Genomic DNA, 57,671 nt, shown 5'->3' with positions numbered 1-57,671 from the left:
AAAGAGTTTAGAAACAACTTTAAGAACGTTAAATATTCCAATGAATATCTCTCTAAAAAAGAAATCCTACCAAAAGATCCGGAAAATATTTTCTCTGAAACAGAAGCTACTATTTATTACATATTGAATGGAAAGAAAGAATATTTACCAGATAAACACTTCACTAATATTGAGAGATTAAAAAAAGAGATAACTAATCCAGACTGGCAATTACGTAAAAATACCGACCTTGGACGGTTAAGTCATACAAAAATTACTACTTATGTGGATTGCCCTTTTAAGTATTATCTTGGAATCGAAGGCCGATTATATGGAGATAAAGATTTTGGGAAGTTTTTTGATGGACTGATAAAGCATAGGGTGATGAAAGAAATATTTTCCAAATACGAAAAATATGAAGATATGTCCCAAAAGATTCTCAACGAAGAAGAATTGAAAGAAGAAATAAAAAATATCGTTGAAAATATTTGGGAAGAGTATACCGACGATTTTTTACAAACCTATGAAGCTATAAAAGACGTAGAAAGTGAAATAATAACAGAAGATATTTTTGATAGTATAGAAGACATATATCGAAACTATATTAAATTCAAAAAAGGTATGGATCTCACTTATTCTCAAGTTATAGCTACTGAGTTAGAGGTAAATTCAAAGATAAACATAGGAGATTTTAATGATGTAGACTTAACTTCCAGAATAGACAGGGTAGATCTTTTAAACGGTAACTACGCATACCTTCTTGATGAGTTTGACAACCAACTATTACCAGGTGCATACTCAATTATGGATTACAAAAGGTCAAAAAATTTTCAAAGTGAACAGTTGTTAATTTATTACTTAACCTTATTAAATAACGAAGAATGGAAAAACAAATTAGGAAATTCTGATGTGTATCTAAAATTTCAGGTAGTATCAAAGAAAAAAGAATATAAAAATAATAATTTTATAAAAATACAGAAAAATAATATTATATATAAACAACACGGACGGGGGGTTAAGTTCGTATCTTTTGATATTAAAGAATTCTACACATGGTTAGAGAAAGTTTTTCAAAATATCAATAAATCTGATTTCACCCCTATAGCAGTAAAAGAAAGAGAAATTAGAAGGTTCTTAGAAGAAATGCACGATAAATACAGCAATACAAAAACAGGAGAAAAATATTACGATTGTTCTTCTTGCCAATTCAGAAGTTTATGCGAGTTGATGCAGTACAAAAAGGATTTTAATATGAACATAAAAAAATACCTTTGAATTAAATGCTCCATATGGTAAAATATTTTGCATAAAACAAAATAAAGGGGCGCTAAATATAAACTTTCAGAGTTTCAAAACGTAGTAAAAAAATAACTAAAAATTGGAGGATGGAAATGGAAGAAGAAAGAGAACTAACCTTTTCAGACATACTCAGAATTTTTAAAAGAAGAAAATGGACTTTTTTAATCATTTTCTTCTTAACTATCTTTTTAACAGCGTTTTATCTGTTTTTCATGGCAACTCCCAAGTATGAAGCGAAACAGGTTATAGAGTACAAATCGAGTTCTTCCCAACCAACTGTCTCTTTAGGGGCTGCTGCAAATGTATTAGGAATCAGTCAACCGGCTGACTCTGGTCTAACCACCGAAATTGAAAGGATGAAAGCCGATTGGGTGTTGGCAAACGTTGTAAAAGAGCTCAACCTTGTAGAAAAATCAAATGAAAACAAAGGGCTAATTGCAAGGTTAAGAGGTACAGAAGTAACAGAAAGAGATCTCATTGATTCACTAAAAGAAGGTATAAATATACAAAATGTTCAAGATACTAATATGATAGAAATAAGTTACCAAAGTTCTGATCCGGGCTTAGCTGCTTCGGTTGTCTCACTTGTGTATTCTTACTACACCGATTATGCAAAAAACCTTTATTTTGAGGATTCTCAGTCTTATTTGAATCAAGTTGAAACTTTATTTGAAGATATTTCTCAGCAATATGATCAGATAAATAAAGAGGTTTTGGATTTCCAAACTAAAAATAAATTGTTAGCTTCTTCTTCAACTTCATCTCAAACATTCGATAGTTTAATTAGTTATTATTCTGAAACATATATGAATATCTTAAAATTAGACGCTGATAAAAATCAATTAGAAATCAGAAAGCAAGCTATAGAAGATAATATTTTCAAACTGAGTCCAGAAACTAAAGAGTTTATACTAACAAACACAGAAAAGGATACACCTGTTAAGGATATAAAATCCAAATTAGTGAGTGACAACATAGAACTAGAAACTTTAAAGTTAAATTCCCCTAGTTCTCCAAGAATTGGAGCTTTGGAAGCAGAAATAACGGTTTTAGAAGATGAATTGGAAAATAACCTTGAAGCGATTTTTTCCAACGATTTAAACTTTCTTGCATCGATCGATATGGAAACTTTTAACGAATACACAGGGATAATTACACAACTGCAACTATTTGATGTAACAAAACAAGTGTACGAAAATATGCTTCAAGTTATTGATGATGAAATTGCAAAAAGCTCCCCCATTCTTTACGAATATTTTCTATTAAAACAACAGCAAACTATTCTTCAAGCTAGGTATAATACTTTACTAGCTGCCTTAGAGCAAGAAAGAATGAAGGCATCACTGTACGATAACAAATTCAAAGTAATAAACTCTGCCTACATACCAGAAAATCCTGTATCACCAAATACCACCCTCACTTTAGCTATTGGAGGGGTGTTGGCAATATTCTTAGGTATTTTGGGTGTTTTTGTAAAAGAAGCCCAAGACAAAACGGTGAAAGATCAATACGAATTTGAAAGTTTATTTAGGGTCCCTGACATTATTTTAAATGATTCAAACGATGCCGAGAAAATAGTCAATTATGTTTATAAAAAAGATTTTAAAAAGTTTGGGTTGTTGTTTTTAGGGAATTTCTCAGTTGCCCAGAACCTTTCTCAAAGAATTTACAACATTTTAAATACCATAAAGCCTTATAAAACAGAGTATTATACTTCAATAGAAAATGAAGATTACAAAGAAAAATTTGAAAAATTTGAAAAGTTTAAAAACACAAACGAGGCTTTTATTGTATTTGACAATTTCAACAATGGTGATTATATACTATACAGAGATGATTTAGAAAAAATTATTATATTTATAGAAGAAAAAACAACAAACTTGGAAGATATAAAAGAGATTTTAAAAAAAGAAAAAGATCCCACCGTTGTTTATGTAAAAAAGAAAAGATAACATCTTTTGGAGGTGTCGGCAACGAAGCTCGAATTAATGAGCAAAGAAGAATTTGAGATATACAAAAAGAAAATGTACGAAGAATATGCCAAAGTTTTGGCTGAAAATTTGTTGATTCCATACGAAGAAGCCCTGGCAAGAGCAGAAGATCAGATTGATACCATCTGGAATGAGGATGTTAAAAAAGGGAAAAACTATGGTTATAATGTTATAAATGGGAATAACGAACACGTTGGAAGAATTTGGGTTTTTGTCAATCACAGTTCTAAAAAAGCGTTTATATACGATATTAGGATTTTTCCTAAGTATCAAAAAAAAGGATTTGCAAAGGGTGCTTTAAAAGAACTAGAAAAAACATTAAAAAAAGAAAAGGTAAAATTTCTTGAATTGAATGTCTTTGGGAATAACAAAGTTGCGTATAATTTGTATAAAAATCTTGGATTCGACGAGACACACATTAATTTGATGAAAGGCTTTCAAAAACAGAGAGTTGTTACTTTACCAAGATATTTGAAGTTTTTAGAAAGTTTCTTTTTAAAATCAGGATATAGAATAGTTGCTATCGAAATGAGAAAAAAGCTGTAATAAAAAACCTCCGTAAAGGAGGTTTTTAGTTTTCTATGTTTACTTTTAAATTAGAATTGTAAGCCTGCGTAAACCTTGAACTTTGGCCTCAACTGGAACTCACCTTTATAAACTTCGTCGTAGTCTTCAGCTAATGTGGGCTTTTCAAATAAAACATCTGCACCTACATTCATGTCAAGATTTTGAACTGCAAAGCTTGCTCCAGCTCCACCACCGAAACCTAAACTATTTGCTAGAACCTTATCGTCTCCTAATCCAAAGGAATAGTTAAACAAGCCTTGGACATACATTCCAAATGGTAAGTCTGGGAAGAAGGCATTTAAGCTCTGCCTGTAACCAGCATTCACGCCCACCATCATTTGAGCTACCTCTTCAGTAGCAGTAGCGGAAGCTGTAACTGCTGCATTAGTAGCAAAGTCAGTTGGGAAATAGTAATCAAAAGAACCGCCGACTAACACTGCTCCACCTTCTACACCCAATCCATCGAACAAATAGTTTGCACCTACACTAATCCCTTGCATCATTACATCTTCTACTGCATCTACATCAGTAGCGGCTAGAGATGTATTTACATATCCACCTGTTACTTCAAATGCAGCAAAACTAAAAACAGCTAACATACCTACTAACAACGTTGCAAAAACTTTTTTCATCTTTGTTCCCTCCTCACTGAGATTTTGTAGAAATTATGATAAAAAATAACTAATTCTATAGTTGATTATATCATATTTATTTTATATCTCTAAGAAAAAATAAAAACATTTTGTTGAATTTCAATTAAATCTGGTGTATTTTGTTTAAAAAGTTTAATAGAAACTATGGAATCTAACCTACTGTTTTTCTGAACAAACTTATTTGTTATATCAATTTTATAAGAGTAATCGTTTTTATAATTTTTATTTTTGACGTTTGGATCAGATTTGATCAATTTGTCAGAAAGATTTTTAGATCGGTTATGGGATGTGCTTTCCATAGAGTTAAGATCTGAACTGTAGTCTTGATTATAGTATAGATCATTTAATTCTTTTATTTTTATAGTGTGATCATCTGTAAAAGCTAAATAATATACACCTATAGTAATCGTTGATTTTTCTTTTTGGTCCACTTCCGCCTGACTAATCAATTCTAATAAATTGAGATTACCATGAGTAGCAGAAGTTAAAGACAAGTTATCCAAATCTGGTAATCTAGCGTAAGATGTGTTACTTGCGAAAGATGAAAATACGAACAATAAAAAAATTAATAATATACTAGTAAACTTTGTTGCTTTTATCATAATTACGTCACCTCCTGAAATTAACCCGTTAAACTATTTATAGAAATCTAGAACTTTGTATATATGCTCCGCATTAATTTGTTTGATTCTAATGATATAATAGATTACATTCCTTAAAATCAGATTAAAAGAAAGGAGTAGTTCGAATGTTTGATCCCTTAAAATTTGCTTATCCTTCAAAAAGGATTCCTGTTTATGCAAAAAACGGAATGGTGGCAACAACAAATCCATTAGCTTCTGAGATAGGTGTAGAAATTTTAAAAAAAGGTGGAAATGCTGTTGATGCAGCTGTTGCAGTGGCAGCAAGCTTGACAGTTTTAGAACCTACTTCCAACGGTATAGGTAGCGATGCATTCGCTATACTTTACAAAGAAGGTAAATTATATGGGTTGAATTCCAGTGGATACGCTCCAAAAAATCTCACCTTAGAATTAATGAAAGAAAAAGGGTTTGAAAAAATCCCTCCATATGGATGGGAATCAGTTACTATTCCAGGTGCTCCAGCTGCCTGGGCAACTTTGTCTGATAGATTTGGTGACCTCCCTTTTGAAGATTTGATAGAACCATCCATCAAATATGCAAGTGAAGGTTTCCCTGTTTCGCCTGTAACGGCCAAATCATGGCAGAACGCTTTTAAAAGGTATAAAAAAGAGTTGAAGGGCGAAATTTTTAAAAATTGGTTTGAAGTGTTCGCCCCTAATGGGAACGCTCCCGATGTTGGAGAAATTTGGAAATCAACTTATCACGCAGAGACTTTGAAATCAATTGCAGATACAAAGGCAAAAAGTTTTTATTCAGGAGAATTAGCTCAAAAGATGTTAAGTTTTTCAAAAAAGACAGGAGGTTACTTTTGTCAGGAAGATTTGGAAAGTTTTGAACCTATATGGGTGGAACCGCTTAGTGTAAATTACAGAGGATTTGACATATGGGAATTACCACCAAATGGACAAGGTATAATTGTTTTGATGGCTTTGAACATACTAAAAGGATTTGAAATGAAATGTAAAGAAGATCCAGAAAGTTATCACAAACAAATAGAAGCTTTAAAGTTGGCTTTTAGCGATGGTTTAAAATATATTACGGATATAGACGATATGAAAGTATCTGTAGAATCGCTTTTATCTGAGGAATATGCAAAACAAAGAAGAAAGCTTATAAGCGAAGATGCACTGTTACCACAAGCAGGAAATCCGTATTCTGGAGGAACGGTTTACTTTGCAACTGCGGATAAAGATGGAAATATGGTTTCTTACATTCAAAGTAACTATATGGGATTTGGTTCTGGAATAGTGGTTCCAAATACGGGTATAAGTCTTCAAAACAGAGGAACAAGTTTTTCTTTGAATGAAGAGGATCACAACTGTTTAAAACCATTAAAAAGACCATATCATACCATTATTCCCGGTTTTATAACCAAAGACAAAAAAGCAATAGGGCCTTTTGGAGTTATGGGAGGGTATATGCAACCACAGGGCCATATACAATTCCTTAATAATTTTATCGATTTTCATTTGAATCCTCAAGCAGCTTTGGATGCACCAAGATGGCAGTGGGTGAAAGACAAAGAAATTATGGTAGAAAAAGAATTTTCAAAGCATATACTTGAGTCTTTAATAGATAAAGGTCATCAAATAGAAATTTCATTAAATTCTTCTAATTTTGGAAGGGGACAATTTATATATAAAACAGAGGATGGTGTACTGATAGGGGGCACCGAACCAAGAGCCGATAGTCACATATCTTGCTTTTAAAAGAAATTTAATGAAAATTCCAAAAAGATTCTAAATAATGGTGGTACAATATAGTTAGACAAGCTAACTATATTGAGGTGAGTAAACTGACACAAAAGGTTATTAATTTGCTCATTTTTTCCTCCATAAGTAGCTCTTTTTGGGCAATTTATAGGGTTGTATTTAATTTATTTTTAAGAGATTTGGGTTATACGAACCAGTTCATTGGCCGAATGACCTCTTTTGAAATGTTGGGGGCTGCTATCTTAGGGATTTTAATAGGAATTCTTGGGGATAGAGTCGGAAAGAAAAAAATGATCATTATATCTTCTCTAAGTTTTGGCATTCTATTGTTGATAAGAAGTACTTTTCCTTATGAAAATATTTTATTAGTCCTTGGATTCTTGAACGGTGGATTTATGACTTCTAGAAGGTTGCTCTTGGATTCTTATTTGATGGATGTTACAGATAGTTCAACCCGGGGGGCTGCTTTTGGATATAATTTTGCTATTTTTATGGCTAGTGGTGTTTTAGGGAACTTCATAGGTGGTTTTATGGGAGAATATTTGGGTTTAAGGTTAACTCTATATATAACAGGGGTATGTTATGCCATATCACCCATATTATTAAGAAAATTACCCGAAAGCGTTAGAGATAAAAGAGTTACCCTTAAAAAAGTTTTAGATTTTTCCCAGTACAACAAAGAAGAAAAATACATTTTGAAGTACTATCTTTTAAGAACAGCAGCGATATCTTTTGGAGCAGGACTGTTTGTCAATTTTGGGAATATTATATACAAGGACCTGTTCAACATGTCTCCTTCTTTGATAGGTATATCTTTATCAATTGCACAATTTGGAGCAGCCGCAGGCTCTGCCGTTTCGCCACTGCTTGGAAAAAAGTTCGGTCCTTTTAAATATACATTCATTTTAAATGGGATAGTTATTCCGTTGATTATAAGTTTAGGTTTTATTCGAAACCCTTTTATTTTTATTGGTATTTACGCTTTAAGGTTTACTTTCACTAATATGACTAACCCCGTCGAAACATCATCTGTTTTGAGTGCCCTTCCAAAAAATAGAGTAACATCGATATATAGCCTTAGGAACGCTGCTAATTTTTTGACAAGGTCTTTGGCTGCATTTATATTCGGAATAGTAAGTGTATTGCCAAGTGGTTATACCTACTTGTTTTTAATTAGCTCCGTGTTTTATACTACTGCACTAATTTTCATGTATAAACTATTCGTGCCTTTAAGAAAAAATGGCGTTTTACATCAGTTGTACAGTAATAATTCATGACAGGGGCTTTAATACCTCTTCTCTTTTTGGGATCGAAGACTGGGCTCCTTTTCTTTCAACAGAGATTGCAGCAGCGGTATTGGCAAAATTAAGGCTTTTCTGTAAATCCTTTGTTTCTGAAAAAGCTACAGCAAAAGCACCATTGAAGATATCTCCTGCTCCCGTACTATCAACTGCGTTTACTTTTAGAGGCTTAATTTTCCCAAAGTTTTCATCTTTGTCGATGTATACAACACCTTTATCTCCCATTTTCAAAATCAAATTTTTTACCTTACTAATTCTTTTAAATTCAAGCATTGATTTACCTAGATTGTATTCATCGAAATCTATACTTATCTGCCGTGAGGCTGTTTTCCTTTCTTTTTCACAAAGGAACATAAACTCTTTACTGTTAGGAGTTAAAAAATCTATATCGTTTAAACTTTCTATCCTTGTACTTCCAACAGGGGCTGGATCGTATATGATAGTTATTCCTTTTTCTTTTAATTTAGAAATAGCATACTCCACGCTGTGCATGGGAATTTCATTCTGCAATAAACAAATATCTATTTCATCACCATATTTATCAAAAAACTTATCTATTTTATTTCTATCTACATTATCGTTAGCACCTGAGAAAATAATTATTCTATTCTCACCACTTTTATCAACCTCTATATATGCCCTACCAGTTTTTTCGTTCTTTTGCACATAATAACCTTCGATTTTATACTTTTTAAAATTTTGTGAAATTTGGTTGCCATACTCGTCATCACCTAAGCAACTACAAAAGTAAACAGGCTTTTCAGATAACTTAGCGGCTGCAACGGCTTGATTCGCCCCTTTGCCACCAAAATAAAAATCTAATGAAAGGGCCTTCTGAGTTTCTCCGGGAAGTGTAAAATGTTCAACGTTGAATACTATATCCATGTTACTGCTACCAATTACAGCGATCATTAGACTTTCTCTCCTTTGAATAGTTTCAGTAAAAGGGGCATAAAGCCCCCTTTTAAGTTATTCTGTTACTAGTTGAAGTGGGACAGGGAAGTAAATTGTTCCTGTACTCAAATATTCATAAGCTTTTTCAACTGCCATCTCTCCCATTGTGTAGGGTTGTTGAGCTATGGTTGCACTAAGTTCACCCTTTTCAACAGAAGCTAATGCATCGGGAGTCGCATCAAATCCCACTACTATTATATCTTGTAACTTACCAGCAGCCTTTATTGCTTCCAATGCCCCTAAAGCCATTTCATCGTTATGGGCAAAAACGGCGTTTACATCAGGATATGCCTGAAGTAGATTTTCCATAACGGTTAATCCTTCTGCCCTGTTGTAGTTTGCGGTTTGTCTGGCTACCACTTTAATATCAGGATGTTTCGATATTTCTTCGTTGAAACCTTGACCTCTTTCTCTTGCAGAAGAAGTTCCGGGTACTCCGACCAATTCTATAACTTTTCCTTTTCCTCCTAATTGTTCGGCAATAAAGCTACCTGCCATTCTTCCTCCAGCAACGTTGTCTGAAGCTATATGGAGAAGAACTTTTCCTCCATTTGCACTTCTATCAACAGTTATTACGGGGATTTTAGCGTCGTTTGCTTCTTCAATAGCTGATACAATAGCATCACTGTCGGTGGGATTTACTAAAATCATGTCTACTCTCTGTAATATCAAATCTTCTACATCGTTTAGTTGTTTTGCGGGATTATCTCTAGCATCGACTACCAATAGTTCTATCCCTAATTCATTAGCTTTATCTTCTGCACCGTTGGCTAAATCGACAAAAAACGGGTTGTTTAACGTTGAAACCGATAAACCTATCTTTACACCAAAACTAAACGTTGAAACGAACAACACTAACAAAACAAATACTAGTACCTTTCTCATCTTTTTCTACCTCCTTTGATATGTTTTTCTCAGCGCCCTCCCCCCGCTCCCCTCCCAAAAGGAAAGTGGAAGCATTATCCCTTCGCCTATCGAAAAATGTTTTTATTCTTCTTTTTCCGAAAGAACAGCTAAAAGTATTATGACTCCTTTAACTAAATCTTGATAAAATGGGGAAATATTCATTAAATTCATTCCGTTGTTAATTGTTCCCAGAAGAAGAGCACCAAACAGAGTTCCTAACACTGCGCCTTTTCCTCCAGCTAAACTAGCTCCACCTAAAACGACTGTTGCTATCGCGTCAAGTTCATACCCTTGTCCAAATGTGGCTTGAGCACTGTTCAACCTTGCTGTCAAAATTATGGCGCTTATCGCACTAAAAAGTCCACTCAACATGTAAACAATGGTTTTATATCTATCCACGTTTACTCCACTGAGTTTTGTTGCTTCCTCATTTCCCCCAATTGCGTATATATACAATCCCAACTTTGTCTTTTTCAGTATGTAAAGGGAAAGAAAATATATACCTAACATAATCAAAATAGGCACAGGTATCCCAAATATATCCCCTCTTCCCAAAAACCTAAAACTATCTGGAAAAAGTGAGATGGGGATTCCTTCAGTATATGCTAAGGTTAAACTCCTTCCTATTGCCATTGTAGCCAAAGTTACAATGAAAGGTTGGAGTTTGCCTTTTGAGATAACAATTCCATTAAACGCCCCTATTGCTGCTCCAATTAATAATCCTACAATTATTCCTAGTAGGACTCTTCCATCTTTGACTATAGAAGCCATAACAACAGCACTAAAAGCAAAAGTTGAACCAACAGATAGATCTATTCCTCCAGAAATTATTACAAGTGTCATTCCAAAACCCATTATAGCCATTATTGAAACTTGCCTAATAACATTAACAATATTATAGAAATTAAAAAAACTGTCTGTAAAAATTGAGAGTACTACAAACAAAATGATAAAACCAACGAGGGCCGGATTTTTTCTCATAAAATCTAAGAGAGTTTTAAACAATGTCAACCAACCCCATTCCAGCTTTTAGTATATTTTCTGGTGTCATTTCTTCCTTTTCCAATAAAGCCGTTTTCCTTCCTCTGTGCATTATCATGACTCTGTCACATAGCCCCAAAATTTCTGGAATCTCTGAAGTCACTAAAATCACTCCTATGCCTTTATTAGCTAAATCGTTTATAAGCTTATAAACTTCTATTTTAGCTCCAACGTCTATTCCCCGAGTAGGTTCTACAAGGATGGCAATTTTTGGTTGTTTTAACAAAAATTTTGCTAATACCACTTTTTGTTGATTTCCACCCGATAAGTTTTTCACCTTCTGTTTATCAGATGATACTTTTATATTATATTTTTGGATTTGATTTTTAGTTTCTTCTGTAGCTTTTTTCCAATCGATATTAAAAACTGGAGCAAATTCTTCAGGATTGGGAATGGTTATGTTATCAACAACAGTCAATATCTGAACAAGTCCTTGAGACTTTCTATCCTCAGGAACCAAAACTATACCCTTTTTTAAAGCTTGCGACGGAGTCTTTAGTTCTTCTACCTTTTGGTTATCTACAATAAAGTTTTTGAAAGTTGACTTGTATGCTCCAAAAAGCCCCAATGCCAGTTCCGATTTTCCACAACCAACCAATCCTGTAATTCCAAATATTTCCCCTTCGCGAACTTCAAAAGAAACTGGGTAGACCTTACCAGGAACTTCAAATTCCTCAACTTTTAGAACAATTTTGTCTCTCACCTTATTAAATTTAGGAAACATGTCTTTTATTTCTCTTCCTACCATCATCTTTATTACTTCATCTTGGTTTAGTTCTTCTAAATTTCCAGAACCTACTAATTTACCATCTCTAAGGATGGTTACTCTATCCGCAATTTGATAAACTTCTTCAAGTTTATGAGTTATAAAAATGATAGAAATACCCTTTTCTTTAAGATCTCTCATAACCTTAAATAAAGTACGTGTCTCATGTTCGGTAATTGTAGCGGTAGGTTCATCCATCACAATAATTTTGGCTTTTGATGCTATAGCCTTAGCGATTTCCACCAACTGCTTTTCTGATACATTGAGCTTAGAAACCTTTACCTTTGGATCTATATCAAAATCAAGCATTTTAAGATATTTTTTTGCTTCAATAGCCATAGATTTAAAATCAAGATTGAAAAAATTACCTTTTTCTTTTCCTAAAAATATATTTTCAGCAACCGATATATTATCAGCAAGCATTAATTCTTGATGTATTATGGCTATTCCTCTTTTTTTGGCTTCTATGGGTGATCGAAAGATTACTTTTTCCCCATTTAAAATTATTTCTCCACTATCTGCCTGATAAATTCCCCCAAGTATTTTAATTAAAGTGCTTTTGCCAGCCCCATTTTCTCCAAGGAGGGCATGTACCTCTTTTTCTTTTAAATTGAAACTTACTTTGTCAAGGGCTAAAACCCCTGGAAAGGTTTTTGTGATATCTTTCATTTCTAATAACATTAAAAAATCACCCCTGAAATCAATATGATGTTTGAAAAGGGTGTACATTCTCCAGTTCTTATAAAAAATTTGGAATTTTTTGCTAAATCTTTAAACTCTTCATGGGATTTTTTTTCTATCTCTATATTTGAAAATATATCTATCACTTTTTGATAATTTTTAAGATTATTTGCCTCCATCTCATCAGCAATAATAACTTTCTCAACTTCTAATTCGTATAAAACCATTTTTATAGTATCAATAAAGTTTGGCATACCTTTATCAAAAACTAAGTCAACAAATGTAGCTTCTGTGGGTATAGGATAACCCATATCAACTATACTTAACATATCTTTATGCCCCATCGATGCAACAAAGTATGATATCTTAGAATTGAATATACCTTGCTTTTTCAAATTATCTTCTCCTCCTCGTACTTTCCCGAATTATTATCTCGTTCTCAAACTGTTTCACAGGAGTGTGATCTATTTTCTTTGAAAGTATTGTAAAGATCATTTCTCCAGCCGTTTTTCCCATTTCATATATAGGTTGTTTTACAGTTGTTAAAGGTGGTGAGAACATTTTACTAAAGGCGATATCATCGTAGCCAGTGACGCTTAAATCTTTTGGAACTGTTAAACCCTTTGATTTAAAATGTTCTATAACTCCGTAAGCCAGCAAATCGTTTGCACATACCACAACGTCAGGAAGATTTTTTATCTTTTTAGCCACCGAAAGCCCTGATTCACGAGTATACTCTCCTTCATATATTTTAAAATCTATCCTATATTCATTTGCAAAATCTTGGAAGGCTCTTAATCTTTCAGTTGCACTGAATATTTCTTTTTTACCGCTTATAAATATGAATTTTCTGTGATTTGAATTGTATAAATATTCAAGTAATTTATACATTCCATTGTAGTTGTTAGAACAAACATAAGAAAATTTATTACTTTTAATGATTCTATCTATGAAAACGGTTTTTACATTTCTGCTTATGAGATTTTCAACATGGTCACCTATGCCTGAGTATAAAATCCCATCGACTTTCTTTTCAATCAATGTTTTAAATAATTTTTTTTCTTCAATAATGTTGTTATCAGAGTTGCATATCATCAAAGAAAAGCCTTTTGATCTTAGAAAATCTTCTGCCCCTCTAACTATAGTTGCAAAAAAAGGGTTGGCAATATTTGGAATGATTATCCCTATCGTCTTGGTGTATCCAACTCTTAAACTCCTGGCAAGAGAATCAGGATAATAATTCAACTTTTCAATTGCCTTTAAAACTTTTTCTTTCGTTTCTTTTTTTACTGGTAAGGAACTGTTTACCACCCTTGAAACAGTAGATATGGAAACTCCCGCTTCTTTTGCTATATCTTTTATGGTTACGTGTGTATTCATAAGAACCACCTTGTTACAATTATTATGCAAACGTTTTCGAAACAACTTAACTAAAGTATATCTCTAAATAATTTAAATTGCAAACCTGATTATGGATGATTAGAGGAAATTAGAGGGAATTATAATTAATTAACTCAATTTTTCTTTTGTTTTCTTAGTTTTATTCATTTTTCTTCTTTGCTTTTGTTGAAACTGTATAAAAATAAGACTAATAACGTAATCACATAAGGTAACATGGAAGTGATTTGTGATGGGATATTAAAGTTTTGAAGAGTGAAAGTCACACTTTCAAAAAATCCGAACAACAAAGACATTAAAAGTATTCCTAAAGGTCGACCTTTTACCAAAATTATGATAGCCAAGGATATCCATCCTCTGCCGTTTGACATATTTTCGCTGAAAAGAGTAACATAGCCTAAGGATAGGAATATTCCAGCCAGGGAAGAAAGTATACCTGAAAGTAGTATAGAGACAAACTTGATGTTATTAGGGCTAATGCCTAAAGATCTTGTTGTTTCCGGATCTTCTCCTGTTGCTCTCAGTCTGAGACCGAATTTCGTGTGAAAAATTATAACTTCTATCAACAAAGCTAAAAATATTGCTAAGTAAACAATAAAGGGATGCTTGTTCAATATTTCTGATAGTATGGGGATTTTATTTAAAATAGGTATATCCCATGTTGGAAGAGATTCGATCTTTGGGGATATGAAGGCACCTTTTACATTGAAAATATTCCTTAAAAGATACGTAGTTCCACCCAAAGCAAGCATATTTATGCCGATTCCTGTTAGAAATTCGTCCGTTTTGAGGTACAGTGCAAAAACAGAAAAAATAAGAGAAACAACAGCTCCAGAAATGGCTGCAAACAACATGCCCATTGCCCAACTTTGAAAAAGATAACTACCCAAAACTCCGAAGAAGGCACCGATGAGCATCATACCTTCCATAGCGATGTTGAACACGTTAGTGTAATAGGTAAAAGTCCCCCCCAACGCTGCAAGAAGTATAGGAGTTGCGCTGCTAAAGCTGTCTCTAATTAATAAAAAAATTATATCAGTCAGAGGATTTCACCACTCTTTTTGCTTTCAAAGAAGCCTTGATTTTATCACTGTAGTAAGATATAGTACTCCTTGTTGAGACCACTAATAAAACTATTATAGCCTGAAGAACCATTGTGAATTCAGAAGGTATGGATACCTCGAATTCCATACCTATTCCACCTGCTTTAAGAAATCCGAAGAATATGGCAAAAACTGATGTTTCAACCACTCCGTTGCCTCCAACTATGGCAAGCATTACCCCATCCCAACCATAGTTTGCTCCGATTCCTTTAATAAATCTATGTTGAGTTCCACCCAATATCAGCAGAGCCCCAGCTAACCCGGAAAGGAAACCTGTGTAAAACATAACCCAGATTAAATTTTCTTCATTTTTACATCCCCCAATCTTTGAAAAATTATAGTTGTATCCCATCATACGCCATTCGTAACCTTTTTTTAGATAAGTCACGACAAAAAATGAAACAAAGACCATAAAAATAGCTATGAAAAAACTAACATTTATTCCGTTTATAGTGGGAAGAAATAATTCTTTTCTTACCATAGGAGTAGCAGGAACGTAAGAGTTTTTATCCAAAAATGGGTATGTTGCCAGGTACAAGGTAAAGTAATCAGCTATGAAATTCAACATTAGAGTGGTTATAAATTCATCCATTTTATAATATTTTTTTAGTACACCAGCCAAACCACCATATAAACCACCAACGATACCAGAAATTAGCAAAACAATAATTATTCCTACGATTCCAGATATGGGGAGATAGTATCCCAAAAGTGCAGCGGTCAAAGCACCAACAATCAGTTGCCCTGGTTCCCCAAGGTTCACTACGTTTGAATTAAAGGCTATCGCTGCAGCCATACCCGTTAATATCAATGGAGTAGCGTTGTTTAAAGTTGAAGAAAGAGAAAACCATGAAACTAGTCCGTAATCAAATAATGCTCGATAGGCATCAATAGGCGAATTCCCCTGAAGTTTGATCAAAACCGCACCTGCAAGAAAAGATAAGGATATACCAACGATTCCTGTTAGTATTTTGTTCAAACTTTTCATAATTTAGCCCCCAACATGTATTCGCCAACTTCTTCTTTTGAGTGAATTTTGGGGTCTAATTCAGCGACTATTTCTCCTTTTCGTACAACGTATAATCTATCGCACATAGATAAAAGTTCATCTAGATCTGCAGAGATCATCAGAATCCCTTTCCCTTTTTCTCTCATCTCAAGGATAACGTTATGAACATATTCTATTGAACCAACATCTAATCCTCTTGTTGGTTGGTCCAAAAGCAAAAATGGTGCATCGAGGCTGAATTCACGAGCAACTATTAATTTCTGCTGATTACCTCCTGAGAGACTTTTAGGAACATCGTTTATACTTCTTGAAAGGATGTTGTATTGTTTGATCAGATTATTTGCAAATCTTTTAGCCTTTTTCCAATCCATGATATATTTAAATTTTGATAATTTTTCACCTAAATGGTGTGTCATGGAAAGATTTTCTGTTAAAGCAGCGTTCAAAGCTAAGCCATATCTTTTTCTATCAGCAGGAATATAACCTATTAGTCTTCTTCTTTTTCTGATGGGGAGCTCTGTGATATTTTTATTTTCTATATATATTTTTCCGTGGTGTGGATAAATTTCACCAATTATTGTTTGTACAATCTCATATTGACCATTGCCTTCGACACCTGCCAAACCCACTATCTCCCCTGATCTAATAACAATATTTATGTTTGACAATAGGTTTATCTTTGTTTTATTCGAAATAACGCTTAAATTTTCACATTTAAAAATCTCTTTACCTGGTTCTTTTGGAACTTTCTTTACTGTAAGCATAACTTCTTTACCTACCATCATTTTCGCCAATTCGCCTTTTGAGAGGTTATCGTTCTTTAAAGTTGAGATAATTTTTCCTCTTCTCATAACTGTTATAATATCTGAGATTTCCAATACTTCGTCCAATTTATGACTTATAAAAACAATGGTTTTGCCCGTATCTCTAATATTTTTTATTTCTTTGAATAGTTGCTGAGTTTCTTGAGGGGTTAATACCGCTGTTGGTTCATCAAAAATCAATGTGTCAACCTTTCTATACAACAATTTTAGGATCTCCACTTTTTGTTGAGATGCAACAGAGAGGTTAGAAGTTGTTGCTTGTAAATCAACAACTAAACTAAACTTTTTGGTAATATCTACTAACTCATTTAAAATATTTTCTTTATCTATGAAACCGAAATTTTTTGTCTTTTCTAAACCCAAAACAACATTCTCGTATACCTTAAAAGAAGGAACGAGCATAAATTCTTGGTGAACCATACCTATACCAAGTTGAATAGCTACATTGGGGTTAGCTATTTTTTGTTCTTTATTATTGATAAAGATCTCACCACTGGATGGAGGTACCATCCCGTATAAGATCTTCATCAGCGTGCTTTTTCCGGCTCCGTTTTCTCCTATAATAGAATGAATTTCTCCTTTTTCTAAGGAGAAATTCACTCCTCCCAATGCTAAAACATCAGGTGGATATACTTTATATATATCTTTCATTTGTATGTATGACATTTAGAACCACCTATGGATGATTATTCTCTATACTCTTTGACCACAATTTTTCCATCCGTAACATCTTTCTGAATCTGTAATATTTTTTCTACAGTTTCTTTAGGAAGAATCTTATATGTGTACTCATCGATTGCCAATCCTACCGCTCCGGATTTTAATCCGAGTTTGTACAACGTACCGGGTTCATATCTTCCATCTACTATGTCTTTAAAAACTAGTTCAATAGATTTTCCAACTTCTTTAAGATCGCTGGTGATCACGTGACCCGGGGCAAGACCATTTTGATTTGAATCTACGCCAATAGCATATTTCCCTACTTCTTGGGCGGCTTGTAAAACTCCCGATCCTGTTAAACTCGCGATTTGAAATATTACATCCACACCCTGAGAGTAAAGTTGTAAAGCGGCTTGTTTCCCTTTTGCAGGATCATCCCAACTCCCCACGTATATCGTTCTTACTTCAATTTCAGGATCTATGTAATGTGCTCCTTGTTCATAACCATATACAAAGGATCTTATTACTATATCGTCATCTCCACCTACTGCTCCTATTAGTTTTTGGGGATTTATTCCTTCCAATTCTGTCATTGATGTAACGATACCTGCTACAACTCCAGCCATGAAAGCCCCTTCCTCTTCGATGTAATCGACGTTTGATATTATACCCTGGTCATCTTCAACTATGGTGTCAATATTTACGAAAATCTTATTTGGGAATTGTGTTGCTATGGTTTTTAATTCTTCTTCAAAGCCATAAGAGATTACGAATACAACATCTGCCCACCTCGCAGCTGTGAGTAAACTTGGATAATAGAGCGAAGGATCAAAGTTGCATTCAATTACCCTTGTTTGAACCCCATAATCATTTTCCAGTTGTTTGATGCCAGCGTAACCGGAATCATAAAAGGATTGATCCCCAAGGGAACCGTTTATTACGTAAGCAACCTTTTGTGGCACTGCAAAAACTGTGAAAGAAAAGAGAATAACAATGAACATAAAAAATGTGAATCTTTTCATATTTTACACCTCCCCTTGCGATTTATTTGTACCCTTTTTGGGCACTTAATTGAAATGTCCATTCTGCCAATGTAGATATTTTTATCTTTGAGAAATCTGGTAAATAGGTTTCCAACGTGTCTTTCAAAGGGTCTGACCAATAAGAAGGAAAATCATTTGCACCATATATTATACCCAATATCGTACCTGCCTCCCCGGCATTACAATCAACGTCATAACCGAAAGAAGACACGATTTTCATCGTTTTATCAAAATCCCCTTCTCCAAACCACAGAGAAGTTAAAACCGAGGCGGTATTGGGATAAAGATGAACCCAATTATACTTTTTAAAATCCTCCTCTGTTTTTCTAAGGACGTTGATCCAATCATGATTTGCTTTACAATATTTTACTACATTATCTACGACTTTTTTAAATTCAGTATTTTTGGGGATATAATCCAATGATTTTTCAATGATTTTTCTTGGATCTTTTTCAGAAAAAGCCAAAGATGTCATGACTGCACTATGTATGCCGCCGTATATACCATTACCATTATGGGATACTTGTGAATCTATGAAAGCTAACTTGGCTGCATTGTATGGATCGCCAGGTCGCAATAAACCATGAACCATGCATCTCATCTGTGCTCCTATCCATTCTTGAAATGGGTTATTAAAAGATCCTGACTTGGGTGGAAATATTCCTCTTTTGATATTTTCAAGGGCTATCAACTCAGCACTCCATCCAAAAGGTATGTACGATATCCAATTTGTTGCTAAATCTTTTGAAGAGATCTTTTCCCCTTTCTCTTCGTAAGTTTTGAGAAAAATCAATTCATAGGTTACATCATCGTTAATCGTTGAAACCTCACCTATGTAAGTACCCAATTGATCAGGATATGTTTCTTCCAACGCATCATGGGTATATCCTTCAATTTTGGTTCCCATAGATCCACCTGCAAGTTGACCTAACCAACCACCATGAATCTTGTCTTTTAGATTGTCAATATTGTTAGACTTTTGCTTAGGAAAAGAGATAGAGAGTTCGTTCCAGTCCAAAGGTCTATCATATTTTTCATATTCGTTATTGTCTAATGAATTGGCTTTAGAAAGGGAAAAGAAAATTTCTGAGGTTATAGCCTTTAATTTAGAGTAATCTTTATTTTCTAATGCTTCGAAGCCTTTATCTAGCAATAACTCCGCTTGGTTTACGTTTTTTCCCATGTTTTCTAAGGATTGGACTGCACCAACGATGAGAGATTCTGGAGCGTTAGAACCTGGAACTTTACTCTCCCAAAGGGTTATTAATGTCTCTTTTGGGAAAACGTTCATTTTTTCTACATCTTCCCATTTTTCGAAGTGATCTTTTTTTGGTTTTGCGTTTCTTCTTCTATTAAATTCGTTTTCCCATGCCTTCATAATTTTTCCCCTTTCTTGGAACAAGAAATGCTCTAATGATATAATTATTTTATCACATTACTTGCCTAGGAGGATGATTAAAAAATTATGAATGAATTTGTGATTTTGGGGCATAGGGGTTACAGGGCAAAATTTGTCGAAAATACGATAGAAGCCTTTAAAAAAGCGAGAGAGTATGGCGCCGACGGGATTGAATATGATTCGAGATTAACTAAAGATGGAACCTTGGTTGTTCTTCATGACGATAGCATTGACAACAGAAAGTTGAAGGAATTAACTTACGAGGAGTTAAAGCAAATACGTTTTAAAAATAGACAGACCATTCCAACAGTCGAAGAAGTTATATCTAATTTAGATGACCAAGCTCTTCTTAATTTGGAAATCAAAGAGGTTGAAGCGGCTTTTCCTTCTTACGAAATTACTAAAAGAATGAATGCACTTGAGCGAACCCTGTTTTCTTCTTTTAAAATTGAAGCTTTGAGAAAGGTCAGAAGTTTAGATAAAAGTGCAAAGATTGGATTACTGATTGAATATGATACTTTAAATTACGTAGATGAATTGAATAAGGAGATAAATCTTTATTCTTTGAATCTTTGGATAAATGCTTTAAAAGAAAATATAGAACTTTCTAAAGAGCTCTTGCATAAATGGAAAGAAAAAGGTTTTACGATATTTTTATGGACGGTGAATGATCCCAAGGATTTACACACATTCAAAGGTTTGTACGATGGTGTAATTACCGATGAGGTTGAAAAAATAGTTGAGGCAAGGGGACAAATTGCAAAAGAGAAACTTTAGAGATTGATGTTTCGGGGTATAGGGACGTTATATGGTTCTTCTGTTGGCTTTTCATTGTAAAAAGGACGTGTACACCACGGACATCCTGAGGTTTTTTTAGCTTCTTCAATATCTACCTCAACTTCAGGCAACTTTTGAAGGTTACCCTTTGAATCGAAAAGAAAATCAGTTTTTTCTACATCGTATTGTAGGATGATTTCTCTAGCAATCTGGATTTTTCTGTACCTAGATAAAGAAGGAGGTAAAAGGCCTTCAAATTTTGTACCCTTTATGGGGGTAAAAGAAAAAAGACTTACCAATATCTTAAACTTTTTCATTTTTAATAAAAAGTCTATAATGTTTTTGTCAGTTTCTCCTAATCCCACGATTATGTGTGTTGTAATTCTATTAGGGAACTCATTTGAAGCATTTTTGAGTATTTTTTCGTAGAATTCGTATTTACCACCTCTAATTTTTGAGAAAAGTTCCTTGTTTGCTACATCTATGGCTATTCCAACCCTATCAACGTTGTACTTTTCAAACAAGGTTCTAACTTCTTCAATATTTCTTGGCCTTATAGAAACAGATATAGGTATTTCTTTTTCTTTCAAGAAAGATAATAATTCGTTTAAGTCAGTCCAATAATCTAAAGAAGAAACAACTTGGATGCAAATACGTTTAAATTTTGCTGGGATGAAGATACTTTTAAAAGTTTCTAGAGATATTTCGGGCCATTTGATTCTTGATAATAGCTCTGCTTTACTTTGAGCGTCTCTGGCTTGTGCACAATAAGAACAGTTGAAAAGGCACTTTTCCCCGATCATGAGATAAGCTGTGTAGTTTGAAAAGTTAATTTTTCCTTTTTTTAAACCGAGTTCTACAGCTGTTGCATACGATAAACGCAAATTAAGTATTCCTCCATTCCTTCATTATTTCGATATATTTGTTATCATTCGGTGTTTTCAATGTATACAAAGTCATATCCCTCATATTCAAATACATGAATAGTTGCTTCTTTCGTTGTTGTCGATATGGAATGTTTAATTTCATAACCATTAAAAAACTCTTGAGGCGTTAACGCAAAGATTTCTTCCACTTTGTTCATTAATTCAAAAGCTTCTGTGATTTCTTTTTCCTTCAAATTTCTGTATTCAAGAATCTGATAGGTATATTGATATGAAAGTACAGAAAAGATCAACGTTGGAATCATAATGACAAAAGTCAACACAACTTTCAAATTAGAACCGTCCCAGTAGTATAACAATTAAGATTATCAAAAGTATCCCTATTATTGAGAAACCACTTATTATTAGTATATCTAATGAACCTATTTTTTTATCAGGAGGCACACTTTTATCATTTTTCATTTGGTTATAAAGATCTCCGATAATTTTTGTTTCAGTTTCATTCTCTTTTTTTTCTTGAGATTTTCTTAAAATTTGAAGCCGATTTTGGTCTACTGAAACCTTTAACTCTCTGTGAACTACCGATTTACCCAAAGCCCCATTACCTAAATCTACTTTTAAAAATATATAGTTGCTTGAAGGGATCAACTCTTTAGATATGATTTTTCCCTCGACTACTTGTCCAATTTTTTTTTCGCTTTCGTCCTTATTTTCTATTGGTAAAACAATTATAGGTTCACCTATATCCAATTTAGAAACGGAATAACCTTCTATGGGGTCTATTATTGGATAGATTTCCGTTGCATCTTTAACGTCCTCTCTGTTTAAGTATTCTTTTAAACCTTCTTCTCCTTTTTCTTTTACGGCTGATATCCAGGTTAGATCTTTATAATCAAATTTCTGTGCAACCAATTTGATCTTTGTATCTCCGGACCATTCACTTAAAATATCGCTCAAAATTGATTTTAATACATAGACGTCTTCATCTTCTATAGCCATGAAGATTTTTGTTCCTGTGATCTCAAATCTCATTTTTTTAAGCTTGCTGTAGAAGTAAGCTTTGAACTGAGTTAGAAGATTATTATTTTTTTCCTTAGACAATTGATAATACAACATATCGATGTCTGATTTGAAATCAAGATAATCTTTTGTAATATCCGGAAGGTCGACTTCTCTAAGTTGAGCCCTAGTCAACAAAAGTACATTAAAATAAGGGGTTTGAGCCTTTTTCCCAAACATATATCCCACATATGTTTCACCGGTTAAATTTGAAGTTGCTAAAAATTTTAATGCATAAAAGTCCATATTTTATCCCCTTTTTAATGTATTTTTTTCTAAAAAGTCTTTTGTTCACTTCAATATTCCTTCCCCACTTTTTATTTCTTCCACATCGTAATCTTTTAAGTCTACCTCGTTGTCTATGACGCAATTTTTTCCTATTATCATTTGGTCTTTTATCTTTGAATTGAAACCTATTACAGTTATATCTGAATTATAGATCTTTTTATCGATTTTTGATTCCGCGAATTTGCCTTTTCCTATCTCAACCGAATCACCTATAACAGTATTTTCAGCAATAACCGTTTTTTCTATATAGGAATTTTTACCGATAAATACATTATTCATTATTATGGAATCTTTTACATAAGTTCCCTTTGAAATGGTTACACCTTGAAAGATCACAGAATTTTCAACCGTTCCGTATATTTCTGAGCCTTCACTAACAAAGCTTTTTACAACACTGGCTCCTTTTGCAATGAAAGCCGGTGGTAACTCTTCAGATTGAGTGTATATCTTCCAACTTTCATCGTGAAGATCTAAAGGTGGCAGGGATGAAATTATCTCCAAATTACAGTCCATATAAGATTCTATAGTTCCAACGTCTCTCCAATAACCTTCAAAGTTGAAGGCATAAAGCATATGATTTTCTTTTAGCGATTTAGGAATTATATTTTTCCCAAAATCGTGTTCAGAAGTGTTATCTTTGGCATCTCTTATGAGAGCATCTTTTAGAAAATTCCATTTAAATACGTATATTCCTAATGAAGCCAAGGTCCCTTTTGGTTCTTTTGGTTTTTCTTGGAATTCGATTATTCTATTGAAAGGATCGGTGACCATTATACCAAATCTATGTGCCTCGCTTACTGGTACTTCCATACATGCTATTGTACCATCGGCATCTTTTTCTATATGATAATCTATTATATCGTTGTAATCCATTTTATATACATGATCCCCTGACAAAAGTAACACAAAATCAGGTTTATACCTTTCTATAAATTCGATGTTTTGATAAACCGCATCAGCTGTTCCTTGATACCAAGAAGTTCCTGATCTACTTAAATAAGGAGGCAAAATATGCAAACCTCCACCTTTTATATCCAGGTCCCACGGTTTACCTATACCCAAATGTTCTACCAACCGATGTGGCATATATTGAGTGACAACACCTACTGTATTTATATTTGAATTAACGCAATTACTTAAAGTGAAATCAATCATTCGATATTTCCCACCGAAGGGTACTGCTGGCTTTGCTAAATTGTTTGTAATTACTCCAAGTCTTGTTCCTTGACCTCCAGCTAAAATGATAGCTAAAACACGCATTTCAATGCCTCCTTTATAGAACAGCCCCTTTTTCTATAACGTTGATCTCGTTACCTATACCTTCCAACTTTTTCCCTGATCTTATCCTTACGTTTTTATCAATTATGGTCTTTCTAATTATACTTCCTTCCTCTAAATAACTTCCTTGTAATATTATACAGTCCTCTATTACAGAACCCGCACCAATGTACACATCCCTCGATAGCACAGAATTTCTAACAATTCCATTTATTATACAACCGTCAGATATAAATGAATTGGAGACCTCGGCGTTAACGTTTATCTTCGGTGGAGCTGAATCTTTGAGCTTGGTGTATATTTTCCTTTCTGGGAGATAAAATAATTCGTTTCTCACCTCTTCTTTTAGAATATCCATATTAATATTATAATAATCTTCCACAGATTTTTTTATATTTTTCCAGTAACCGTCAAACTCGTAAGAAAAAACTCTCATTCTGGATAAATTGGGTATGATAATATCTTTTAATAGATCGAATTTACCATTTGGTACGTTGGCATATAGCATTTCCAACAAAAATGCTTTGTTTATAAAGTAAACACCCAAAAAAATCTTACTTGAGCGATATTTGGAGTCCTTTTCGTATATTTGTGTGATCCTATTATTTTCATCTGTAATGACTTGTCCATATTGGCTAAAATTTGTTCCCTCTTCTGCGGTTTTTGTTAGCAGAGTAACATCTGCACCGTTTTTTACGTGATATTTGAAAAGAGATCTAAAATCCATATTGTATATATGATCTCCAGAGCCGATTAAAACAAAATCTTCGTAGGATCTTCTCAAATAAGTTAAATTTTGGAATAATGCGTCCGCTGTTCCTTCGTAGTACATTTTATGACTTTGAGGGCTTATAAATGGCTGAAGTATGAATAGTCCCCCTCTTTTTCTATCCAAGTTCCATTCTTTCCCGCTTCCTAAATGGTCCATTAAAGACCTGGGATTGTATTGAGTGAAGACTCCTACGTTTGTGATACCGGAATTCACCATGTTGCTTAACGTAAAATCTATCGCTCTGTACTTACCGAAAACAGGAACGGCTGCGCTAGTCCTTTTTAATGTTAACTTATCTAAATTATCTTTAGTGGAACCTGAAAGTATAAGACCTGCAACCCTCATGAATTTCACCTCTTTTTTTATTACAACTCATTTTCAAAGCCACAAAGATATTCAAAAATTTCATTTTCTTCAAAAAAAATTCCCCATTCTTGTTCTGCGCTTTGGATCGAATCTGAAGCATGTACAATATTTTTTCTGACACTTATTCCAAATTCGCCACGTATGCTTCCTGCTTGGGCTTTTAGTGGATCCGTTTCACCATTTATACTTCTAACAACTTCAATTGCCCTTGGACCTTCTAAAATCATAATAACCACGGGTCCGGATAATATGAATTCTATCAATGGTTGATAAAATTCCTTACCTTGGTGTACTTTGTAGAGTTCTTCAGCTTGAGATTTTTTCATCTTTATCATTTTCATAGCGGCAACTTTTAGGCCTTTTTGTTCATATCTTTTGATTATTTCACCAATTAGTCCCCTTTTAACGGCGTTAGGTTTTATCATAACAAATGCTTTTTCCACCAAATTAAGATGCCCCCTCTATTCCTCTTTTAAAGATTCTACGATATTGAGACCCGATGCGCGCCTTGATGCAATATAACTAAAAAAAATGGATACAAAGCTGTTTATTAAAAAAGCTATTAAAAAAGAGTTAGCGGTTATCTTAATGGGTAAATATTCTACATAAAAGAGTCCTTCAGGTAAAGGAATCTTTAAAATAATTAGAAACCAGCATGTTAAAATACCAACAATAACTCCAATAACAAATCCTAATAGAGACATTAAAAAAGTTTCTAATATAAAAACGGTAGATACTTGTGTTCTTTGAAAACCAAGAGCCCTTAAAATAGCTATCTCTTTCTTTCTAGTAAAGACAGAGAAAGAAACAGAGTTTGATATACTGAAGCCAGAAATCAAAAGAATGAAAAAAGTTATCATAAAGGCTAACACACTGTCAACCTGGACAGCCTTAGCCAAAGTTTCGTTAGATTCTTCCCAAGTAAGGGCTGAGTAATCGTAAAGATATTTTTCTTTAAATTTTTTAGCTTTTTTTGGATTATTCAAAAAAATACCGGTGTACTCTTTTGGATTCGAATCTTGAGACAAAATAAAAGTTGAATCGTATGAGCTTACACCAGATTCAAATATTCCCGTAATGGTGCTTTCTTGGAAAATCGGTAATAGTCCTTTTGTTCTCACAGTTATTATGGTATCGCCAATATCAACATTGAGATTATCTGCTAATTTGTTTCCCATTATAAGTCCATCTGTACTAGTTTTCTCATTTACAAACCCTTCATAGAATGATAGATCATCCAATTCCATAAGTTGAGAAAAAGCAATTTTAGATCGATTTATAAGTGCTACAGAGGTGATGTTGAAATTTACAATTTTGTCTATTTCTGAAGAGTTTTGAGTGTAATTTCCTTTAACAACAAGATGAGGATAAAAATTAGTTATTGAATCTATTAACAAGCTATCGAAACCATTTATTATTGAAGTAACTACTATTATACCCCATACCCCTATTATCATAGCGATGAGAGAGAATTTAAAGTTGTTTTTCGACCTTGTGAAAAAAGAAATAGCTAAAAGTAAGGTTGGACTATTTCTTTTACCACCTTTCATTAAGAACCACCACTGCATCATAAACCGTTGGATCGAGCAAATTTTCTGAAATAAAGTTTATCAACTGAAAATATTTGTACTTGTCTTCTATTTCGATGAAGTTTGTTCCGAATGTTTCTTTCAAATCTGTTTTTATCTTTTCTTTTCTTTGTTCTTCAACGTTCCTAAAAAGCACATAGGAATACTGATCACTTAAACCATCAAAGGTTTCGTCCAAAACCTTGATCTGATAGCCTGGTTTTTTCCATACGTCAAAAACATAGGTATAGAAATTATACAACTTGCTGGAAAAGTTTTTGGTGATGATTATTTTTGATTTATCATTGTTTTGATTAGAATATGTTTTAAAAGTTTTCAACTTGTATTGAATTTGGGGTATTTTAGTTTCGTCAACGACCACATAGCTATCTTTGATTAAATAGGGGAACGAGATGAATTCCATCTGAGCATCTTTCACCTGGTTATACAGAAAAAGTAGATCTTTGATTTCAAAAGAATTAATGGTGTTAGATAAACCTATATCAATCGCTTCAATGAGTTTATTTATACTAGCGGATTGGACCTCATTCAATAAAGCCATTACAGCATTTTTTTGACGCTCTATTCTTCCTAAATCTCCCGATGTATCTCGATACCTTACATAATACAATAATTCTTCACCATTTAACTTATTATATCCTTTTTTAAAATCTATATGTAAATTTTGATGATAATCTTGGTAACTCATATCAGATTCTATGTATATATCTATTGGAGCAAATAAATCACCAATACTTTTAAATATGGAATAATCAAAAACTATGTAATCCGAAATTTGTACACCGCTTAATTTTTCAACCTCTTTTTTAAGTCCTTCGATGCCGTAAATTTCGAAAACAGAGTTTATTCGCCTTTCTCTTTGATCGATAGTGATCAAAAGATCCCTTGGTATGGGTAGAAAAACTATATTCCCTTTATCGATCCCCCCTAAGATTATAACATCGGTTCTTGTTGAACTTTCAATATTTTCATCTTTTCCCAGAACCAAAAAATAGTAAGGAAGTTCAATGGAAGATCGATCTAATTGAATATTCTTAACTAAAGGTATTATAAAACTGAGTGTCAAAAAAATCAGAAAAACGAAAGATAAAATTCTTAAAATATTTATTTTCAACTAATAATCACTCCACGAGCTCTTTGATCCTTTCAAAAGCCTCTACATCGGCGTATTTTCTTTCAATTGTTTGATTTGCTATATTAATTTGAAGGGGCTCATTTAATAGGAGTGGAACGGTTAATTTATCGTAATTGGTTATAAAGTACCTTGAAAAGCCATCAATGAGAGCATAAATCCCTTCTTCGTCCAAATTGGTGGACCTATTGTAATCTTTTACTATATCTACGTATTTTCTCAAACTAAAGACTTGCCAAAATCTTATCTCACTATTCTTCAAAGCGTCAAAAAATCCATCGATACCTTTTAAATTGCTGCCACCTAATTTACTTATAAGCTCGTTGGCAAGTTCATCATTTAGGTAGAAATAGTAAGTAAAATTAGAGTTAAGATCAAACAACTCCAAAAAATCATTTGAAACTTTATCTAAACTTTCAGAAGATAAAGTAATATAAGACTCTGGGAAAGTGGTCCCCTCTTCAACTTTGATTATCATTATCTTCCTGTTATCGTTAAGAACCCTTATAAAATATAGCCCATCGTCATAAGATACCGTATAGGTTAGCTTGCTCGATGAGGCTACAGGATTGTTGACGAATTGGTTGTATCTGTATAACATGAATCCTAAAAAAGCCGCTAATATAGCGATAATTATTATCAAAATAAGCCATATTCTTCTGCCTCTTTTTCTTTTTCCTACCACATACACATTTGCCACAAAACGCACCTCCAACCAGCGGATTCCTTAAATAATTTAGAAATTAAAAAACATCAACGAGAGATGCTCTAAATGAGCATCTCTCACACATTTCATTTGTTGGCTATAAAATTACTTAAAACTTCTTCCAAATCCGGTTTACCGATTTCTTGTAACTCGTAAGTTACCCTAACTGTTGGTTTTTTTATGTCCATAATTCTTGTTAGATCAATTGGTGTACCTATAATCACAACTTCAGCATCGGATTTATTGATACTTTCTTCCAGTTCTTTTATCTGTTTTTTTCCATAACCCATCGCGGGAAGTATTTTATCAAGATGAGTGTATTTCTTATAAGTATTTACTATTGAACCAACTGCATAAGGCCTTGGATCGATTATTTCAGAGGCTCCAAATTTTTTGGCAGCTATAAAACCGGCTCCATAAGTCATTTCGCCGTGAGTTAAGGTTGGGCCATCTTCAATAACAAGGCATCTCTTCCCTCTTATAATAGAAGGATTTTTAACGAATAAGGGAGATGCAGCATCGATCACTGTTGCGTTTGGATTCCATTTTTCTATATTTGCTCTTACTTTTTCAATACCTTCCAATGTTGCTGTTTCTTCTTTATTGATAACTAAAACATCTGCCATAATTAAATTGGTCATGCCAGGGAAGTAGGATACTTCATGACCGGCTCTGTGTGGATCGACTACAACAATAGATAAATCAGGTTTATAAAATGAAAAATCGTTGTTGCCCCCATCCCATAATATAACATCGGGATTTTCTTCTTCTGCCCGTCTCAATATCTCTTCGTAATCAACACCTGCATAGATGACAGAGTTCCTATCTATATGAGGTTCATACTCCTCTCTTTCTTCAATTGTACATTCGTGTCTATCTAGATCTTCGTAAGTGGCAAACCTTTGTACTTTTTGCTTTACTAGGTTCCCATAAGGCATTGGATGTCTGATTGAAACTACTTTTAAACCTTTATTTTTTAGAATATCCAAAACTCTCCTCGTTGTTTGACTTTTCCCTGATCCGGTCCTAACGGCACAAATCGAAATAATAGGTTTTTTGGATTTCACCATGGAATTGTTTGGACCCAGAAGTGTAAAATCTGCCCCACTAGCAAGCACTAAAGAAGCCTTTTCCATTACATACGAAAAGGGTAAATCGCTGTAGGATAACACAACTTCGTCGATGTTGTTTTCTTTGATAAGATTGACTAGATTTGTTTCTGATTCTATGGGTATCCCATTGGGATACAACTCTCCAGCGAGTTCTTTGGGGTAAAGCCTTCCTTCGATGTCAGGGATCTGTGTGGCTGTGAAGCAAACAACTTCGTAGTCAGGATTATCTCGATAATAAACGTTGAAATTATGAAAATCTCTACCTGCAGCTCCCATTATCAAAACTTTTTTTCTCAAGAGTATCTCCTCCTTATAAGTGGCATACTAGCGCACCTAGGGCCTCCCCTTCCTCTAGATAATTCACTGGACGGTATGGTTAAAACTTCTATCCCCGATTTTTCTAATTCTCTGTTGGTGATGTAATTTCGGTCGTAGGTAATAACCTTTCCAGGTTCTATTGCCAAACTGTTGGAGCCGTCATTCCACTGCTCCCTGTGTGATGCTATTATATCAGCGTTTCCACATTTAATAATTTCGACATGATCTAAATTAAGATGTTTTCTTAATATATTTTCCAAACTTTCTTCTTCCTCATAAAAATCGAATCCCTCTTTAGACTTAGTAATAATGAAAGTATCTATATCTTCTTTTAAATTTGCATGTACTAGAAATTTATCGTAATCAACCATTGTGAATATGGTATCTAAATGCATATAAGCCCTATTATCAGGTATTATAAATGCGATTATCTTATCAAAGGTGTCGCTATTTTCTTTGAGGAACTTTTTAGCAAGTATTTCGACGGCTTCTGGTGAAGTTCTTTGAGAAATTCCTATCGCTAAAACTTTTTCGCTTAACACTAAGATATCCCCACCCTCTATTGGATAAGGGTAATCCTTCTCGTAATACAATGGGGTACCATCAAATTTTTTGTTGTATTTTATGACATATTCCATAAGCATGACTTCTCTTCTTCTTGCTGAAGTTTTCATTCTGTTCACACAGGCACCTTTTCCCAAAATCGCCACAGGATCCCTTTGAAAATATAGGTTAGGCATGGGAGGAAGGAAAAAAGGCAATTCCATATCTGCTCTTCTAACCCTCAAAGAGAAGATGTTCCTGTTTATTTCTAGTTCATCAGAACGTATACCTGATATTATAGTATCCACCATTTCTTTGGTATCTAAGGAAAACAAATAATCTTTTAAAAGAGCATAAATGAAGCTATTGTATATTTCTGAGAATTGTAAAAACTCTTTGACAAATTTTTCTTTTAAATCTATATCATTAAGCGTTTCTGTCAACAATTCAGTAAGATATAAAACTTCTACACCATTGTCTCTTAAAACATTTGCAAAGTAATCATGTTCTTCTTGAGCTTTATACAAAAAAGGAATATCGTCAAATAACAGATCAGAAAGATAATGAGGAGATAAATTTTCTAACTCTTTTCCCGGTCTATGTAGAAGGATTTTTTCTAATTTTCCGATTTCTGAGTACACCGATAAATTCATGACTTTTAAACACCAACCTTTTCCTTTCTAATATTATACAACAAAAACTCTTCTAAAAAATCTCATAGCTTTGTAAAAATGTCGGGGCGTTCAAAGTATCAAGCACTTTTTCTAAGAGTATGCCTTCCCTTTGGGGATATTTATAACCATAACTAGCTTTTAAACACGCAGACACGAATTGAGTAGCCCTGTCTATTGCCATCGGTACACTGTCTCCGTTTAAAAGACTACCAACGATAACGCTTGCAAAAGCGTCCCCTGTACCAGGGTATAAAGCTTTTATGTAGTTATTGGTGATTTTCCAAAACCTATTATTTGTCCTTTCATAAGCTAATACCCCTATTTTTGATTTAGATTCATCAGGAACACTTGTTATAATAACGACTTCTGGTCCCATGTCTGACAAACGTTTTACCCAGCTTTTCAACATCTCTTCACTAATATCTTGGTCGTACTTTTCATCCAAGAGAAAACAGGCTTCCGTTAAATTTGGTGTTATTACATGGGACTTGGAAATTAGTTTTTTCATATCTTTGACCAAGTCTTCTGTAATGGTAGCGTAAAGTTTCCCATCATCTCCCATTACTGGATCAACAACTACTAGGGTTTCATTTTTTTGTGAAAAATATTGTATAAACTCTAACACAATATCTATCTGTTTTTCTGACCCTAAAAAACCACTATAAATTGCATCAAAACTTAAGTCGATTTTTTTCCAATGCTCTATGATGTCTTTCATGTTGTCTGTTAAATCCAAAAAAGTGTATTCCTTAAATCCTCCTGTATGGGTTGATAGTATGGCAGTGGGGATTGGACAGACTTGAATCTCCATAGAAGATAATATAGGGATTACCACGGTTAAAGAAGCTTTCCCAAAACCTGAAAGATCATGAATTGCAGCTACTCTTTTAATAGGTTTCTCTTTCAAATACATCATTCCTTTCCCCTAAGATAGGATGTTAAACTCCTTTGCTATTTCTGCACCAAGTTTGGCATTGTTGTAGACTAATTCAATATTTGCTTTTAAACTATCCCCCTTTGTTAATTCGTTTATTTTTGAAAGGAGAAAGGGGGTTAATTCCTTACCTTTTATTTTTTGTTTTTTAGCCTCTTCTATTGCGTTGTCTATTGTTTTATCTATTTCCTCAAAATTCAGTGAATACTCTTTAGGAATAGGATTTGCAATAAAAATGCCCCCTTGTAGGCCCAAGTCCCACTTTGTCTTCATTATTGATGCGATTTCTTTAGGAGTTTCTACTCTATAAGCTACATTTATCCCACTTTCCCTTGAAAAAAAACATGGAAGCTCGTCCGTTTGATATCCGATCACTGGTACGCCAAAAGTTTCGAGGTATTCTTTAGTTAATTGAAGATCTAATATAGCTTTAGGTCCGGCAGATATCACCGCCACGTTTGTTTTCGCAAGTTCTTGCAGGTCTGCGGAGATATCGAACGTTTCTTGAGCGTTTCTATGTACACCCCCTATTCCCCCTGTTACAAAGACTTTAATTCCAACAAGTTCAGCTATTATCATAGTTGCTGCGACCGTTGTAGCGGCGTTAAAACCTTTTGCAAGGACCACAGGGAGATCCATCCTGCTTGCTTTCAATATGTTTTTGGAGGTGGCCATAAATTCTAATTCTTCTTTTGATAATCCTACTTTCATTTTACCTTTTATAATCGCTATAGTTGCTGGAACTGCTCCCTTTTTTCTTATTATATCTTCTACATTTTTAGCTACTTCTACATTTTGTGGGTAAGGCATTCCATGTGAAATGATAGTTGATTCTAAAGCAACTATAGGTCTATTTTCTTTCAAAGCTTGGTAGACTTCTTCTTTAATCTCTAAGTATGGGGTTATATTCATTTTATTTTCCTCCAAAGTTATTTTTTTTATTGTTTTATAGACTTTCTTTCGCCCCCTTTCGACCGAGCGTTAAGGGGGCAAACCCGGACATTGAGGGGTAAACCCCTCAAACTCCCCAAAGGCATTTGCTTCGCAAATGAGAATATGGAAATTGTTTCTAAAGCATTATAAAGATCCATTTTGCACAAACCGGCAAAAGCTTCGCAAATGAGAATGAGGATGTTACTTCTAAAGCATTATTAAAAAGCGTTTTGCATAAAGCAGCAAAATGCAAAGCAAATGAGATTAGGAAAGTTATTCAAAAGCATTAAGAAAAAGACCATTTTGCACAAAGCTGCATAAAAAAACATGGTTTGCACAGTGACGCAAACAGGGCTTCACTCTGTTTTTGACTTTTAGTCAATCAAAAATTTTTGTAGATAGATCATCTGCCACTGTTTTTGGGCTTTTTAGGGTAATATGGGAAGCTTTTATTCCATATTCAATGCATTTTTCTATATCAGCATCTTCATAAATACCATAGATAAGCCCCGCAGTAAAAGCGTCTCCAGCACCATTGGCATCGATTATTTCGAAATCTTCAACTTTACCTACAGAAAAAAACTCTGTTTTTTTAAATCGATTGGTTAAAAATAGAACCCCCATATCCCCATTTGTTACAATTAAGTTAGAAATATTGGGGAATTTATCAGAAAAAATAGTCTGTATAGATTTCTCATCGTAAAAATCCAAATTTTCTTGCTCAATTAAAGATTTCAATTCTGAGAAGTTTAGAGTCAGGTAATCAATTTCTTCAGTTATATTTTTTAATTTTTTTACTTTTTGATTTGATACCGCATTAAAAACTGTGTAAACGTTCGTGTTTTCAAGAACTTTAAGTATGTATTCTATCGTTTGTGTTTCTAAATTCGTTTCAAGAAAGACTAGTTTCGAGTGGAGTAAGGTATCTTTATATTTTTCTATGTAATTTACATTTATCTCTTTAATAATATCCATGTCTGATATAGAAACCATCATATCTTTCTTTTCGTCTAAAATAGCGAGGTAAACACCAGTACGGCAATTATCACAATTCTTGATAAAATTAGTATTTATCTTTAAGTTATTTAGTTCCGTTAAAATTACTTCACCAAATATATCGTCCCCAACTACTCCAAACAAATTAACAGGCACTTCTAATTTGCATAAATTGTGTGCAACGTTTCTAGCAACACCACCAGAAGAATAAAAGATACGACCGGGGTTTGAAGTTTTGAACGATAATTTTTGGTGGGAAGATCCTTTAAAATCAATATTTATTCCACCAATTATTGATACACACATGCCACTTCTCCTCAAATGTTTTTAGGATTGAACACTTTTGATAGTTCTTCACAACTTTTTCGCAAATTTTCTTCTTCTTGAATGTCAAGGGGTGTAAATTCGTCGGCTGCTTGTATTAACCATTCTAAAAGGTTAATGTGGCTAGGGCATATGATAGAGGTTATGGGCTTAGTAAGAGAAAATCTTATCGATGTTTTAACTTCTTCATAACTTTCGGAAGGAATATAAAGAAGGTCAGATATACATTTTTCTTCATTTACCTTCGTTATCTTTTTTATAAGAGTTTGTTTACTTATTACACCGGTACCTTTTTCCTTAGCTTTAGAAATTACTTTTCTTCCAAAACCTGTGTACCAGTTCATCCAATCTATGGGAAATGTAATCGAATCAAAATCATAACTTTCTAAAAGTTTTAAGGCTATACTTTCTTTGTTTGTTGAAAAACCTATGTACTTTATTAAGCCCAAATTTTTAGCAGCAAAGACCCCCTCTAAAGCGCCTTCAGGGCCTAGAATTCTATGAATATCCTCTTGAGTTTTTCCAATAATTTGGATTAAATCTAAATATTGAAGATTGAATTTAGCTAATAGTTCTTTTATGTCCTGTTGTATCTCATCACCGCTTTTAGCGTAAGATCTACCCGCAATAAAAAGTTTATCCCTATACAGATTTATTGGAAAAATGGTCGCTTCATCTTTGGGTTCAAATTTAAGAGAAATTTCAAAAAAATTTACACCACCTAGAATAAACTTTTCTAAAAACCTTTTAATTTCATAATTATCTTCGCTTACCAGCAGCTTTTCCAAATCCAAACCTATTATAGAGAGTTCTTCTTGAGTTTTACCCAACATTCTTCTCTCCATTTATTGTTCCTCCTTTCAATGGTACCCCCTGGAAGGTGATCAATACTTAAAAGAAGATATAAAAAATTGTATATTAATTATACCATAAAAAATAAATACGGTGGAAAATTAGCGATTTGGGGTAATTAAAGGTAATTAAGAACGAATATATTCAATTAGAAGGTGTTTTTTTAATTTTGATATTATACCATTTACTGGTATAATGTATAAGAAGAAAATTTTCATTTTATCCAATATGAGGATTTTTTCACAAACTATATAAAGTGGAGGGATTGTTGTGAAGAAATTTGTTTCGACTTTTGTTGTTCTTCTAGTAATCTGGCTGTTCATGACTTCTTTTAACCTTTCTGAATTTATTGTTGGATTGTTAGTTTCAATTGTTTTAGCAGGTGTCATTTCACGTCTTGTGGATTATGAATTTGATTTTTCTGTTGTATACAAAGTACCTTTATTTGTGATTGTATACGTGCCTTTTTTCGTCTGCAAAATGTTTTTATCTAATATCGATGTTGCGAGAAGGGTTTTGACACCAAAAATTCCTTTAAACCCTGGTTTCGTGAAAATTCCTGTTGATTTGAAGGGTGACGTTGGCAAGTTAACTCTGGCAAATTCCGTTACTTTAACCCCTGGGACCTTATCAGTAGATGCCGATGATGAAAACCTGTATATTCATTGGATAGATATAAAAGGTGAAAACGAAAAAGATTACAAAAAACATGTAACGGCGACTTTCGAAAAAATTTTGGGGAGGATATACAAATGATAGAGATTGTCGTGTTTGGCCTGATTGGAATAGGGGTGTTTTTTTCGGTCTTGAGAATGATAATTGGTCCTGAAATAACTGATAGAATCGTATCTTTGGATACGTTGAACGTCATGATCACAGGAGTTATTGTCTTGCTGTCTCAAATCTTTAAAAATGAAATTTATTTGGATATTGCAATAGTTTATGGGGTGCTATCCTTTTTGGAAACGGTTGTTCTTTCCAGATATTTGGAGGCGAAAAAATGAAGGTGATCGGAGACGTTTTAATAATAATTGGAGGAATTTTCTATCTGTTGGGAGGTTTGGGGATATTCAGAATGCCAGATGTTTTCAATAGGATACAGGCGGGCACGAAAGCCACAACTTTAGGTGCATTTTCTTTAATTTTAGGAGTCGGATTTTTAAACCCTTCGTGGTTTTTGAAGTCACTAATCTTAGTTGTTTTTATGACCATTACTAATCCCGTTGGGAGTTCCGTTTTAGCCCGTGCTTCCTATTTACACGGTTCAAAAATATCTAAATTACAAAAAGATGACTTAAAGGGTTTGTATGAGAAAGAGGAGATGAGTCAAGATGATTGAAACAATTGGTGTAATCATTGGTTTTATAATGATCCTCTTCGCTTTGATGGCTATTGAATCAAAAAAGTTGTTAAATTCCATCATTTTTTTATCGATGACTTCTTTGCTTTCAGTTGTGGAATTTATTATTATGAAAGCTCCAGATGTTGCTATAACTCAAGCTGTTATAGGTTCGGGTCTGATGACCTCGCTCTTCGTATTTACTTTGATGACTATGAAAAAGAGTGGTGAAAAATAATGAAGAAGTTTGTTGCAGCTTTACTGACGTTTACTGTTGCCTTTTTTATATTCTCGTTACTGTACGATTCACAAAGTTTCTTTCCAAAGTATGGGGAGAAAGATTTAAATAACACCATTTCACAAAGATATTTAGAAAAGAACACAGATGAAACCAGACCTTATCCGGAATCAGGATCAGCCAACATTGTCACTTCTGTAGTTGTTAATTATAGAGGATTTGACACCTTAGGAGAATTAACCGTCCTTTTCATTTCGGCAATGGGGGTAGCGTTGCTTTTAAATGTAGGAAAAGAAAGAATTGTATTTCGAGTGAAACCAAATTTCATTCTCAAAGCAGGTGTCCGAATTATAACTGGAATCATATTGATCGTTGGGATTTATATCTTCGTTCACGGTCATCTAACCCCGGGTGGAGGATTTCCAGGGGGGGCTATGATAGCCTCATCAGTTTTATTGATGTACATAAGCGATGATAAATTTAAAGAGAAGATGAAAGCCTTCAACGTACTTGAAGGCACCTCGGGAGTTTTGGTTATAGTCTTAGGGTTAATAGGGCTTTTTGCTTTCAATTCATTTTTGTACAACTTCTTACCATCGGGTGAGATTGGTCACCTTTTCAGCGCAGGATTGACACCTATACTATATGTGTTGATAGGGTTAAAAGTTGGTTCTGAATTGTCAAATATCATAGGTAACTTTTTAACACAGGGGGGAGAAGAATGAGTCAGTATTTATTTTTAGCGCTTTTTTTGGTTGGAATCTACGGCTTACTCTCATCTAAGAATTTGATTAAGATGCTTATTTCACTCAACCTTTTAGAGTTAGGGTCGAATCTCTTCATTATATCTATTGGATACGTTAAAGGTGGTAACGCACCGATCATAACGGTTGAATCTGTTTCAAATTATGTTGATCCACTCCCTCAAGCGTTGGTGTTAACAGCGATTGTTATAGGTTTTGGGACTACCGCTTTAGGCTTGGCTTTTATTAGAAAAGTATACTTTGAAAAAGGGTCTATCGAAATAGATGAAATTAGAGGTGGTTCAGATGATTAATCCTGTGCTTTTAATTGTTATCCCTTTACTTTTAGCGTTCGTTGGGGTAATGTTTAAAAACTTTTCTAAATCTCTTTTGTTTTTTGGTTTGGTTTTAAACACCATCTTTGCTTTTTTTGTACAAAAAGGAAGTTACGAACTTGGAGGTTGGCAACCACCATTTGGTATCAACTTGTTGGTGGATAATTATTCTTTATTCGGGATAGTATTAATTAATGTTTTGTTTCTCGTTTCTTCTCTGATTGGAATAAAGAAAATTGGTAAATATTCATTGCCATTGTTAATAGCTTTAGCCGGACTCAACGGAATGGTTTTAACTAACGATTTATTCAACTTCTACGTTTTCTTTGAAATAGCCACCATTTCAGCTTATATAATATCAACGTTACATGGAAAGTATCATCATACGTTTAATTATTTGGTTTTAGGTTCCGTGGGATCTAGTTTGTATTTACTTGGAATAATTATTGTATATGCCATTGTTGGAAGTTTGAACATGTCTAATTTGTCTCTTCACTTTTCAGGACTTTCAGCAAATATTCAACTGATAGTTTCTATTTTAATTTTTTCAGGTTTAGCGGTTGAGGCAAAACTTTTACCTTTTAATAGTTGGGTTAGAGGTGTTTATGCCAATGTAAACACCTTGACTGCCCCATTATTTTCCGCAGTTTATGCGTCAACAATTTTTTTGGTGTTTGGAAGGTTCTTTTCAAATCTAATTACGGTTAACGGGCCTTTGTTTAATATATTTATCACAATTACCTTTATAACCTTCATATTTGCCGAAGCTTCTGCCACCGCTACAAAGAATATGAGAGAGATACTTACTTTCTCAAGTATTGGACAGGCAGGATTGATTACTGGGCTATTTTTAATAGGTGGAGGGTACGCAGCTATTTTACAACTGATAAATAATGCCTTTGCTAAGATAGTAATGTTTTCTACCGCTGCGAACGTTTATGAGAATAACTCAAGTGATTCTATCGATCAGGCTGCTGGAATATTTAGAAAGTATCCTTTAGTAGGTTTTGGATTTACAGTTTCTGCTTTGTCTTTGATAGGTCTTCCTTTGTTCTACGGTTTTTATGCAAAATTCAACATTATAAACACTGCTTTCAATACCAATTGGATTATTCCGTTAGTAATCTTGTTGGGAAGTTTGTTGGAAGGTGTTTATTATATAAGAATGCTAGTTAAACTATGGGTACCAGGTGAAGAGCATGAGGAAACTACTGAAAAGTTGACAACCAAATTTTCCATGAACAAGTTATTTGTTATAAGTGTCGTAGCTGTAGTTGTTGGGTTCTTATTCATTATGGGAGGAATCTACCCAGAACTATTCGTAGATTTTGTACAGAGCGTATCCGCACCTTTAAATAATATCTTATCTTATTTATCAATGGGAGTGATGTAAATGGCGTTAAACTCTCTGTTAATTACAGGTTTGTTGTTATCGGTTTTGACTTTTTTCTTAACAAAGATATACAAAAGGTTAGGTAGTTATTTTACCATTTTTTCAACGCTGTTTGTGTTGATATTTTTGTTTGGATATATGAACGATGTTGGAACAGTATTTAACCTGTGGTCTTTTGGAGGATTTTCATTGCAATTGGTGAGCTCTAATTATGGTTGGTTTTTTTCCATAATAATGGTTTTAATTTATTTTCTTGTGTCCTTTTTTAATCCATATTGGGTAGAAAAAATGGTTAATCCTGCTTCATACAACATGCTCTACGTGTTTTCTTTAGTTTCTACGTTGGGGGTTTTCTTTGCTAAGGATTTTCTAACGTTATTCATATTTTGGGAGATGGTGGTTTGGTCTTCTTTGTTTATAATTCCTCTTGGTAAATCAAGGAAAGCCTCTGTAGTTTATTACACTATGAGTACGATCGGTTCTTTCTCTATGTTTTTTGCGGTGATCTATTTATACTCATTGTTTCAAACCTTTGATATAGAAAGTATTTCAAAGAATTTGATTAGCAGCCCTAATACAGCCGTAATGGCTTACTTTGTAATTATTATCGCGGGACTTGCAAAGTTAGGAATTTTCCCGTTTCACACATGGCTCCCTATTGCCCAAGGGAACGCTCCTCATACCTTTTCTCCGGTTCTTTCTGGAGGATTAGAAAAAATGGGGGCATTTATAGCCTTTTTGGTTAGTGCAATTATCCCTACTTCACAGATCTTTTCTAACCATATTCATATAATCGGGGTCCCTTATGAAAATTATATAATTATGGTTTTAGGTGCAATAAGCATTATAGTTGGAACCCTTATGGCAATAAAACAAGAAGACGCTAAAAGATTGATAGCTTATTCCACCGTTGCGAATAGTGGATACATATTGATCGGTATCTCGCTTTTGGACCAAGTGGGATTCGCTGGTGGAATGATGCATATTTTCAATCACGCAATGGCATCAGCTGCTATGTTTTTAACTATTGGAGCGGTAGCTTATAGAACGGGTACCACAAGTATGAGCGAACTGGGTGGAATGATTAAAAAGATGCCTGTAACCTTTGCCGCTTACTTAATTGCCATAATTTCTATAGCCGGTATACCACCCACCAGTGGATTCGCATCAAAGTGGTTGATCTTCCAAGGCTTAGCGAGCAAAGGGCTTATGTTTATAGCTTTTGCCACCTTTTTTGGAAGTATAGGGTCTTTCATGTACGTTTTTAGACCTCTTGCTACCGTATTTTTAGGTCAATTGTCACCTAAGCACAACGATGTGAAAGAAGTTCCTTTTATGATGCAAATTCCTATGCTTGTGATGTCTTTACTGACAATATATTTTGGTGTATTTCCTTCTCATATGTTAGGATTTATTTCGAAAATCCAGGCTTCTTTGAATATTGTTCCACTCACTGTAGAAGGTTCAAAGATATATTCCTTCAGTGGCATGTGGAATTCTTTAGTGATTACAGCCGTCTTCGTCATAGGTTTCATTATAGCCGCATTAATTTTTTACACACATAAAAAGGCTCAGCCCGTTGATCAAATGAACACTTACACTTCTGGCGAATTTATATACGATCCTGAATCTTATCATTATGCCAAAAATTATTACGCTCCTTTTGAAAGATTGTATAAAAATCATCCATCATTGGAAAAGTTTTACGATGTCATAGCTTTAAGAGTAAACGAGTTTGGTCGTCTTGTTAGAAGTTGGTTCTTTTCTTCAAACGCTTCTTTAGGGGTGTTTTGGATCTCTGTGATAATATCAATAGCCTTTTTCTGGGGTGATAAAATATGAGTTATTTGATAGCCTTGATGATAGTTTTCATTGGATTTTTATGGCAAGTATCTCTTGATGGTATTCAAAGAAGAGTTACAGCTAAGGTTCATAGAAGAGTAGGACCACCTTGGTATCAAACTTTTATGGATATTTTCAAAGCTCTATCAAAATCATCTATAACACATGGTTTTATTTACGATTTTGGTGTGATGATGGCCTTGGGAGGAACGATAACCGCTTTTATGTTCTTACCTTTTGGAAATATTGTGGCTTTCAATGGTCTTGATAATTTCTTTGTTGTTGTCTATTTGTCAACAATTGGTTCTCTTGGGATGGCCATGAGTGCTTCTGGATCTGGAAACGCCTGGGCAGGAATAGGTATTATGAGGGCATTAACTCAGATGTTAGCTTATGAAGTCCCATTTATGATAGTTGTGTTTGGTATGATACACGTTTATGGTACTTCTTCACTTGCTGAATTGGCTCATGTACAACAAATGAGTGGGATTTTTGGATGGCATATTTTTACTATGCCCTTAGGAGCTATAGTAGCTTTTATATCCTTAGTCGGTATGCTTATTAAGGTCCCATTTGATACACCCATCGCACCAGCAGAAATAGCCTCGGGACCTATGGTTGAGTATGGAGGAAAACATTTAGGTATGTTGATGTTACAACACGAGTTTGCAACGTTAGTTGAAGTCGGTTTGTTCGTGAACTTATTCTTAGGAGGAGGAAATTTAGTTGAATACTTAATAAAATACTTTTTTGTTTATACCTTGGTTACACTGATATATGCTGTTTCGGCTCGTTTTAGAATAGAGAATGTTGTAACTTTTTTCTATGGAGTTCCGATAGTACTATCACTTGTTCAAACAGCGATAGTAATTTTTACAGGACTGGGGGTGAACGTATGACAAATGAAGAGAAAATAGAACAGATGAACATCTTTGAAGAGGATCTAAACGATACTATAACTTTTTGGGAAAAGATAAAGAATATCTTCAGAGGAAAATCTTTATGGATGCTTCATTATTGCACAGGTTGTGGTGCTGTAGAACTTCCACCCACTATGACGGCCAGATTCGATATGGAAAGATTGGGTATGGGACCAATGGCAACACCTCGTCAAGCGGATGTTCTGCTGATAACAGGTTATCTAAGCGTTAAAACTTTAAGGAGAGTTATATACACTTATGAACAAATGATGACTCCAAAATATCTTGTAGGCTTTGGATCTTGTACTCTAAACGGTGGAATATACTATGATTCTTATGCGGTGATCGACAGGTTGGATTATTATCTTCCAGTTGATCTGTACGTTGCCGGATGTATGCCAAGACCTGAGGCTATAATGAATACTTTTAAAACGCTTGAAAATATGATAACAAAAGGAGAAGCCAATGGATGGAAGAAATATGTAGAGAATTACGATTGGTATCGAAATAATCAGATTCGTTCCTTAGGGGAGGTGTATGTAAAGGATGAATTTCACGAATGATGCCAAAGAATTGATAAGCATTCTTGAAAAAAGTTTCGATATAAAAGATTTCACCACACCAAAGAAAAATGAAATAAGTATAGTTGTTAAACAAAACAATTTGCCAACAATATTAACTTATTTAAAGGACAAAGGTTGGAAACAGTTAAGCTTGATAACCTGCGTCGATTGGATTAAAGAAAACAAATTTGAATTAGTTTATGTTCTGTTCAATTGGACAAATGGGATTACTTTTGTAGTAAAAACAAAGATTGAGAGAGAAAACCCTGAATATATGAGCATCATAGATATTTTTCCTGGTGCCAGATACTACGAAAGGGATATCCATGAGTTCTTTGGTGTAAAGTTTGAAGGTAACTCGGATTCTGAAAAACCGCTTTTCTTAGAATTATGGGATGATAAACCTCCTATGAGAAAAGATTTTGATCCGTTAGAGTATTCTAAACGTAAATTTCCTGATAGAAAGTATGATGTGGAATTTTCCAAAAACGTGGTGAAAGATGCCATAAAAGAAGGTGGTATAAATGAAAGAACTTAAATTATACTTAGGACCAAATCATCCAGGCATGCACGGGAATTTTAGTGTTCATATGTACGTTGATGGAGATACCATCGTCAGGGCAAGACCTATGCCTGGCATGTTGCATAGAGGATTTGAAAAACTTATGGAAAGAAGACTTTGGATGAATAACCTCGCCCTAATACCAAGGATTTGCGTTCCAGAACCTGATATCAATGAGATGGTGTACGCCATGGCGATAGAGGAGTTGACAGGAATCGAAGTCCCTGAAAAGGCTCATTGGATAAGGATGATAATCTTAGAGCTAGCAAGAATCGCAAACCATCTAATGTCCCTTGGAGGAATAGGAGGACCAGTTGGACTATACACTGGACCCAATTGGGGACTCGCAGATAGAGATCTTATACTGGATATCTTTGAAGAGATAACCGGAGCAAGAATCTATCATATGTATATAGTACCAGGTGGCGTAAGAAAGGATTTGAGAGAGGAAACTATTGAAAAGATAAAGAGTTTTCTCGATTATTTAGAAAATCGACTTCCAGAATACGAAGATTTGATTCTTAAGAACTCCCTCTTTCAGAGAAGAACCAAAGATAAGTTGTTGTTACCTGCAGAGGTTGTTTGGGAGTTGGGAGTTACTGGAATAGGTATGAGATCAGCTGTGGGAGAAGCATACGATATTAGAAAAGTAGACCCATATGCAAGGTATGACCAAGTAGAATTTTACGTCCCCACGGCCAATTACTCAGATGGATATACAAGGGTTTATTTCAAATACCTCGAAACCTATCAGAGTATAAAAATAATAAGGCAGGTACTTAAAAAAATGCCCCAAAAAGGGAAGGTATGGAACAAAATATCTAACGGAAGTGCCTTACGATGGCGTGTTCCAAAGGGGCAAGTTTACACACATGTGGAATGCACAAGGGGAGAGTACGGATATTATATAGTTTCAGAAGGAGAAGATAAACCCTATAGAGTTGCTGTTAGAGGAGCGTCCTATCCACAAGGTTTGTTGGGTGTAGAGAAATATTTGCCCGGTACGAGGATAGAAGATGCAGCGCTTTGGATGGATACAATGGGGGTATGCTCTCCTGAAATAGATAGATAAAAAATAAAGGAAGAGGTGAATACGGTGAATACTCCTGAAAAAAGTTTTTTTGCTCCAGCAAGAGCTTGGAAATACCTTACTAAAAAGCCTGTTACCGTTCCTATGGAAAATATTCTAATAACACCTCGAGAGGCTTCAGATAGATATAGAGGTTTTCATATAAACGACTGGGAAAAATGTATCGGTTGTGGTACTTGTTCAAAAATATGCCCAACAGATGCTATAACTATGATAGAGATCGAAGAACTTCCGGATGTGGAAGGTTCTAAACCCCAAAGGCCTTCTATAGATTATGGAAGATGCAGCTTTTGTGGTTTATGTGTGGATATATGTACCACGGGTTCATTACAGATGACCAAAGAATATTTACATATATCTAAAGATCCGAACACCTTCTTTTTTATACCCACAGAGGAAGGAATTCATGGAATTAGAAAACCATTAGGTTATGTTAGAGATGAAGATTCAGACCTACTTGACTTAGAAAGAGAAGAGATGGAAATTGATCCACCAGAAATCAGAAAAACATCATTCATAGAGATGGTTAAAGGATTTTCAAAAGAACAGGCTGTTAGAGAAGCTTCAAGATGTGTGGAGTGTAGTATTTGTGAAAAGACATGTCCAGCCCATATGAACATCGCAGATTACATAAAAGATATATACACTGATGATCTTCAAACAGGATTGAAAGATCTTTATAAAACGAATCCTTTGCCCGCTGTATGTGGGAGAATGTGTACTCACAAATGTGAGACAGTTTGTACCATAGGTCACAGAGGAGAACCTATAGCCATAAGATGGTTGAAAAGATATATAGTGGATAACATCCCACAGGATAAATATCCAGAAATTTTAGATCAGGAAGTTATAAAAAAGGCTAACGCTAAGGTTGCCATCGTTGGAGCCGGTCCTGCCGGACTTTCTGCAGCTTATTTCTTATCTTTAATGGGATATGAAATCACTGTTTATGAAGAAAAGAATAGGCCTGGTGGTGTTCTTAATTACGGAGGTCCTTCGTATAGGCTTCCGGATTCAGCTTTTGAGCAAGATGTAAATTACATAAAGTCACTGGGAGTAAAGATAATAACAAATACAAAAGTTGGAAAGGATATCACTTTAGAAGAATTAAAAGCAAAAAACGATGTAATATTTGTTTCAACTGGATTCAACAAAGGTAGAAAGCTTCCCATCGAAGGATCTGACCATGAAAAAGTCTTTGACTCTTTAACAATCTTAGAAGAAATGAAAAATTATGTCAGAGGAGAAGGCCCAAAACCGTATATACCTAACTCTCTTGTAGTAATAGGAGGAGGGAATGTTGCCATGGACGTTGCAAGGTCCATGCTCAGACTCCAAAACCTAGAATATAAAAAATCCGAAGTACATGTTCTCAGTTTAGAGAGAAGCTTTGATGAAATGCCTGCTGATGAAGACGAGGTAGTTGAAGGTAAAGAAGAAGGGGTAATTTTTCATCCAGGATGGGGTCCGGTGAAGGTAATAGTTGAAAATGGAGAATTGAAAGGTGTGTTGTTTAGGAAATGTGTAGAAGTATTCGACGAAAACGGAAGATTCAATCCAAAATACGATGAAAGTAACACTATTACGATAAATGCGGATATGGTCGTAATGACTGTTGGACAGGTTCCGGATTACAGCTATTTGCCGGAAAAAATCCAAAATAACATGAAGATAGAAAGAGGAAGGATAAAAACAAACGAGTACGGTCAAGTGGAAGGTGTACCATGGTTGTTTGCAGGTGGCGATATAGTGCATGGGCCAGATATAATTCACGGAGTTGCAGACGGGCACAAAGCCGCTCAAGGAATAGACCAATATATAATGGCTAAGCAACTTTCAAAATAAAACATAGAGGGGAGTATTTAGGCTCCCCTTTTTTAATATAATAATTGAATTAGAAATAATACTATAAGGGAAATAATTCCAGAAATCATAGGTGTTCCTACCCAACCAAATATTACTTTCATTATCGTACTAGTATCAAAAGTTCTAGTACCTGCTGCTAATCCAACACCTACAATAGCACCTATTGTAGCCTGTGCAACACTGATAGGAATACCAATTAAAGAGTAGATCCACAAGGTAACCCCTACCCCTAAAATAGATACAGATGATGAAAAATGATCCAATTCGATAATCCCTTTCCCTACGGTATACAAAACCTTTTGGTTAGTAGATAAAATTCCGACAGCTATCGATGAACCACCTATAATTAGTAAAAGAAAAGGAGTGAATAAAACGTTTGCAAATACTCCAGTAACGTTTGCAACGTTGTTAGCTCCTAATGAGTATGCACTATAACAAATAGCGATCCATGTTAGTACTTTTAAGAATCTATCTTGGGTTGTAATCCCCAAAAATTTTCTAAATATTAGGGCCAAAAGTCTATATAATATAAAAGCAAAGATTAAGGCACCAATCGGAGTAAGTATCCACGAAATAAAAATTCTTGTTAAAATGGCTGAATTGAATGTTCCTTTTAGAATACTTATTCCAATAAGAGCTCCCACAACAGCCTGGGTAGCAGATGCGGGAAGCCCAATCAAACTCATAAACATCATAGTTAAAAAAGCACAAAATAAAGCTAATGAAAGTAGCTCAACATTTAAATTAGTCAAAGCCCCCAAGGTGTTTAATCCATTTTTACCACCAATAATAGAGCCGACAACAACAAAAATTGCAGATACGATAATAGCTTTTTTGTATGGAACCAATCCAGAAGCCACAGCTGGTCCAAATACATTGGAAGAGTTGTTGGAGCCTAAGGACCATCCTAACAGTATTGCTGGGATTAAATAAAATAAAAGCATATTAAAAATATTCCCCCATTTTATTGAAAATATTTAAAAAATTAAAGCCCATTTTCACCATATTGGCAATCATAGGCTTTTCTCAGAAGAGATTTTTCTATTTTAGCACCAATTTTAACGGATGTCAATTATTAGAAGAGAAGAATAGAAAATAGAAATAAGAGAGAGTAAATTTAGAAATTATTAATTTATTTTTTACTAGAGGAAGATTATCCTATGGTATAATAACTTCGTATTCGTTATTCATCTGTTGAACCATTACAGGAGGAAAAACCTTGGGCATTCGTAAAAGAACAGCTCTGTTCCTTAGTTTTTCAATTTTGGCGGCATTAACGTTTTCGTCTTATTCTATTGTGGAACATCAAATTCAAAGTAACGAAACATTATATAGGATTTCAATTGAATACAACGTATCCATTTCAACTATTTTGGATTGGAATCCTAATTTATCTCCCAACAATTTAAAAATTGAACAAGTAATATTAATCCCTCAACCGGAAGGGTATATCTATGAAGTCAAAAAGGGGGATAACCTAACTTATATTGCTAAATTATTTTTCACTAGTGTTTCTGATATAGTTAAAGCAAACAACCTCGATACGACAACTATTTTTGTAAATCAAAAACTTTTTATCCCTAAAAGTGTTGTAGGAAAAGGTTTCAATAACGAAAGAAATATAATATGGCCTGTTTATGCTACTATCTCTTCTCTTTATGGATATAGGGTTCACCCTATAACAAAAGAGTATTCTTTTCATAAAGGGATTGATCTTGCGGCACCTATTGGCACACCCGTGTTTTCCGTTGAAGCGGGAAAAGTAAAATTCGTTGGCGAAAATGGAGGATATGGTTTGATGGTTGAAATAGAGTCTTACAATAATTCTTATGTTTACGGACATCTCTCTCAAATAAATGTGTATGAAGGCCAATATGTTGAAAAAGGCGAAATAATCGCAAGAGTAGGGAATACAGGTTTAAGCACAGGTCCTCACCTTCACTTCGAAGTTAAAAAAGCTTATACAAATTACGACCCGTTAGTATTCCTGCCTTCTAGTAATAGAATTTATGTGTTGGATAACAGAGAAAACGAATATGGCTTAGGTGGAAATTGATTCTAATTCATCAAATTTGACACAGTGCGTTCCATGTCTTATATGTATCTTCTAATATATATCTCTCTTTAGCTAAGGCGTAGCTTATTTTGTTTTTTATCACCAATTTGTATCCTTCATTCAAAGACGTGTATGATACTTTTCTTAGTTCTTCAACGCCTTCAAAATCCCTGTCATCTCCGGCTGAATCAGAAATAACAAGTGCCTTTCCTATATCTCCGATTTTTTCATAACCACTTGTGTGATAAAATATAGCTTGGTATATATCTTCATCAATATGGAATTTCCTTGCCAAAAATTCCGCACTTACCTTTCCGTGCAAGAGAATGGGGCGATTTTTATCGAATTTATCGAGGTGAATTTTATAAAACGCTGCCAATTTGATTAATCGGTTTGGGTCAACATCTCGAAATAAATCGTGTCCCAACGCTGCAATTTCAACTTTTCCTTCTGGAAGTCTGTGGATTTGGGCTAATTTTTTTGAGAAATTAACAACATTGTAGATATGTTCTAATCTTTTTTTAGTCTTTATAGTTACTTTTAAATACTTTTTTAATTCTTCTATAATGTTAGTTAAATCCAAATTAGTGCCTCCTGCCTTCATAGTAAATTAACTATTAAAAAATTAAGTAGTCTTCCTTTTCGATTTCTAAACCATAATTGAGTTCGATATCATCCTCAATTTGCTCAATAAGGTTTAGTAAGTAATCTCTACTTTGACTTAACGACGATACGAATATTCCCAAGTAATTTTTCGAGTCGTTATAATTTCCTTCTAGAGCAGATACATTGTACTTTTTTCTTAGTGAGTTTATCAGTGTTTTCACTACCGATCTTTTGTCTTTCAAAGAGCTGATTCCAAATAACCTAATTTTCAATTCTAATTTGATGCAGAACATTTTAACTCCCTCACCATTTTTTGAATTCAATTTTATCTTCAATGTACTCTTCAAAACGGGCTAATACGAATAACAGATCAGATAATCGATTTACATATTTTTTTAATGGTTCCGATAACGGTTCTTTTTTATCTAAAGCGATAATTCGTCTTTCTGCTCTTCGTGCTATTGTTCTACAAATGTCTAATTTAGCAGATTGCATTGTTCTTCCAGGTATAACGAAACTATTTAAATTCAACTTGTTTTCAAATAGATGAACATAGTTGGTAATTTTAAGGACATCTTCTTCTTGAATAGGACATTTATATGTTTTGCTTTTGGAAGCTAACTCTCCGGCTACTTTGAATAAATTATTTTGTACTTCGTTTATTATTTTTTTCACCTCATGAGATTTTAAATAATAATTTGCTTCTGAAAGGAATGCGTTTAATTCATCTACGGTACCGTAAGCTTCAACCCTTATGTCGTCTTTTGAAACTCTTTCTCCACTCCAAAGAGAAGTTTCACCCTTATCACCTGTTTTTGTTGTAATGGACACGATATATCTCTCCTTTTTATTAGTTAATATCGTCGTTAGAAACTTTATTTAGCGCCCCTTCACCCCGCTCCCCACCCATAATCTTTAAGGGGCTTCGCCCCTTAAGAACCCCAAATTCACGAAACATCATTTGCTGCGCAAATGAGAACATGGAAATTGTTTCTAAGGCATTATAAAGAACCATTTTGCACAAATCAGTAACAACCGTTTTGCACAAGACCGCAAAATGCTTCGCAAATGAGAATTTGGAAATTATTTCAAATGCATTATGAATAAGGCGTTTTGCATAGGGCCGCAAAATGTAACGCAAACGAGATTTAGGAAAACATTTCTAAAGCATTGTAAACAAACTGTTTTGCACAAATCAGCAAAAGCTATTTAAAAATGGGGCAAAGCCCCATTTTATTTTTGTAATTCTTCTTCTCTTTTTCTTTCTTCTATTATTTTGTTTTGGATATCAGGGCTCACTTCAGAATAGTGGGAAAATTTCATGTTAAAATAGCCTTTTCCTGAGGAGATAGAACTTAGACGAGGTGAAAAATCCAACATTTCAGCCAATGGGATTTCAGCTACTATCTTGTCGTATCCTTTCCCTACTGATTCCATTCCTAAGGGTCTTCCCCTTTTTGCTGTAACTTCACCAATAACGTCACCAGTGTTTTCAGTGGGTAAGAATATTTCAACATGCATAATTGGTTCTAAAATAACCGGGCTACCATTTTCCATAGCTATTTTAAATGCGTGTCTTGCAGCTATTTGAAATGAAATATCTGAAGAGTCAACTTCATGATAAGAACCATCAAAAAGTGTAACCCTAATATCCACAACCGGAAAACCAGCTAAAACACCTTTTTTGATGGCTTCTCTAATACCTTTATCTACAGATGGTATGAAATTTTTTGGTATGACGCCTCCAACAATTTTATCAACAAATTCATAACCTTTTCCTCTTTCTAGCGGTTCAATTTCTATTTTAACGTGACCGTATTGACCATGCCCTCCAGTTTGTTTTTTGTGTTTGTATTCTGCCTGGGATTTACTTCTTATGGTTTCTTTATATGCAATTTTTGGTTTTCCTACCTCAAAATCAATACCGAAATTCTTTTTCAACTTCTCTATCATTATTTCTAAGTGAATGGTTCCCATTCCACTTATGACCGTTTCTCCCGTTTCCGAATCGAATTCCCATTTAAATGTTGGGTCTGATTCTGCAATTTTTGCTAACGATTCAGTAATTTTGTCTATCTCATTTTTTGAATTAGGAGCGATGGACTTAGATATCATTGGTTCAGGAAATTCTGGTAATTTTAGCCTATTTGAGGTTTCTTCAGCGGATACAGTTTGATTTATCTTACTTGATTTTAGTTTAGGTATAACTAAGATATCCCCAACGCCAGCTTCTTCTACTTCTTCATTCTTATCAAATCGGGGTAAATTTATATGGGATATTTTTTCTCTTGTTGATTCTTCAACAATATAGATACCAGAACCTGCTTTTAAAGATCCGCTAATAACTCTTAGATAAGTGAGTTTTCCAACGAATGGGTCCACGTCATTTTTAACGATGATACCTAAAAATTGACCATTTTCCTGGGAAGAAATTTCATTACCCTCTTCACTGTAAAATTTTCTTTCAAGTGGTGTCATTCCGAAACTGATTAAAGCCTTTACCAATTGATCAAAACCAATATTTTTTAAAGCGGATCCAATGAATACAGGAATTATTTTATCTTCATCGTACGCTTTATGAAGTGCAGAAATCAACTCCTCTTGACTTAAATTTTCTTCTCCTGATTCAAAATATTTTTCCATTAGTTCTTCGTTGGTTTCAACAATATCTTCTATTATTTCTGAATGATATCTTTCCAAATAATCTTTGGCGTTATCTGGAATTTCGGTTTGTTTGGAAGATTTGCCTGTTCCTTCTTCATACGTAAATACGTCATTTGATAAAAGATTGATAACACCCTTAAAATTGGGACCTTCACCTATGGGAACCTGGAAAGGAACTATTCTTGTTTCGTCTTCAAAACTTTCTTTAAGTTCTTGAACTAAGTTCCCAAAGTTGACTCCTTCTTTATCCATTTGATTTATATAAAATACGATGGGTTTCTTTAATTCTCTTGCCATATTCCAAATTCTTTCTGTTGTTACTTCTACACCAGCAGAAGCGTTTATCACGATAACTACGTTATCAACAGCGTTTAAAGCTATTTGTATATCTCCTATAAAGTCTAAAGAACCTGGGGTATCAAAAAAGTAGATCCTTGAATCATCTAAATCAAACGATAAAATGTGGTTGGAAAACGTTGCACCTTTTTCTTTTTCAACTGGATCCTTGTCTAAATGTCTTTGACCTATTCTATCAGTTAATCCAAGATTTACAATGACATCATCCATAAGGGTAGTTTTACCACACCCGTGGTGTCCAAAGAATCCTACAATCCTCTTTTTTTCAGCGTTGTATTCACTCAATGTTACCCCTCCATTCTTAATCTATTTCTTAACTACGGTGTATTTTCGTAGACACTTAAAAGCACGGGAATATAATTGCGTGTTTTTCCGTTTTTGAAATTTTGTATCTCTCCTTTGTAATAAACTATAGAAGAACTACCACCATCTAGCATCATTGCTACTTCAAACTCGCCAATTTTAAAGAGTAAGTTTCTTGTTTCATCGTATGTAAGACCTGTTTCGGGATTATCAAAGCCTTCAATGACCATTAAATTAATATTCCGATCTTTATCTATCGCTACCACGGTTCTGGGAGCTTTACCATAAATTATTCCATTGGAGTAACTTTTCTTTTCGGCGTCTAGTTGTTCTTGCGTATATTTGGAATGTATTAATATAGGCCCTCCCTCTAAAAGTAAAAAAGGATCGTTTGACAAATTTTCGCTTTTATTAAGCGTGAAATTAACTTTTGTTCCTAAAGATATATTTTCCATGTATTTTTCGTATTTTTTATCTATAAGTATTAATTTTTCCCCTTCAGAAGGAGTTTTTCTGCTTTTTGATACAATCCGATTATTTTCATTGATCAAGAAAAAAACATAATCATCTTCTGTTTCATTGATGCTTCCTTTATAATGATGAGTGTATAATTTAACGTCTCCTTTCCAGGTAGAATTAATGGATTTTATCCAAAAGAGTAGGTTATCAATATTTATTTGGTATTCTAGTTTAATATAGTCGATGTCTAGAAAATTGGACCATATAATTAATGCGGGTCTTGAATAAGAACTCAAATGTAATAGAGTGCCTTCGGATATTATATTCCCTACGGGTTCCAAAGTTTGAGGATCGAAAAAAGAAGCGTTAACGGAAAAGATCGGGTTCTTATCTTTTAAAAATGAATACACATCAGAGCGCGTTCCTAAATTATTCAAATCAACTTTAATTTGATATGTTTTTGGATCAACGATTAATTGGTAAATTTTTAACCTTTGCCCGTTTAATTCTTCGGTTCTTTCAACGTATTGAAGGCCTTCATTTTCGGATGTGGGTTTATCTGTATCTGTACTAGTGGAAATAGCTTTTTTATCGATAATGATAGATAAATTTTTTCCGTTTAAATTAACATCATAATTGAAATCACTCTTGAACCTTAAATAAGCAGTATTGTTTGAGTATGAATAATCTATGTTGTTTGGAATACTTTCCATAGGCGCCACAGGTTTTATGCTTAACAAGTAATCTCCGTCTTTTGCTATTTTAGTTAAAGTTATTGAATCTTCTGAGAGGTACGAATTAAATTCAATTTGTATCTCACTTGTACTTACGGTAGAGTTAGTTATTTTTGGAATTTCTGAATAGAAGAAAATGATATTAATATCTTTAAATTTGTTCAACTGTAAGAATATTGATAAAACGTCTTCCCTTATGTATACACTTTCATCAACAATCAGTACGGAATCATTGTACTTGTTTATAAAGTTTATTTTAGAGTAATAATCGTTCAAACTAATTTCCAAGACATTTTTATTGTATATGATATACATTATTCTAGAAGTGCGATTTATTACCATATTATCATATTTGGAAAGATAATCGACATTGATATAAAAATAGCCCTGATTTTTTATTGCTTCCATACGCAGAGGAGGGGTTTTTTGAGATATGAAAATAGCTTCTTCAGAAAACAAATTTATTGACATAATTATTAGAAAGAAGAGAAAGATAAGTTTTTTCATCAATGATCCTCCGATTGTTTGACTTTTTAGCGTACAGTATCCGTCCAATTAACTTTTTTCATCAGAAAACAAAACATCAAGAATTACATTTTTATTTATATTTTGAGGTCTCTTCTCACTAATGATGTAAGCCTCATTTAAAAGTTTTAGAGAGGCATCAACGTCACTCTTCTCACTGATAAATAACTTGGCAATTGTCTCTCCTTCTTCAACTTTATCTCCAAGCTTTTTGCTAATTGTTAATCCAACACTTTTATCGATAATATCTTCTTTTTTTTGCCTACCTGCACCTAATACCATGGACGCTAAACCAATTTTTTCAGTATCAATAAAGGTTATATATCCTTGTTCCTTTGCCTTGAATTCTAAAGTTTTTGGGGCAATATTAAGGTATTCATTAGGATTATCGACTACTTCTTCTTTGCCCCCCTGTGCTTTTATCCATTCTTTCATTTTTTCTTTTACTATGCCACTTTCTATGTTTTCTATTAATTTTTTTCTCGCTTCTTCATAGGTTATTATACCAGATAAAGAAGCCATATGAGAAGAGATTTCTAAACATAACTCAGAAAAATCTTTTGGCCCCTTTCCTTTTACTGTATCTATTGCTTCCATTACCTCCAACGCGTTTCCAATGTTTTCTCCCAAAGGTTGATCCATATTGGTAACTAAAGCTGTAGTATTTTTATTGTATCTTTTTGCGATCTTTAGCATGATTCTGCCCAACTCTTTGGCATCTTCTATGTTTTTCATGAAAGCCCCTGAACCCACTTTGATATCTAAGAGTATTCCGTCACTAGTTATAGCGAGTTTTTTACTCATTATACTGGAAGCTATTAAGGATAGTTCTTCAACGGTTGCGGTAGAGTCCCTTAGTGAATACAACTTTTTATCTGCTGGGGCTATGTTTCCAGTTTGTCCAGCTACAACAATCCCCACATTATTTGCTATTTCAAAGAATTCTTCTGTAGTTAGAGAGGTTTTAAATCCAGGGATAGATTCAAGTTTGTCTATGGTTCCTCCGGTGTGCCCGAGGGATCTGCCTGATAATTTGGCTATTTTAACGCCCAATGATGCAACCATAGGAGCAATAGCTATTGTTGTTTTGTCTCCGACACCCCCCGTAGAGTGTTTGTCAATTTTTTTACCTGCAATTCTTGATAAGTCTATAATGTCTCCACTTTTAAGCATTACATCTGTCAGATTATAGCTTTCTTCCTCTGTTAAATGGTTGAAGAAGATAGCCATTAACCAGGAAGAAACTTGATAGTCTGGAATACGGTTTTCTAAATAGCCATTGATCATAAATTCTATTTCTTCTTTTGTATTTTCTTTAGCATCCCTTTTATTTTTTATAATATCGTATGCTCTCAACTTTAAACCTCCGTTTCATTATTTGTTTTGATAGGAAGGATGACTTGAAACAATGTACCGTTGTTTTCTTCACTATCTAAATATATTCTTGCATTGTGGTTATCCAAAATCGTTTTGACTATGTACAAACCAATCCCTAAACCAGGTACTTGCCTGCTTCTAGACTTGTCTACTCTGTAAAATAGATCAAAGATCCTTTTTAACTCTTTTGAAGGTATGCCTATTCCTGTATCCTCAATTTCCAAAATTATCGAATTATCATTTTTGTACAACCTTAACCAAACTTTTTTTTCGCCCTTTTCCTTCAAAGCTGTGAATTTAAAAGAATTATCTAAAATATTATAAACTACCTGCAGAAGTCTATCTTCATTACCGAAAACGTATAGATCATCTTCTATTTGTTCTTCAAACTCAATAGACATCTCATCAGCAACAATTTTAAAGAAATCAAAAGCTCTATTTACGGTATTAGAGAAATTGAAATATACAAATCTTTTTTCTTCACCTATATTTTTTCCCAATCTCTCTATGTCTAAAAGGTCATTAAAAATCCTGGTTAATCTCGATATTTCTTCTTCTATTTTTTTTAGTGGGTGGTAAATTTCTTCATCTAAATTCGCCTCGCTCAATATTGTTTCTAAATACCCGCTTATAACAGATAAAGGTGTTCGCATTTCATGAGACATGATGGTTAAGAATTCTCTTCTTAGATCTTCTAAATTTTTTTCTTTTGTGATATCCAACAAAATAATAACTCTATAATTTTCAACATTTATTGATTTAACTTGACATCTGAAGTATTTTTTTTCAGGATAATAGAATGAAGTCTCTTCCTCCATGTCTTTATTAGTTTTAAAACTTTTTAAGGTCAATTCAATGAGATTATGATTATCAATTACCTCTGTTAATGACCTACCCACAAAATTTTCTGTTGTGAAAATATTTTTGACAAAAGAATTTGCAAAATCTACCCTTATAATTTCATTTTGATTAAAAGATACCAATATTATTCCTTCAGAAAGGCTATCTAAAATATTGAATATGTTTCTTCTTTTGTATTTTTCTGATTTGTATTTTTCTTCTAAATTTTTAATATACGAATTTAATTGATGTAGAAGAAAATCATCAACAGGATTTTTTATGTTTGTATTTATGCTTTTTGCAATCTCATTTTTAAACCATTGATGAGCATTTTCTTCCTTTTTCTTTTTTGAATAAGCATAGATAAATAAAATATTTGAGATAATAAGTAATATAATAACAATAGCAGATATGTTAAGCAATATTTTTCACCTAGTTTATTTGTAAAATGTAAATGGAAAAAAGCAGAGGTAATACCCTCTGCCATTCATTTAAATATTTAGTAACTTCTTTCCTTTCCAGGATCTCTGAATTTGTACCCTTTTCCTCTGACTGTAATTATGTATTTTGGATTAGAAGGATCTTCTTCAATTTTTGTTCTCAACCTTCTGATATGAACGTCTACCGTTCTCGTATCTCCGTAGTAATCATATCCCCACAATTTATCCAACAATACATCTCGACTAAAGACCTTTCCTTCGTTTTTGGCAAGAAAAACTAACAAGTCGAACTCCAACGGGGTAAGGCTAACTGGTTTGCCACCTACCCAAACTTCTAATCTTTCGGTGTCTATAATTAGATCCTTGGCTGTGATTTTTTTTGGCCCTTCTTCTTTCATCTGAGCTGATGCGGCTTGTCTTCTAAATATGCTTTTAATTCTTGCAATTAGTTCTCTTACATTAAAAGGTTTAGTTACATAGTCATCACTACCAAGTTCCAACCCCGCAACTTTATCCGCAGCATCATCTTTAGCACTTAATATCAGCACAGGTGTATTACGGTAATCCTCACTGGATTTCAAGATTCTGATCAAATCAAATCCATCCATTGAACCTGGTAACATGATATCTACAATGAAAAAGTCGGCATCTTTTTCCTCTAATTTCTTTAAGGCCTCATCTGCAGACACAGCCGTTATTACTTCGTACCCTTCTTTAGTCAAGTTCAAGGATAACATTTCAGAGATCGCAGGATCGTCTTCTACTATCATAATACTTCTTTTTGCCACTTTTCTTTCCCCCCTTTGGGATATTTTTTTGTTAATGTATTCAACAATGACTCATCCTTATATGTGTAACGCTCAGAAATTTGTCCCGATAAATTGGTGCTCTCCATTTTGTGATTTAAATTTTTTCGTAGAATCTTTTTAGAAATGATGTTTCTGGTCAATTC

The 57,671-nt window shown here is 34.0% G+C and carries 58 protein-coding genes (2 of these 58 cut by a window edge); 20 read left to right on the top strand and 38 right to left on the bottom strand.

The features are described from left to right. From AD60_RS04985 to AD60_RS04975, 3 genes are all read left to right on the top strand, one after another. Positions 1 to 1,254: the end of a PD-(D/E)XK nuclease family protein gene (locus AD60_RS04985; RefSeq protein WP_103927419.1), read on the top strand. It extends 1,992 nt beyond the left edge of the window; the window shows 1,254 of its 3,246 coding nt (coding positions 1,993–3,246); its start codon lies off the left edge, out of view; it ends in the stop codon at positions 1,252 to 1,254. Between the two features lie 116 nt (positions 1,255 to 1,370). Continuing rightward, entirely contained in the window at positions 1,371 to 3,230 is a 1,860-nt protein-coding gene (locus AD60_RS04980) for a Wzz/FepE/Etk N-terminal domain-containing protein (RefSeq protein ID WP_158248380.1), read from the top strand. Positions 3,231 to 3,266: 36 nt separating this feature from the next. Then, the gene (locus tag AD60_RS04975) at positions 3,267 to 3,815 is read left to right on the top strand and encodes an N-acetyltransferase (protein ID WP_103927417.1); all 549 of its coding nucleotides are present in this window, start codon (positions 3,267 to 3,269) and stop codon (positions 3,813 to 3,815) included. Between the two features lie 50 nt (positions 3,816 to 3,865). On the opposite strand, the gene AD60_RS04970 is transcribed toward AD60_RS04975, so the two are convergent. Both AD60_RS04970 and AD60_RS04965 read right to left on the bottom strand, forming a co-directional pair. After that, positions 3,866 to 4,468 (bottom strand): outer membrane beta-barrel protein, encoded by a 603-nt coding sequence (locus AD60_RS04970; protein ID WP_103927416.1) that lies wholly within the window; start codon positions 4,466 to 4,468, stop codon positions 3,866 to 3,868. 89 nt (positions 4,469 to 4,557) lie between these two features. After that, positions 4,558 to 5,091, bottom strand: a complete 534-nt coding sequence (locus AD60_RS04965; protein WP_103927415.1) for a hypothetical protein — start codon at positions 5,089 to 5,091, stop codon at positions 4,558 to 4,560. 146 nt (positions 5,092 to 5,237) lie between these two features. Here AD60_RS04965 and AD60_RS04960 point away from each other — a divergent pair, with 146 nt between their 5' ends. Beyond that, on the top strand, positions 5,238 to 6,842 hold the full coding sequence (locus tag AD60_RS04960; protein WP_103927414.1) for a gamma-glutamyltransferase family protein: 1,605 nt from the start codon (positions 5,238 to 5,240) through the stop codon (positions 6,840 to 6,842). A 77-nt stretch (positions 6,843 to 6,919) separates the two neighbouring features. Beyond that, a complete protein-coding gene (locus AD60_RS04955; RefSeq protein WP_255396818.1) occupies positions 6,920 to 8,122 on the top strand; it encodes an MFS transporter in 1,203 nt (400 codons plus the stop codon). Here AD60_RS04955 and AD60_RS04950 read toward each other — a convergent pair. The 11 genes from AD60_RS04950 to AD60_RS04900 all read right to left on the bottom strand — a co-directional run bounded on the left by AD60_RS04950 (position 8,117) and on the right by AD60_RS04900 (position 19,909). Continuing rightward, complete coding sequence (locus AD60_RS04950) at positions 8,117 to 9,058, bottom strand: ribokinase (RefSeq protein ID WP_103927412.1); 942 nt, start codon at positions 9,056 to 9,058, stop codon at positions 8,117 to 8,119. The two genes, AD60_RS04955 and AD60_RS04950, sit on opposite strands and share 6 nt — an antisense overlap. A 57-nt stretch (positions 9,059 to 9,115) precedes the next feature. Then, on the bottom strand, positions 9,116 to 9,985 hold the full coding sequence (gene rbsB, locus AD60_RS04945) for a ribose ABC transporter substrate-binding protein RbsB (protein WP_103927411.1): 870 nt from the start codon (positions 9,983 to 9,985) through the stop codon (positions 9,116 to 9,118). Between the two features lie 102 nt (positions 9,986 to 10,087). After that, a complete protein-coding gene (locus AD60_RS04940; RefSeq protein ID WP_103927450.1) occupies positions 10,088 to 10,987 on the bottom strand; it encodes an ABC transporter permease in 900 nt (299 codons plus the stop codon). Between the two features lie 16 nt (positions 10,988 to 11,003). Beyond that, positions 11,004 to 12,494 carry a sugar ABC transporter ATP-binding protein gene (locus AD60_RS04935; protein ID WP_103927410.1) on the bottom strand — a complete coding sequence of 497 codons (1,491 nt, stop codon included), beginning with the start codon at positions 12,492 to 12,494 and terminating at the stop codon, positions 11,004 to 11,006. After that, a complete protein-coding gene (gene rbsD, locus AD60_RS04930; RefSeq protein WP_103927409.1) occupies positions 12,494 to 12,889 on the bottom strand; it encodes a D-ribose pyranase in 396 nt (131 codons plus the stop codon). Before rbsD ends, AD60_RS04935 begins: the two co-directional genes overlap by 1 nt. 1 nt (position 12,890) lies before the next feature. Next, positions 12,891 to 13,874: a LacI family DNA-binding transcriptional regulator gene (locus AD60_RS04925; RefSeq protein ID WP_103927408.1), complete on the bottom strand. Its 984-nt coding sequence runs from the start codon at positions 13,872 to 13,874 to the stop codon at positions 12,891 to 12,893. A 164-nt stretch (positions 13,875 to 14,038) separates the two neighbouring features. Beyond that, positions 14,039 to 14,911, bottom strand: coding sequence for an ABC transporter permease (locus tag AD60_RS04920; protein ID WP_103927407.1), 873 nt, complete (start codon positions 14,909 to 14,911; stop codon positions 14,039 to 14,041). A 16-nt stretch (positions 14,912 to 14,927) separates the two neighbouring features. Further along, entirely contained in the window at positions 14,928 to 15,983 is a 1,056-nt protein-coding gene (locus AD60_RS04915; RefSeq protein WP_103927406.1) for an ABC transporter permease, read from the bottom strand. Continuing rightward, positions 15,980 to 17,494 (bottom strand): ABC transporter ATP-binding protein, encoded by a 1,515-nt coding sequence (locus tag AD60_RS04910; protein ID WP_103927405.1) that lies wholly within the window; start codon positions 17,492 to 17,494, stop codon positions 15,980 to 15,982. Before AD60_RS04910 ends, AD60_RS04915 begins: the two co-directional genes overlap by 4 nt. A gap of 20 nt (positions 17,495 to 17,514) precedes the next feature. Beyond that, positions 17,515 to 18,510, bottom strand: coding sequence for a BMP family ABC transporter substrate-binding protein (locus AD60_RS04905; RefSeq protein WP_103876540.1), 996 nt, complete (start codon positions 18,508 to 18,510; stop codon positions 17,515 to 17,517). 22 nt (positions 18,511 to 18,532) lie between these two features. Continuing rightward, the gene (locus tag AD60_RS04900; protein ID WP_103876539.1) at positions 18,533 to 19,909 is read right to left on the bottom strand and encodes an ADP-ribosylglycohydrolase family protein; all 1,377 of its coding nucleotides are present in this window, start codon (positions 19,907 to 19,909) and stop codon (positions 18,533 to 18,535) included. Between the two features lie 87 nt (positions 19,910 to 19,996). Here AD60_RS04900 and AD60_RS04895 point away from each other — a divergent pair, with 87 nt between their 5' ends. Continuing rightward, entirely contained in the window at positions 19,997 to 20,707 is a 711-nt protein-coding gene (locus tag AD60_RS04895) for a glycerophosphodiester phosphodiesterase family protein (protein WP_103876538.1), read from the top strand. Here the strand turns inward: AD60_RS04895 and AD60_RS04890 are convergent. The 15 genes from AD60_RS04890 to AD60_RS04820 form a co-directional block, all read right to left on the bottom strand. Continuing rightward, on the bottom strand, positions 20,704 to 21,591 hold the full coding sequence (locus AD60_RS04890) for a radical SAM protein (protein ID WP_103876537.1): 888 nt from the start codon (positions 21,589 to 21,591) through the stop codon (positions 20,704 to 20,706). The two genes, AD60_RS04895 and AD60_RS04890, sit on opposite strands and share 4 nt — an antisense overlap. A 44-nt stretch (positions 21,592 to 21,635) precedes the next feature. Further along, entirely contained in the window at positions 21,636 to 21,923 is a 288-nt protein-coding gene (locus AD60_RS04885) for a hypothetical protein (protein WP_103876536.1), read from the bottom strand. 1 nt (position 21,924) lies between these two features. After that, a complete protein-coding gene (locus AD60_RS04880) occupies positions 21,925 to 22,896 on the bottom strand; it encodes a DUF4899 domain-containing protein (RefSeq protein ID WP_103876535.1) in 972 nt (323 codons plus the stop codon). Positions 22,897 to 22,941: 45 nt separating this feature from the next. Next, positions 22,942 to 24,198: a glucose-1-phosphate adenylyltransferase gene (locus AD60_RS04875; protein WP_103876534.1), complete on the bottom strand. Its 1,257-nt coding sequence runs from the start codon at positions 24,196 to 24,198 to the stop codon at positions 22,942 to 22,944. Between the two features lie 13 nt (positions 24,199 to 24,211). Next, on the bottom strand, positions 24,212 to 25,333 hold the full coding sequence (gene glgD / locus AD60_RS04870; RefSeq protein ID WP_103876533.1) for a glucose-1-phosphate adenylyltransferase subunit GlgD: 1,122 nt from the start codon (positions 25,331 to 25,333) through the stop codon (positions 24,212 to 24,214). 20 nt (positions 25,334 to 25,353) lie between these two features. Next, positions 25,354 to 25,797, bottom strand: coding sequence for a nucleoside-diphosphate kinase (gene ndk / locus AD60_RS04865; RefSeq protein ID WP_103876668.1), 444 nt, complete (start codon positions 25,795 to 25,797; stop codon positions 25,354 to 25,356). An 18-nt stretch (positions 25,798 to 25,815) separates the two neighbouring features. After that, entirely contained in the window at positions 25,816 to 26,904 is a 1,089-nt protein-coding gene (locus AD60_RS04860) for an ABC transporter permease (protein ID WP_158248378.1), read from the bottom strand. Further along, a complete protein-coding gene (locus tag AD60_RS04855) occupies positions 26,891 to 28,057 on the bottom strand; it encodes an LCP family protein (RefSeq protein WP_103876531.1) in 1,167 nt (388 codons plus the stop codon). The genes AD60_RS04860 and AD60_RS04855 overlap by 14 nt, the downstream gene beginning before the upstream one ends. Positions 28,058 to 28,064: 7 nt before the next feature. Continuing rightward, positions 28,065 to 28,775 carry a hypothetical protein gene (locus tag AD60_RS04850; protein WP_103876530.1) on the bottom strand — a complete coding sequence of 237 codons (711 nt, stop codon included), beginning with the start codon at positions 28,773 to 28,775 and terminating at the stop codon, positions 28,065 to 28,067. Positions 28,776 to 28,867: 92 nt separating this feature from the next. Continuing rightward, complete coding sequence (locus tag AD60_RS04845; RefSeq protein ID WP_103876667.1) at positions 28,868 to 30,169, bottom strand: cyclic 2,3-diphosphoglycerate synthase; 1,302 nt, start codon at positions 30,167 to 30,169, stop codon at positions 28,868 to 28,870. Between the two features lie 17 nt (positions 30,170 to 30,186). Continuing rightward, positions 30,187 to 31,407 carry an arginine deiminase gene (locus AD60_RS04840; RefSeq protein ID WP_103876529.1) on the bottom strand — a complete coding sequence of 407 codons (1,221 nt, stop codon included), beginning with the start codon at positions 31,405 to 31,407 and terminating at the stop codon, positions 30,187 to 30,189. A gap of 52 nt (positions 31,408 to 31,459) precedes the next feature. Beyond that, the gene (locus tag AD60_RS04835) at positions 31,460 to 32,341 is read right to left on the bottom strand and encodes a pyridoxamine kinase (protein WP_103876528.1); all 882 of its coding nucleotides are present in this window, start codon (positions 32,339 to 32,341) and stop codon (positions 31,460 to 31,462) included. A 12-nt stretch (positions 32,342 to 32,353) separates the two neighbouring features. Continuing rightward, a complete protein-coding gene (locus tag AD60_RS04830; protein ID WP_103876666.1) occupies positions 32,354 to 33,268 on the bottom strand; it encodes a pseudouridine-5'-phosphate glycosidase in 915 nt (304 codons plus the stop codon). Positions 33,269 to 33,673: 405 nt separating this feature from the next. Beyond that, positions 33,674 to 34,597: a carbohydrate kinase family protein gene (locus AD60_RS04825; protein ID WP_103876527.1), complete on the bottom strand. Its 924-nt coding sequence runs from the start codon at positions 34,595 to 34,597 to the stop codon at positions 33,674 to 33,676. 11 nt (positions 34,598 to 34,608) lie between these two features. Then, entirely contained in the window at positions 34,609 to 35,460 is an 852-nt protein-coding gene (locus AD60_RS04820) for a hypothetical protein (protein ID WP_103876526.1), read from the bottom strand. 277 nt (positions 35,461 to 35,737) lie between these two features. Here AD60_RS04820 and AD60_RS04815 point away from each other — a divergent pair, with 277 nt between their 5' ends. From AD60_RS04815 to AD60_RS04755, 13 genes are read left to right on the top strand one after another with little or no spacing between them, the layout of a single operon-like run. Next, positions 35,738 to 36,223 carry a Na+/H+ antiporter subunit E gene (locus AD60_RS04815; protein WP_103876525.1) on the top strand — a complete coding sequence of 162 codons (486 nt, stop codon included), beginning with the start codon at positions 35,738 to 35,740 and terminating at the stop codon, positions 36,221 to 36,223. After that, positions 36,220 to 36,471 (top strand): monovalent cation/H+ antiporter complex subunit F, encoded by a 252-nt coding sequence (locus tag AD60_RS04810; protein ID WP_103876524.1) that lies wholly within the window; start codon positions 36,220 to 36,222, stop codon positions 36,469 to 36,471. Before AD60_RS04815 ends, AD60_RS04810 begins: the two co-directional genes overlap by 4 nt. Continuing rightward, positions 36,468 to 36,806 (top strand): monovalent cation/H(+) antiporter subunit G, encoded by a 339-nt coding sequence (mnhG, locus tag AD60_RS04805; protein WP_103876523.1) that lies wholly within the window; start codon positions 36,468 to 36,470, stop codon positions 36,804 to 36,806. The genes AD60_RS04810 and mnhG overlap by 4 nt, the downstream gene beginning before the upstream one ends. Continuing rightward, the gene (locus tag AD60_RS04800) at positions 36,799 to 37,044 is read left to right on the top strand and encodes a hydrogenase subunit MbhD domain-containing protein (RefSeq protein ID WP_103876522.1); all 246 of its coding nucleotides are present in this window, start codon (positions 36,799 to 36,801) and stop codon (positions 37,042 to 37,044) included. Before mnhG ends, AD60_RS04800 begins: the two co-directional genes overlap by 8 nt. Next, positions 37,044 to 37,769: a Na(+)/H(+) antiporter subunit B gene (locus AD60_RS04795; protein WP_103876521.1), complete on the top strand. Its 726-nt coding sequence runs from the start codon at positions 37,044 to 37,046 to the stop codon at positions 37,767 to 37,769. Before AD60_RS04800 ends, AD60_RS04795 begins: the two co-directional genes overlap by 1 nt. Continuing rightward, positions 37,766 to 38,101, top strand: coding sequence for a sodium:proton antiporter (locus AD60_RS04790; protein ID WP_103876520.1), 336 nt, complete (start codon positions 37,766 to 37,768; stop codon positions 38,099 to 38,101). Before AD60_RS04795 ends, AD60_RS04790 begins: the two co-directional genes overlap by 4 nt. Beyond that, positions 38,094 to 39,515, top strand: a complete 1,422-nt coding sequence (locus tag AD60_RS04785) for a complex I subunit 5 family protein (protein WP_103876519.1) — start codon at positions 38,094 to 38,096, stop codon at positions 39,513 to 39,515. Before AD60_RS04790 ends, AD60_RS04785 begins: the two co-directional genes overlap by 8 nt. Further along, complete coding sequence (locus AD60_RS04780; RefSeq protein ID WP_103876518.1) at positions 39,516 to 41,357, top strand: proton-conducting transporter membrane subunit; 1,842 nt, start codon at positions 39,516 to 39,518, stop codon at positions 41,355 to 41,357. Further along, positions 41,354 to 42,256 (top strand): respiratory chain complex I subunit 1 family protein, encoded by a 903-nt coding sequence (locus AD60_RS04775; RefSeq protein ID WP_103876517.1) that lies wholly within the window; start codon positions 41,354 to 41,356, stop codon positions 42,254 to 42,256. Before AD60_RS04780 ends, AD60_RS04775 begins: the two co-directional genes overlap by 4 nt. Positions 42,257 to 42,279: 23 nt before the next feature. Continuing rightward, positions 42,280 to 42,840 (top strand): NADH-quinone oxidoreductase subunit B family protein, encoded by a 561-nt coding sequence (locus AD60_RS04770; protein WP_103876665.1) that lies wholly within the window; start codon positions 42,280 to 42,282, stop codon positions 42,838 to 42,840. Next, a complete protein-coding gene (locus AD60_RS04765) occupies positions 42,824 to 43,378 on the top strand; it encodes an NADH-quinone oxidoreductase subunit C (protein WP_103876516.1) in 555 nt (184 codons plus the stop codon). The genes AD60_RS04770 and AD60_RS04765 overlap by 17 nt, the downstream gene beginning before the upstream one ends. Next, on the top strand, positions 43,365 to 44,474 hold the full coding sequence (locus AD60_RS04760; protein ID WP_103876515.1) for an NADH-quinone oxidoreductase subunit D: 1,110 nt from the start codon (positions 43,365 to 43,367) through the stop codon (positions 44,472 to 44,474). The genes AD60_RS04765 and AD60_RS04760 overlap by 14 nt, the downstream gene beginning before the upstream one ends. Positions 44,475 to 44,498: 24 nt before the next feature. Further along, the gene (locus tag AD60_RS04755) at positions 44,499 to 46,337 is read left to right on the top strand and encodes an FAD-dependent oxidoreductase (protein ID WP_103876514.1); all 1,839 of its coding nucleotides are present in this window, start codon (positions 44,499 to 44,501) and stop codon (positions 46,335 to 46,337) included. Between the two features lie 32 nt (positions 46,338 to 46,369). Here AD60_RS04755 and AD60_RS04750 read toward each other — a convergent pair whose 3' ends face one another. Further along, positions 46,370 to 47,302 (bottom strand): inorganic phosphate transporter, encoded by a 933-nt coding sequence (locus AD60_RS04750; RefSeq protein WP_103876513.1) that lies wholly within the window; start codon positions 47,300 to 47,302, stop codon positions 46,370 to 46,372. Between the two features lie 275 nt (positions 47,303 to 47,577). Between AD60_RS04750 and AD60_RS04745 the strand changes: the two genes are divergently transcribed. Continuing rightward, on the top strand, positions 47,578 to 48,414 hold the full coding sequence (locus AD60_RS04745; protein ID WP_103876512.1) for a M23 family metallopeptidase: 837 nt from the start codon (positions 47,578 to 47,580) through the stop codon (positions 48,412 to 48,414). A 10-nt stretch (positions 48,415 to 48,424) separates the two neighbouring features. Here the strand turns inward: AD60_RS04745 and yqeK are convergent, their stop codons facing one another. The 9 genes from yqeK to AD60_RS04700 form a co-directional block, all read right to left on the bottom strand. Beyond that, complete coding sequence (gene yqeK, locus AD60_RS04740; RefSeq protein ID WP_158248377.1) at positions 48,425 to 48,997, bottom strand: bis(5'-nucleosyl)-tetraphosphatase (symmetrical) YqeK; 573 nt, start codon at positions 48,995 to 48,997, stop codon at positions 48,425 to 48,427. 34 nt (positions 48,998 to 49,031) lie between these two features. Continuing rightward, positions 49,032 to 49,313, bottom strand: coding sequence for a DUF503 domain-containing protein (locus AD60_RS04735; protein WP_103876664.1), 282 nt, complete (start codon positions 49,311 to 49,313; stop codon positions 49,032 to 49,034). Positions 49,314 to 49,323: 10 nt separating this feature from the next. Then, entirely contained in the window at positions 49,324 to 49,851 is a 528-nt protein-coding gene (locus AD60_RS04730) for a cob(I)yrinic acid a,c-diamide adenosyltransferase (RefSeq protein ID WP_166667738.1), read from the bottom strand. Between the two features lie 402 nt (positions 49,852 to 50,253). Beyond that, a complete protein-coding gene (gene fusA / locus AD60_RS04725; protein WP_103876509.1) occupies positions 50,254 to 52,326 on the bottom strand; it encodes an elongation factor G in 2,073 nt (690 codons plus the stop codon). 32 nt (positions 52,327 to 52,358) lie between these two features. Continuing rightward, positions 52,359 to 54,044, bottom strand: coding sequence for a phosphodiester glycosidase family protein (locus AD60_RS04720; protein ID WP_103876508.1), 1,686 nt, complete (start codon positions 54,042 to 54,044; stop codon positions 52,359 to 52,361). Positions 54,045 to 54,092: 48 nt separating this feature from the next. After that, on the bottom strand, positions 54,093 to 55,418 hold the full coding sequence (locus AD60_RS04715) for a thymidine phosphorylase (protein ID WP_103876507.1): 1,326 nt from the start codon (positions 55,416 to 55,418) through the stop codon (positions 54,093 to 54,095). 2 nt (positions 55,419 to 55,420) lie between these two features. Further along, positions 55,421 to 56,701: an ATP-binding protein gene (locus AD60_RS04710; RefSeq protein ID WP_103876506.1), complete on the bottom strand. Its 1,281-nt coding sequence runs from the start codon at positions 56,699 to 56,701 to the stop codon at positions 55,421 to 55,423. Between the two features lie 77 nt (positions 56,702 to 56,778). After that, a complete protein-coding gene (locus tag AD60_RS04705) occupies positions 56,779 to 57,507 on the bottom strand; it encodes a response regulator transcription factor (protein WP_103876505.1) in 729 nt (242 codons plus the stop codon). Beyond that, positions 57,486 to 57,671 carry the end of a thioesterase family protein gene (locus AD60_RS04700; protein WP_103876504.1) on the bottom strand. It continues 351 nt past the right edge of the window, so 186 of the gene's 537 nt are visible here — the last part of the coding sequence; its start codon lies beyond the right edge, outside the window; its stop codon occupies positions 57,486 to 57,488. Before AD60_RS04700 ends, AD60_RS04705 begins: the two co-directional genes overlap by 22 nt.

Origin of the sequence: Petrotoga sp. SL27 (assembly GCF_002924605.1) — a bacterium.
Lineage (GTDB): Bacteria > Thermotogota > Thermotogae > Petrotogales > Petrotogaceae > Petrotoga > Petrotoga sibirica.
This window is presented reverse-complemented; position numbering and strand designations above follow the sequence as displayed.

Coding starts and splice junctions, on each gene's coding strand:
- AD60_RS04980 (WP_158248380.1), top strand. CDS start 1,371: ATGGAAGAAGAAAGAGAACTAACCTTTTCAGACATACTCAGAATTTTT.
- AD60_RS04975 (WP_103927417.1), top strand. CDS start 3,267: ATGAGCAAAGAAGAATTTGAGATATACAAAAAGAAAATGTACGAAGAA.
- AD60_RS04970 (WP_103927416.1), bottom strand. CDS start 4,468: ATGAAAAAAGTTTTTGCAACGTTGTTAGTAGGTATGTTAGCTGTTTTT.
- AD60_RS04965 (WP_103927415.1), bottom strand. CDS start 5,091: ATGATAAAAGCAACAAAGTTTACTAGTATATTATTAATTTTTTTATTG.
- AD60_RS04960 (WP_103927414.1), top strand. CDS start 5,238: ATGTTTGATCCCTTAAAATTTGCTTATCCTTCAAAAAGGATTCCTGTT.
- AD60_RS04950 (WP_103927412.1), bottom strand. CDS start 9,058: ATGATCGCTGTAATTGGTAGCAGTAACATGGATATAGTATTCAACGTT.
- rbsB (WP_103927411.1), bottom strand. CDS start 9,985: ATGAGAAAGGTACTAGTATTTGTTTTGTTAGTGTTGTTCGTTTCAACG.
- AD60_RS04940 (WP_103927450.1), bottom strand. CDS start 10,987: ATGAGAAAAAATCCGGCCCTCGTTGGTTTTATCATTTTGTTTGTAGTA.
- AD60_RS04935 (WP_103927410.1), bottom strand. CDS start 12,494: ATGTTATTAGAAATGAAAGATATCACAAAAACCTTTCCAGGGGTTTTA.
- AD60_RS04925 (WP_103927408.1), bottom strand. CDS start 13,874: ATGAATACACACGTAACCATAAAAGATATAGCAAAAGAAGCGGGAGTT.
- AD60_RS04915 (WP_103927406.1), bottom strand. CDS start 15,983: ATGAAAAGTTTGAACAAAATACTAACAGGAATCGTTGGTATATCCTTA.
- AD60_RS04910 (WP_103927405.1), bottom strand. CDS start 17,494: ATGTCATACATACAAATGAAAGATATATATAAAGTATATCCACCTGAT.
- AD60_RS04905 (WP_103876540.1), bottom strand. CDS start 18,510: ATGAAAAGATTCACATTTTTTATGTTCATTGTTATTCTCTTTTCTTTC.
- AD60_RS04900 (WP_103876539.1), bottom strand. CDS start 19,909: ATGAAGGCATGGGAAAACGAATTTAATAGAAGAAGAAACGCAAAACCA.
- AD60_RS04895 (WP_103876538.1), top strand. CDS start 19,997: ATGAATGAATTTGTGATTTTGGGGCATAGGGGTTACAGGGCAAAATTT.
- AD60_RS04880 (WP_103876535.1), bottom strand. CDS start 22,896: ATGGACTTTTATGCATTAAAATTTTTAGCAACTTCAAATTTAACCGGT.
- AD60_RS04875 (WP_103876534.1), bottom strand. CDS start 24,198: ATGCGTGTTTTAGCTATCATTTTAGCTGGAGGTCAAGGAACAAGACTT.
- glgD (WP_103876533.1), bottom strand. CDS start 25,333: ATGAGGGTTGCAGGTCTTATACTTTCAGGTTCCACTAAAGATAATTTA.
- AD60_RS04860 (WP_158248378.1), bottom strand. CDS start 26,904: ATGAAAGGTGGTAAAAGAAATAGTCCAACCTTACTTTTAGCTATTTCT.
- AD60_RS04845 (WP_103876667.1), bottom strand. CDS start 30,169: ATGGGAGCTGCAGGTAGAGATTTTCATAATTTCAACGTTTATTATCGA.
- AD60_RS04840 (WP_103876529.1), bottom strand. CDS start 31,407: ATGAATTTATCGGTGTACTCAGAAATCGGAAAATTAGAAAAAATCCTT.
- AD60_RS04835 (WP_103876528.1), bottom strand. CDS start 32,341: ATGTATTTGAAAGAGAAACCTATTAAAAGAGTAGCTGCAATTCATGAT.
- AD60_RS04825 (WP_103876527.1), bottom strand. CDS start 34,597: ATGTGTGTATCAATAATTGGTGGAATAAATATTGATTTTAAAGGATCT.
- AD60_RS04820 (WP_103876526.1), bottom strand. CDS start 35,460: ATGGAGAGAAGAATGTTGGGTAAAACTCAAGAAGAACTCTCTATAATA.
- AD60_RS04810 (WP_103876524.1), top strand. CDS start 36,220: ATGATAGAGATTGTCGTGTTTGGCCTGATTGGAATAGGGGTGTTTTTT.
- mnhG (WP_103876523.1), top strand. CDS start 36,468: ATGAAGGTGATCGGAGACGTTTTAATAATAATTGGAGGAATTTTCTAT.
- AD60_RS04800 (WP_103876522.1), top strand. CDS start 36,799: ATGATTGAAACAATTGGTGTAATCATTGGTTTTATAATGATCCTCTTC.
- AD60_RS04795 (WP_103876521.1), top strand. CDS start 37,044: ATGAAGAAGTTTGTTGCAGCTTTACTGACGTTTACTGTTGCCTTTTTT.
- AD60_RS04790 (WP_103876520.1), top strand. CDS start 37,766: ATGAGTCAGTATTTATTTTTAGCGCTTTTTTTGGTTGGAATCTACGGC.
- AD60_RS04785 (WP_103876519.1), top strand. CDS start 38,094: ATGATTAATCCTGTGCTTTTAATTGTTATCCCTTTACTTTTAGCGTTC.
- AD60_RS04780 (WP_103876518.1), top strand. CDS start 39,516: ATGGCGTTAAACTCTCTGTTAATTACAGGTTTGTTGTTATCGGTTTTG.
- AD60_RS04775 (WP_103876517.1), top strand. CDS start 41,354: ATGAGTTATTTGATAGCCTTGATGATAGTTTTCATTGGATTTTTATGG.
- AD60_RS04770 (WP_103876665.1), top strand. CDS start 42,280: ATGAACATCTTTGAAGAGGATCTAAACGATACTATAACTTTTTGGGAA.
- AD60_RS04765 (WP_103876516.1), top strand. CDS start 42,824: ATGAATTTCACGAATGATGCCAAAGAATTGATAAGCATTCTTGAAAAA.
- AD60_RS04760 (WP_103876515.1), top strand. CDS start 43,365: ATGAAAGAACTTAAATTATACTTAGGACCAAATCATCCAGGCATGCAC.
- AD60_RS04750 (WP_103876513.1), bottom strand. CDS start 47,302: ATGCTTTTATTTTATTTAATCCCAGCAATACTGTTAGGATGGTCCTTA.
- AD60_RS04735 (WP_103876664.1), bottom strand. CDS start 49,313: ATGTTCTGCATCAAATTAGAATTGAAAATTAGGTTATTTGGAATCAGC.
- AD60_RS04720 (WP_103876508.1), bottom strand. CDS start 54,044: ATGAAAAAACTTATCTTTCTCTTCTTTCTAATAATTATGTCAATAAAT.